The organism is Cupriavidus sp. HMR-1, assembly GCF_000319775.1.
Taxonomy (GTDB): domain Bacteria; phylum Pseudomonadota; class Gammaproteobacteria; order Burkholderiales; family Burkholderiaceae; genus Cupriavidus; species Cupriavidus metallidurans.
In genome coordinates this window covers 1-57,225 of record NZ_ANKP01000049.1, presented here as the reverse complement: position 1 = coordinate 57,225, position 57,225 = coordinate 1, and the positions used below count along the sequence as shown (strand labels likewise).

Sequence of the window (57,225 nt, the reverse complement as noted above, 5' to 3'; positions counted from 1 at the left end):
GGTTGATCCGAAGTCGTGCAAGGGCAACCGCACTGCTCAGATCGCCTGCCAGCAGCCGAACCGTCGCGTGGAAGTCGAAGTGGTCGGCACCCGCAGCGCACGTTAATCGGATCCTCTCCGATGAAGAAAAGCCCAGCGCAAGCTGGGCTTTTTTTTTGGTAAAGTTGCCGCAGACTTCTCACCTGATTTGCCGCTCGCCGGCACCCATGATGTCGCAATCGACCACCCTGCACTCCACTCCCGATACGCCAAGCAGCCGCAACGCCGATCCGAAGGAGATCGACAAGTTCAGCGAGCTGGCCCACCGCTGGTGGGACCCCAACAGCGAGTTCAAGCCGCTGCATGACCTCAACCCGCTGCGCCTGGGCTGGATCGACGACATTGCCCACCTGTCGGGCAAGCAGGTCATCGACGTCGGCTGCGGAGGCGGCATCCTTTCCGAAAGCATGGCCCGCGCGGGCGCTACCGTGCGTGGCATCGACCTGTCTACGAAGGCGCTCAAGGTCGCCGACCTGCACAGCCTGGAATCGGGCGTGGCGGTGACCTACGAGGAGATCGCCGTCGAGGACCTGGCGGCCCGCGCGCCGGCCAGCGTCGACGTGGTGACGTGCATGGAAATGCTGGAGCATGTGCCCGACCCCCAGTCGATCGTGCGCGCATGCATGACGCTCGCAAAGCCGGGCGGCTACGTCTTCTTCTCGACCATCAACCGCAACCTCAAGGCGTACCTGCTTGCCGTCGTCGGCGCCGAGTACGTATTGAACATGCTGCCGCGCGGCACGCACGACTACAAGAAATTCATCACGCCATCCGAACTCGCCCGCTTCGCGCGAAATGTCGGACTGGATATGATCGAGATGCGCGGCATGACCTATAACCCGTTGACGCAGATCTACTCGCTTGGCCGCGACACCGACGTCAATTACATGATGGCTTTCCGCAAGCCTTGAACCATGATGACGTTCGACGCAGTTTTCTTCGATCTTGACGGCACTCTTGCCGATACCGCCCCTGACCTCGCCGCTGCCGCGAACCGGCTGGTCATCGAACATGGCATGTTGCCGGTCGCGTACGAACGGCTCCGTCCGGTAGCTTCGCACGGCGCGCGCGGCCTGCTCGGCGTGGCGTTCGGCAAGCGCCCGGAGGATCCCGAGTTCCCGGCCTTGCGCGACGCGTTCCTCGACTACTACGAGGCCGATATCGCCGTCCATACGCGCCTGTTCGAGGGGATGGACCAGGTGCTGGCGCAACTGGAGTCCTCGGGAATTCGCTGGGGCATTGTGACCAACAAGATTGCCCGCTTTACCGTGCCGCTGGTCAATGCGATCGGCCTGACGCCACGCGCCTCGGCCGTGGTCAGCGGTGACACCACCCCTTACGCCAAGCCCCACCCCGCACCGCTGCTACGAGCTGCGGAATTGAGCGGCGTGGCGCCCGGCCGGTGCATATACGTCGGCGACGACCTGCGCGACATTCAGGCTGGCCAGGCCGCCGGCATGACCACGGTCGCAGCGGCATACGGCTACTGCGGCGAAGCTGAACCTCCGGAAACCTGGGGCGCCGACTACCTGATCCGCCATCCGGCGGAACTGCTACCGCTATTCTCCTGACCAAGGAACAGAACCACGCGGAGTGCGTCGAAAGCAGGTACAATCGACATTCTTTCGCGTTTTGACGCACATAGGGGCCGACCTGGTTTCGACGTGGGTTACAAAGCAGTGGAGGGCATACCGAGGACCCGTCACCTCGTTAATCAATGGGAATGCAATAACTGCTAACGACGAACGTTACGCACTGGCAGCCTAAGGGCCGCCGTCCTCGCACTGGCTCGCTGACGGGCTAGGGTTCGCAAGAACCAGCGAGGTCATTTACGTCAGATAAGCTTCGGGAGTGTCACGGGCCCGAGGACGAAAACCTAGTGACTCGCCGTCGTAGAGCGTGTTCGTCCGCGATGCGCCGGTTAAATCAAATGACAGAACTAAGTATGTAGAACTCTCTGTGGAGGGCTTGCGGACGCGGGTTCGATTCCCGCCGGCTCCACCAAACATGAAACCCAACCGTCACCGGTTGGGTTTTTTTATGCCTGCACGATTCATCGCGCGCCGATGTGGCGCGCCCGTCGTCAGTGCATCGACGCGCCATCCAGAGGCATGCCAGCCAGCCGCGCCGCATGAAACGGTTCGATGCCGACCGTCACGCCGAGGTGCGTATACAGCCGCTCCGCCTGATCAGGCGAGGTGAGCACACCAGGCATCCATAGCCGCTGCAGCCGCGCCAGGGGTTCGCCCGAGTGCGCGGCAAACGCCTCGGGGCCGAACTCCTGGATGGCTTTGAACAGCACGAGACCGACCAGGTACATGTCGCCAGTGTTCAGCGCGATCTCTGCCTGGGCAGTCCAACGCGCTGTGCGATCTTCAATTTTTTCCGCTTCGGCGAAACGCTCTGTCATGGTCGGCATGAAGGCGTCACCCGGCGGGAGAAAAGTAAAACTCATCAAACGACTCCAGTCCCCGTATCTGAACGATGACGGCATTCTTCGCAGAAAACTTAAAAAATCGGAACCGATTCACGCAAGATCCAGCGAAAAAACAACACTTAGCGAACCACACGCCACAAGGCCGGCGCTACCGCTGGGACCCATCCAGCACTGCACCACGTCGTAAGGCTTTGGAGGCAGACGCAGCGCGTGCCCTGATAGGTGACAGTCTGACCAATTTCATACGTGGTTCATACGTGGGGCCCTCGCGCCAGGTGTCATGGCTGCCGCGATCGGGCTGCCCTGTCGATCCACCATTGGAACTGTCATTGCCACCAGAAGGGCCGCTTGCGCTGGGTGCGTCCTTGTCGACTCCAAAGCGATAGCCAGGATACGTCTGGCTTTGATCTGTCCGCCAACACCAAGGAAATCGTAATTTCCATAAATCATCGGGCACCCTGCCTGCCGTCAGGACAGGGGACGCTACAATAGTCCATCGCAGTCTTCCCTTCCCCGCATCGCCTCCATGTCCGACCACCCCCGCTTCACCGTCAACCGCTCCGTCTGCCTGCTTGTGCCGGAGCAGCCCTTCCTTGACTGGGTCAAGGCGGTGGATCCCGAACCTGTGCCCACGCTGACGCTCGAGGCCATCCGCGACGACGCCAGCGTGTTCCTGTTGCCCGAGGTGGCAGATACACCTGAGAACGCGCTGCGCTGGGTGGAGAAGCGCTGGCGTACGTTCTTCGAATTCATGCTCGGGGAATGGTTTGACGACTCGCTATGGCCCCAGCAGATCTCGCTGGAGATGTTCCGCCAGTGGTTCACCCCTCGTTTTCACTCGATGGTGTGGGACATGGCGCCGGACTCGCCGATCGAACTCGAAGACTGGGATGACGAGGACGACCAGGTATCGACGTTGCTGCACTGAGTCGCTTCGCGACTGCGCGACGGTCAGATGAGGAAACGAAAACGGCACGCCATTGCGTGCCGTTTTTCACGCTGCGCCGGGCGATGGCCTCGGCAGCGTCAGAGGAACCGATCCAGGATCTTGCGGCTGGGCTTGTCGAGCGCCATCAGGTCTCGAATCAGATAGTGGATGCCGTGGCTGTCCGAGATCAGCAGCGTATTGCCAACGAGCCGACGGATATCCTCCTCGCCACGCAGCACCAGATCAGTCTGACCACGATCGGTCTGCACGGTCCACACGCTCGGCGTGGCATACGTCGAGACGCCCACGATCTTCCGGATTTCTGGCATGAACTCGCGCCCGGCCAGTTCCGACTCGATCAGTTCGCGGGTCGGCGCCGGCAGGCCGTCGAGGCTCGGAATCCAGGCCAGTTCCCGGCCATCCGTGCTCATCATGCCCACGCCGCCGTCGGGCGCGGAGATCGGGAAGGCTCGCACCGGCACCACCCCTTCGTGCGACACGCCATCGGCCAGCGTCAGCACCAGCTTGCCGAAGCTGTTGCGGGTCAGATTGAAGTCAGGCGTCTGCATGGCCGCTTGTTCGTGAGTCTGTTCGGAAGTTTGATTACTGCGCACCGACGGCCTCCTTCGCTTCCGCGACTTCGCCGTCGCTGATCGCATCGGCGTCGGTATCCACGTTGCGCGCCTGTGCCTGGTACAGCTTGTAGTACGCGCCTTCACACGCCATCAGTTCGTCGTGATTCCCCACTTCGACGATCTGGCCACGATCCATCACCACCAGACGGTCGGCCTTGCGCAGCGTGGAGAGGCGGTGCGCGATGGCGATCGTGGTACGGCCCTGCACGAGATTGTCCAGCGCCTTCTGGATTTCCTTCTCCGTCGTGGTATCCACCGACGAGGTGGCTTCGTCCAGAATCAGGATGCGCGGATTGATCAGCAGCGCGCGGGCGATCGAGATGCGCTGGCGCTCGCCGCCGGACAACGCCTGACCACGTTCGCCCACGAGCGAATCGTAGCCGTGCGGCAGCCTCAGAATGAACTCGTGTGCGTGGGCGGCACGGGCGGCCGCGATGATTTCCTCTCGGGTCGCGTCGGGCTTGCCGTAGGCGATATTGTCGGCGATCGTGCCGAAGAACAGGAATGGCTCCTGCAAAACCAGGCCGATATGGCGGCGGAACTCCGAAACCGGCAACGAGCGGATATCGACACCGTCCACGCGAATCGCACCTTCGGACACGTCATAGAAACGGCAGATCAGGTTGACCAGCGTGCTCTTGCCCGAGCCGCTATGCCCCACCAGGCCGATCATCTCACCCGGCTGGATCGACAGGTTCAACCCGCGGATCACGGCGCGGTTCCCGTAGCGGAACCCGAGGTCGCGCAATTCGATGGCGCCCTGGACATTGTCGATGTGCACCGGCTTCTGCGGCTCCGGCACGCTCGACACGTGATCGAGAATATCGAAGATCCGCTTGGCGCCGGCGGCAGCCTTCTGCGTCACCGAGACGATGCGGCTCATCGAATCCAGGCGCGTGTAGAAGCGGCTGATATAGGTCAGGAACGCCACCAGCACACCCACGGTGATCGCATCGTGGCTGACCTGCCAGATGCCGAAAATCCAGACCACCAGCAGGCCCACCTCGGTCAGGAACGTGACCGTCGGCGTGAACAGCGACCACACCGCGTTGACCCGATCATTGATGGCCAGGTTGTGCTTGTTCGCCTCGCGAAAGCGCGTCACTTCGCGCTTTTCCTGCGCGAAGGCCTTCACTACCCGGATACCCGGGATCGTATCGGCCAGCACGTTGGTGATCTCCGACCAGATCCGGTCGATCTTCTCGAAGCCATGGCGCAGGCGGTCGCGCACCAGATGGATCATCCACGCGATGAACGGCAGCGGCACCAGCGTGACCAGCGCCAGCCACGGATTGATCGACACGAGGATGATCGACGTCATTGCGATCATCAGCACGTCGGTGGCGAAGTCCAACAGGTGCAAGGACAGGAACACGCTGATGCGGTCGCTCTCCGAGCCGATGCGCGCCATCAGGTCGCCGGTGCGCTTGCCGCCGAAATACTCGAGCGACAGCTTGAGCAGATGCTCGTAGGTGGTGGTGCGCAGGTCGGCGCTGATCCGCTCCGACACCCTGGCCAGCAGGTAGGTACGTGCCCAGCCCAGCACCCAGGCAACCAGGGCGGCGCCCAGCAGGCCGGCCAGGTAGAGTTTGACAAGGCCGATATCGATTGGCACACCGTTCTGGTAGGGAATCAGCACCTTGTCCATCAGCGGCATGGTCAGGTACGGCGGTACGAGCGTGGCGGCGGTACCCAGCAGTAGCAGGACGAAGCCGCCCAGGAGTTCCCAGCGGTAGGGCCGCGCGAAGCGCCACAGGCGCAGGAGCGCCCATGTCGACGGAGGCGTCTCCAGTTCCCGGCTGCATTGCGGGCACTGTTCCTCGCCCGGTGGCAACGGCGCCTTGCAGGTGGCACAGATCTCGGTATCGGCCGGCTCCGGGGCGCGGCCTGTTGCCAGGGCGTCGCGGCGCGTATCGAACTGGTCGGCCAGTCTCAATGCGTCGGGATTGTAACCAAGCGTATAGCGCCAGCTTGCCAGACGGCGCTGGCCATCCGACAGTTCCAGCGTGCCCACCCCGGCGTGGTCCCCATGGGCCAGCGTCTGGCCGGCCGTGATTTCCCAGTCCTGGAGGGTTTTTTCACCGGGCGCGCGCGCAATCAGGCGACGGTCCGTCACAACCAGCCACCCTTGGGTAAAATGCAACCTTGCGTCCAGGTCCAGCGTCAGTCCGGCCAGGACGTTTTCCCCAGGCTGCAGGGCGGCGCCGATTTCGGCGCCCCAGGGTCCTTGCAAACCGGGGCTGGGAGGGACGGACGGGGAAGACTGGGTCATTGTTGGCGCGTCAGACAAGAAGCGAAAAGCGAATGAAAAGCGCGTCCGCAATGGGTCCCGAAGGGATCAGCGACGGACATAACTTGAAACAATTTAAGCGGAGCGCCATATGGCGGCCCGCAATTTTGCCCGCAAGTATACATAACGCAAACAAGCGGAGGAGCCTGGTGCACTGCACAACACGTTCCGGCCAGATCGGGGCAGCCAAGGGTCAACCCTGAAGGCGCCGTAACGTTAACGAAAGGTTAGGCTTCCATTTCTCGGGCATTCAGCCCACTGCCTCAAGCTAAGTCAATGAAAAAGAAGGACATTGAGATTTTCGATGTCATGTCGCTGCGCGGCCCGAATATGTGGACATATCGGCCGGTGCTGGAGGCATGGGTCGACATCGGCGAACTGGAGGATTTCCCCTCCAACACGATTCCGGGCTTCTATGAGCGCCTGTCGGCCTGGCTGCCGACGCTGATCGAACACCGCTGCAGCCCGGGGGTGCGTGGCGGATTCCTGATGCGCCTGAAGGAAGGTACCTGGCCGGGCCACATCCTGGAACACGTCACGCTTGAGCTGCAGAACCTGGCCGGGATGCCGGGCGGCTTCGGCAAGGCCCGCGAGACCCCGATCCGCGGCGTGTACAAGGTCATCGTCCGCGCCTGGCACGAGGAAGTGACGCGCGCAGCCCTGTTCACGGCCCGCGACCTGGTCATGGCTGCCATCGAGGACCGTCCTTTCGACGTGCCCGCCGCGGTGGACAACCTGCGCCGCCTGGTCGACGAACACTGCCTGGGCCCGAGCACGGCCTGCATCGTCGATGCCGCGGATGACCGCGACATTCCGTCGGTCCGCCTGTCGGACGGCAACCTCGTCCAGCTAGGCTATGGCGCCCGCCAGCGTCGCATCTGGACGGCCGAGACCGACCGGACCAGCGCCATCGGCGAGTCGATCTCGCGCGACAAGGACCTGACCAAGAGCCTGCTGGAATCCTGCGGTGTGCCGGTGCCGGAAGGCCGCATGGTCGAAAGTGCCGAAGACGCCTGGGATGCCGCCGAGGACATCGGCGTACCCGTGGTGGTCAAGCCGTACGACGGCAACCACGGCCGTGGCGTGTTCACGAACCTGATGACCCGCGAGGAAGTGGAAACGGCCTATGCCGTGGCCATCGAGGAAGGCAGTGGCGTGATCGTCGAGCGTTTCGTGCCCGGCAACGAGCACCGCCTGCTGGTGGTGGGCGGCCGCGTGGTCGCCGTCGCGATGGGCGAAACCGCCTCGGTGGTCGGCGACGGCAAGTCGACGATCGACGAGCTGATCGAATTGCAGATCAACTCCGACCCACGTCGGGGCAGCACCGAAGACCATCCGCTGAACCGCGTGCGTCTGGATTCGGCCGCACGCCTGGAACTGAAGCGCCAGGGCTATGCCGACGGCAGCGCCGTGCCGCCGGAAGGCCGCACCGTGCTGATCCAGCGCAACGGCAATGTCGCGTTCGACGTGACCGACCGCGTGCATCCGAGCGTGGCCGCCCATGCCTCGCTGGCCGCTCGCGTGGTGGGTCTCGACATCGCCGGCGTGGACCTCGTCGCGCAGGACATCTCGCGCCCGCTGGCCGAACAACGTGGCGCCATCGTCGAAGTCAACGCCGGCCCGGGCCTGCTGATGCATATCAAGCCCGCTGAAGGCGAGCCGCGCCCGGTGGGCCGCGCCATCGTTGATCACCTGTTCCCGAGCCGGAACGGCGTGGAAGACGATGGCCGCATCCCCGTGGTGGGCATTACGGGCACCAACGGCAAGACTGTGGTGGCCAAGCTCGTGGCACGACTGCTGCAACTGTCGGGCAAGCACACGGGCCTGGCCTGCAGCGACGGCCTGTTCCTGGACCGCCGCCAGGTGGAGAAAGGCGGCCGGGGCGACCGCGCGAGCTGGGATGCCGGTCATCGCATCCTGATGAACCGCGCGGTGGAAGCCGCCGTATTCGAGAACGACAGCGGCATGATCCTGTCGCAGGGCCTGCCCTATGACCGCTGCCAGGTGGGCGTGGTCACGAACTTCGGCAAGCCCGACCACATCGGCGACTTCTACGTCGAAGATGAAGACCGCATGTACAACGTGCTGCGCACGCAGGTGGATGTGGTGCTCAAGACCGGCGTGGCCGTGCTCAACGCCGCTGACGCGCGTCTGGTCGAAATGGCCGAGCTGTGCGATGGCGACGTCATCTTCTTCGGCCTGTCCGCCGACCTGCCGGCCATCGCCATGCATCGCGCGGCAGGCAAGCGCGCGGTGTTCGTGCGCGACGGCAAGGTGGTGCTGGCCACCGGCAACAGCGAGACCGCGCTGACCGATGTGTCGGCGATTCCACTGACCTACGCCGGACGCGTGGCATTCCAGATCGAGAACGTGCTGGCCGCCGTGGCCACGGGTTGGGCGCTCGGCATTTCGAACGACCTGATCCGTGCCGGCATCGTCACGTTCGACGTCGGCCAGGTGGATGTTCCGGGCCGCTTCACGCTGTTCGAGCACCATGGCGCCACCGTGGTGGTGGACGACGCGCACAACGCTCCGGCGCTCGAGGCGCTGGCGGCCGCGCTCGACCGCTTCCCGTCCGAGCGCCGGATGCTCGTGTTCGGCGCGGGCGTGCAGCGTCGTGACGAGGACCTGATCGAACAGGGCAAGGTGATTGGCGCCACGTTCGACCGCGTGTTCCTGTGCGAGGACCAGAGCGTCAAGCGCGAACTCCCCGAGACCGAGGCGCGCGCGCTGCTCAAGAAGGGCCTGTACGAAGGCCGCCGCGTGACCAAGATCATCGACGAAGGCGCGCGCCGCGCGGCGGTGGAAGCCGCGCTGGCCCAACTCGTGGCGGGTGATCTGCTGGTACTGCAGTGCGACGAGGGCTCGACGGACAGCACGGTGGAACAGGTACACCAGTGGATGGGCCGCGCCGGACGCCGCGCGTGATGCGCGAGCCGGAAAGAAAAACGGAAAACTGATTCTATGGAAGTTTCTCGCATCCGGGCCCTGCGTGGCCCGAACCTCTGGTGTCGTCACACAGCCATCGAAGCGATCGTGGCGTGCTCGGACAAGTCCCTTCGGCTGGCCGAGCTGCCCGGTTTCGAAGACCGCCTGCGCGGGCGCTTTCCGGGCATCGGCCCGCTGCGCCCGGACGATGAGGCCGGATCGCCCTCGATGGCCCATGTGCTCGAAGTGGCAGCCCTTGGCCTGCAAGCCGCGGCCGGCTGCCCGGTGACGTTCAGCAACACCGCACCGACGCTGGAACCCGGCACCTATCAGGTGGTGGTCCAGTACAGCGAAGAGGAAGTGGGCCGACTGGCATTCAATCTGGCCGAGCAGCTTTGCATCGCCGCGCGCGACGACCTGCCCTTCGACCTGGACGATGCCCTGCATCGCCTGCGTGAACTCGACGAGGATGTGCGCCTGGGTCCGAGCACCGGCTCGATCGTCTACGCCGCCGTGGCGCGTGGCATTCCGTATCGCCGCCTGACGCAGGGCTCGATGGTCCAGTTTGGCTGGGGCAGCAAGCAGCGCCGCATCCAGGCCGCCGAGACCGATATGACCAGCGCGGTGTCCGAATCCATCGCGCAGGACAAGGAACTCACCAAGAGCCTGCTGCACGCGGCAGGTGTGCCGGTGCCGATGGGCCGCTCGGTCTCCAGCGCCGAAGAGGCATGGGCCGCCGCGCAGGAAATCAACGGTCCGGTGGTGGTCAAGCCGCGCGACGGCAACCAGGGCAAGGGCGTGGCCGTGCGCATCCGCACGCGCGAGGAAGTGATGACGGCTTATGAAGTGGCCGCCGATATTTCCTCGGACGTGCTCGTCGAGCGCTACATCCCCGGCCATGACTTCCGCCTGCTCGTGGTAGGCAAGCACCTGGTGGCCGCCGCCCGCCGCGATCCGCCGCAGGTGATTGGCGACGGCGCGCACACCGTGCGCCAGCTTGTGGAAGAAGTGAACCGCGACCCGCGCCGTGGCGAGGGTCATGCCACGTCGCTGACGAAGATCCGCTTCGACGATATCGCGCTGGCCACGCTGGCCAAGCAGGGCCTGAGCGCCGACGCCGTGCCGGCCAAGGGCACCCGCGTGGTCCTGCGCAACAACGCGAACCTGTCGACCGGCGGCAGCGCCACCGACGTCACCGACGACGTGCATCCGGACATCGCCGCGCGTGCCGTGGCGGCCGCGCAAATGGTCGGTCTGGACATCTGCGGCGTCGACGCAGTCTGTGAAACGATGCTCAAGCCGTTCGAAGAGCAGGCCGGCGGCATCGTCGAAGTCAATGCCGCGCCGGGCCTGCGCATGCACCTGCAGCCGTCGTACGGCAAAGGTCGCGCGGTCGGCGAAGCCATCATCTCGACCATGTTCGCCGATGGCGACGATGGCCGCATCCCGGTGGTTGCGGTCTCGGGCACCAACGGCAAGACCACCACGGTGCGCCTGATCACCCATATCATGGCCTCCAACGGCCTGCGCATGGGCATGACAGGTACCGACGGCGTGTACATCCAGGGCGAGCGCATCGATACCGGTGACTGCAGCGGCCCGCGCAGCGCGCGCAACGTGCTGTTGCACCCGGACGTGGACGCCGCCGTGTTCGAAACCGCGCGCGGTGGCCTGCTGCGCGAAGGCCTGGCATTCGACCGCTGCGACGTGGCCGTGGTGACCAACGTTGGCGAAGGCGATCACCTGGGCCTGTCGTACATCAGCACCGTCGAGGACCTGGCCGTGCTGAAGAGCGTGATCGTGCAGAACGTGGCACCGCACGGGATGGCCGTGCTCAACGCCGCGGACGAGATGGTGGCGCGCATGGCCGATGCCTGCCCGGGCACCGTGACGTTCTTCGCGCAGGATGCCGGTCTGCCGACGATGGCGCTGCATCGCGCGCAAGGCAGGCGCGTGGTGTTCGTCGAGGGCGGCCAGATCGTGGCAACCGAAGGCGACACCGAAGTGCGCATCCCGTTGGCGGACATCCCGCTCACGCGCAACGGCTCGATCGGCTTCCAGGTGGAAAATGCGATGTCGTCGATCGCCGCCGCCTGGGCGCTTGGCATCGACTGGGCGGTAATCCGCCGCGCGCTGGCCACCTTTGTCAACGACGCCGCGACGGCCCCGGGCCGCTTCAACGTGTTCGACTACAAGGGCGCCACGCTGATCGCCGACTACGGCCACAACCCCGACGCCATCCAGGCGCTGTGCAATGCCGTAGCGACAATGCCGTCGAAGCGACGCGTGGTGGTGATCAGCGGCGCGGGCGACCGACGCGACGAGGACATCCGCAAGCAGACGCAGATCCTCGGTGGCGTGTTCGACGAGGTGGTGCTGTATCAGGACCAGTGCCAGCGCGGCCGCGAGGATGGCGAGGTACTGGCGCTGCTGCGCGAGGGCCTGCAAGGCGCCCAGCGCACGAGCCATGTCGAGGAGATCCGCGGCGAGTTCGTCGCCATCGACACGGCACTGAGCCATCTGCAGCCCGGCGATCTGTGCCTGATCCTGATCGACCAGGTGGAAGAAGCGCTCGACCACATCGCGAAGCGCGTCGCGGGCAACTGATTCGGCCGATTCGGCCAAATCAGCCGCTACGTGGCTTGCCCCCTCTTCCGCCACGCGGGAGAGGGGCCGGGGAAGCGGGCTTTCCGGCTCAACATCGACGTAACGTTGCCGGAACCACAAGCCCTCCCCCGACTCTCACCTGCTTGCCGTCCACCATCATTCGGTGCGACAGTATCCCTTCTCCCCATCGTTACCCTGACGGCCCCTGCTCCGCCCGTCATCGAGGAGATTCCACATGGCTATCCCGCAGACCATCGTCGTCACCTACATCGCCGCCACGCCGGAGCAAGTCTGGGGTGCGCTGACCGACCCCGCGCAAAGCACGCAGTACTTCTTCGGCCGCCGCGTCGAATCCGACTGGAAGGTCGACAGCCCGTTCGTGCTACGCATGGAAGATGGTCAGGTCGATTCGCAGGGCGTGGTGCTGACCGCCGACGCGCCTTACCGGTTGTCCGTCACATGGCGCGTGGAATGGCTCGAGGCATTTCGGCAACTACCGGAGGTGATCGTCACCTGGCAAATCGACGCGCTCGGTGACGAGGCCGTACGCCTGACCGTCAGCGAGACCCATCGGGAGCCGGTTGACGAACAGATCCTGCAGGGCGGCCGCAACGGCTGGCCGATGATCGTGGCGGGCCTGAAGACATGGCTTGAAACGGGACGCCGGCTCAAGCTCGAGACGCCTCGGCCGCCGCCCGCGCCGGATCAGTGATGTGTCATCGGCGTGCGGGAAAAAAATGAGAAGAGGACGCGATGCTGATGTGCCGGTGTACGGCACGCTGTTGTTCTGGATGCATCGCCCTCTCCTCCCCTTCCACGTCAACATGTCAACATTGACCAGACGGAAGGAACACCCCGCGCAAATCGCGATACAAGCTGCTGATCGGTCTTACTGGAATGCCTTGTCGTTCGGCTCGGCAAACAGTTGCTTCATGTCCGGCGACAGCGGGTAATTCATATTGATGTTGCGCGGCGGGATCGGCGACTGGAACCACTTCGCGTAGAGCTTCTCGCCGCGGCCGCTGGTCATGATGTCCGCCACCACGCCATCCACCAGTTTCTTGAACGACGGATCGTCCTTGCGGAACATGCAGGCGTAGTTCTCGGTCTGCAGCGGCTTGCCAGCGACCACCCACTCAGCGGCATTCTTGGCCTTGGTGCGCTCGCCGTACAGCAGCGGCTCGTCCATCACGAACGCAGCAGCGCGGCCGGACTCGAGGATCAGGAACGCCTGGCCGTGATCCTTGGCGCTGGTCAGGTTCATGTTCATGCCATCGCCGTTCATCTTGACCAGCAGACGCTCGCCGGTGGTGCCAGCCGTGGTCACCACGTTCTTGTCCTTGAGCTGCGGGAAGTCCGTGACGCCCGAATCCTTCTTCGTCAGCATCCGGATGCCGTAGATAAACAGGCTGTTCGAAAACGCCACCTGCTTCTGGCGCTCGAGGTTATTCGTGGTGCTGCCGCACTCGATGTCGATGGTGCCGTTCTGCATCAGCGGGATGCGGTTCTGCGACGTGATCGGCGTCAGCTTGACCTGCAGGTTCGGCATGTTCAGTGTCGACTTCACCTTGTCGACGATCGCCAGCAGGTAGTCATGGGAGTAACCCATCACCTCCTTGCCGTCCGAGTACGAGAACGGAATCGACGACTCGCGGTAACCGAGCGAGATCACACCGCTGTCCTTGATCTTCTTGAGCGTATCGCCATCGGCGGCATGTGCGCCGGCAGCGGCGCAGAGCAGCGCAGCGGCGGCCAGCAGGCGGGTGACGGGGGTCGGACGGACGGACAGTGACTTCATGGTGCGGCTCCTTGGTTGGGGCTTGATTTAATGGCACGACTCTCAAACTGCGACTTCCAGCACAACCCGTGTGCGCCCGCGCGAATGACTATGCGAGCGCTGCACTGAAATCTTCGGCATCCACCACCGGCTTGCGGCCAGCCATCCGATCGGCCAGCACACCCGCGCTGCCCATGGCCAGCGTGAAACCCAGCGCGCCGTGGCCAAGGTTCAGCCACAGACCGCGAATGCGTGATTCGCCGATCATCGGCAAACCCGTGGGCGTGGCCGGGCGCAGGCCGGCCCACGGCTGCAATGCATCAAGGTCCGCGCCATGGCTCACGTCGCCAAACACCGCACGCGTCTGCGTGACCAGCGTCTGCGCGCGCTCGCGGTCGATCACCGCGCCGCCGCGCACGATATCCGCCATCCCCGCTACACGCAGCGTATCGCCGATGCGCGCATAGACGATCTTGTTGGCGAAGTCCGTCACGCTGATACGCGGCGCCAGCACGCCCTGCCTGATCGGCACCGTGATGCTGTACCCCTTCAGCGGCCACAGCATCGGCCGCACACCGAGCGGCTTGAGCAACGGCACGCTGCCGATGCCGCCCGACACAATCACCGCATCGGCGCGGATATCACCCGCATCGGTGCGCAGGCCCGTCACGCGATCCCCCGCGCGCACCAGTCCGGTCACACGCGTGCCGAAGCGCAGCGTGACACCCGGCCTGCCTTGCAACAGATGGGCCAGCGACACGCAGAAGCGATGGCAATCGCCCACTTCCTCGCTCGGCGTGTGGATCGCACCGACGATGCCCTGCCGAATGCCGGCCAACGCCGGCTCCAGCGCAACCGTGGCATCGCGATCCAATGCCTGCTGTTCGCAACCAAGGCTGGCCTGGTAGTCGAGCAGGCGACAGGCCGATTCGTAGGCCGCCGCATCACGGTGCACAATCAGCTTGCCACTACGCGCGAAATCGAAACCACCGCCCTCCTGCCGCGCGTCCGGACGATCGACGAAAGCCTGCATCAGATCGCGCGAGTAGAACGACAGGCGCAGTAGCTTGCGCGTGGCGGCCTCGCTAGCCGATGCATTGCACGCGCGGGCGAATTCCAGCAGCCAGCGCCATTGCGACGGGTCCATGGATGGCCGGAAGCGCATCGGTGAATCGCGATCCAGCAGCCAGCCCGGCACCTTCGACAACACGCCTGGTCCGGCCAGCGGCGCCACATAGCTGTAGCTGAGCTGGCCACCATTGGCGAAGCTGGTCTCCTCGCCCGGACCATCATGGCGCTCGACCACGGTGACTTCGTGACCATCGTTGGCCAACCGCCACGCGGAGGTCATGCCGACCACACCGGCACCCACGATCGCTATGCGCATCCGCTTGCCTTGCGTCCTGTTCAAACGATGGGCCAGAGCGTAGAGCACCCGGCGCGGCTTGCCCAATGCCAATACGTGCCAGAATATGTCCTCAAGCTATAGGGGCCCGCCACCCGGGTCTACCCGTAGTGCGGAGCACCATTTCCCGCACCAACACGAACACCAGCGCAAACACCAGCGCGACCATTCCCCCGCACCAGAACCATGCGCCTGCGCCAGATTGAAGTGTTCCGCGCCGTGATGCTGACCGGTACCGTCAGCGAGGCAGCGCGCCTGCTCCATGTGTCTCAGCCCGTGGTCAGCCGGGTACTGCAGCATGCGGAATCGTCGCTGGGCTTCCGCCTGTTCGATCGCCAGCGCGGCAGGCTGCAGCCGACGCCGGAAGCGCTTGCGCTCTATGGCGATGTCGAAAGGCTATATGGTGAGATCGAGCGTGTGCGGCGCGTATCGGAAAGCCTGCGCCACAAGGGCACGGGGCGCCTGCGCGTGGCCGCCACGCCGAGCCTGGCCAACCCGCTGCTGGTGCCGGCGGTGCGCCGCTTCTGCGCGCGGCATCCGGAAACGCAGGTTCAGGTGCTGACGCACCATACGAGCGAGATCGTCGAGGCGCTGCTGGCCAACCAGATCGACGTGGGCTTTGCCTTTTCGCCGCCCCGGCATGAAGCGATCACCAGCGAGCCCGTGGCCGCCGGCCGAATGCTGCTGGCCGTGCCGCGTCCGCAGGCACTGCCCTCGGGCGGCCGGCGCGGCATCGTGTCGATCCGCAAGCTGATGGAGCGGCCGTTCATCGGCTATGACGACGACAGCTCGCTGGGGCTGCTGGTCCGGCAAACGCTGGCCCGTCACGCGCTGGAACCACATTCGACGCTCGAGGTCCAAACCTATTCCCTCGCGCTGGCCCTGGTGGATGCGGGCCTGGGCGTCACGCTGCTCGACCAGTACACCGCGTTGAGCGCCAATCCGGCCAATGTCGCGCTGCACGACGTGCAACCCGAATTGCCGTTCGAAATCCAGATGCTGCGCGCCACCCATCGTGGCAAATCGAGCCTGGTCGATGATATGCGGACACAGTTCGCAGCCGCCGCCTCGGCGCTGGCCGCCACGCTCGACGATCGCCTGGATTCGCCCGTCGTCCAGTTTGATCCTGCCCCGCGCTGACTGGCAGACATTTACCAGACAATTGACAGGCCCCCGCCTGTGCACCAATATCAACACGCCCAGATCGGCGCGTGAATAACTTATGTTCGTACTGATCCTGACCCTTCTCGTGGTGGTAAGCGCGTTCTTTTCGATCTCCGAGATCGCCTTGACCGCCGCCCGCCGCACCAAGCTCCAAGTCCTGTCTGAACGCGGCGACCACCGCGCGACCAAGGTATTGCTGCTCAAAGAGGAGCCCGGCAACTTCTTCACCGTGGTACAGATCGGCGTCAACAGCGTGGCGATCCTGGCCGGTATCCTCGGTGAGAAGCATGTCTCGGATCTCGTCTACGGATTCCTGAGTGCGTACCTCGATGCCGGCATGGCACAGCGCATCGCCAACATCAGTTCGTTCCTGATCGTCACGCTGCTGTTTATTCAGTTCGCGGACCTGATCCCCAAACGCATCGCCATGACCTTCCCCGAGGCTTGCGCGGTGCAGGTGATCGGCCCGATGCTGACACTGCTCAAGCTGTTCAAGCCCGTGGTCTGGGTGTTCAATGCAGCGGCCGATGCCACGCTCAAGCTGTTCGGCATTCCCACCAAGCCGGTCGATCAGATCACCACCGAGGATATCGCCGCCATGGTCGATGCCGGTGCCGAGGCCGGCGTTCTGCACAAGCACGAACTGCATCTGATCGAAAACGTGTTCGAACTCGATTCGAAGCCGATCACGGCCATCATGACCCAGCGCGACGACGTGGTCTTCCTGACCCTCGACGACACCGCCGACGGCCTGCGCCGCAAGCTGGTCAAGCAACCGCACGCACAATACCCGGTGTGCGGCAAGAATATCGACGACGTGCTGGGCTATATGGAGTCGAAGGTCATCCTGCAACTACTACTGGCCGATGAAAGCGGCGCAGCATTGGACAGCATCGGCAAACACTACGACAAGAACGTGCTGGTGATCCCCGACACGTTGACACTCTCGGAGTCACTGACCCGCTTCCGCGAGATGCATGAGAATTTTGCGGTGGTGATGAACGAGTACGGGCTGGTGGTGGGCATCGTCACGCTGGACGACATCGTCGGCGCGCTGATGGGCGACATCCTCTATTCGAACGAAGACGAACAGATCGTGCGCCGCGATGAATCCTCGTGGCTGGTCGACGGCCTGACGCCGCTGGTCGACCTGAAGAAGGCACTGGATATCGACGTGCTGCCTGGCGAAGACTATGTAGATACAGCAGCCGGCCTGGTGATCTACTCGCTGAAGCGAATCCCGAAGAAGTCGGAAGCGATCACCGTGGCGGGCTTCCGATTCGAGGTGGTCGACATCGACCATCACAAGATCGACCAGTTGCTGGTTTCAAGGCTGCCGGAGAGCGCTTCGCAGACTGTGGCATCTGGTGAGTGAGGCGGCCTGCAGCGGACAGGGCCTGTCACAAATTGTGACAAATTTTGTCACTCCAGGGAGGTTACCTGGACAAATTACGGCACCTGACGCTGACAAATTCTGTCACCAGTACCTCAAATTGATTACCTTTGACTGACAAAATTTGTCAATTTCCGGGCTGCGAGGCTGTTTTTGACCCTGGCACGCGAGTTGCTTTTTGTTGACCCAGCAGCACTCTGGCTGCCTAACAATTCATACTGGGGTCACTCATGAAAAAAGCACGGATGGGAATCCGACGGGTACAGAAGGGCTTTACGCTGATCGAACTGATGATCGTGGTCGCGATCATCGGTATCTTGGCTGCTATCGCAATTCCGCAGTACAGCGATTACACGTCGCGTACGAAGGCGGCCGGCGCAGTGGCAGAATTGGCCTCTGTCAAGACCGGCATCGCTATGTGCGTTCAGGAGACGGGTACGCTCAAAGGCTGCGACGCTGGCGCGACAAATGGCTATGTTCCGACGCCGGTTGCCACGAAGAACATCACGGCAATAACTTCCATTACCGATGGCGTTATTACGGTGACGACTGGCGCCACCGACGCCAGCGGTACTAACTTGCTGCTTGTTGATACCCCGACTCCACCGGCAGCAGGTGCGGCGAACATGACGTGGACAACCACCGGAACGATCTGCGATGTCAATCGTGGTCTGAAGCCGGGTCAAGGCGATTGCCCCTGATTACGTCAGAAGCATTCAGGCATCGTTTAATGTAAAAAAGCGCCTTCGGGCGCTTTTTTATTTGAATCTATATTTCATTCAGACTCAACCGACATGCAAGGTGTGATCGTGGATGCCATGCGTGAGGCGATGGAATTTCCCTACGGGGCAAATCCAGCGCTTCTATCCGGTGGCAGGCAATACTTCTTTTCTGGAACATCGCCATCCGTCGCTTAGGGGCTCGGTATGCTGCAAGATGACAGATTTCGTCATTATCAATCTCGATGGTGGCACTTTTCGTCATTTCTGATAGGCGCGCTGACCAATTTCATCATGAAGAAAATCTATAGATCACGCATATCCTGGCGCGTTGTTTGCTACCAGATCGTCTGCGGCATTTACGCCGTCATTAAAATCTATTCGAAGGGGCGATTTATGCAACGGGCACAAAACTTGGGTCGTAATGCTCAAGAGGGTTTCACGCTGATCGAACTGATGATCGTGGTCGCAATCATCGGTATCCTGGCCGCCATCGCGATTCCACAATACAGCAACTACACATCCCGCGCCAGGGCCGCAGGCGCAGTGGCGGAGCTGGCCTCCGTCAAGACCGGCATCGCTATTTGTGTTCAAGAGACGGGCACACTCACCGGCTGCGACGCTGGCGCGGCCAACGGCTACGTTCCGACACCGCCTGTTACGAAGAACATTACGGCGGTAACTTCCATCATCAATGGCATTATTACGGTGACCACCGGCGCTACCGACGACAGTGGTAACAATCTGCTGCTTGTTGATACTCCGGCTGCAGCGGTGACTGGCGCGGCAAACATGAGGTGGACAACGTCAGGCACAATTTGCGACATCAATCGCGGCTTGAAGTCCAATCAAAGCGGATGCCCCTGATGGCTTAATACAGTACGCGTTGATGTGGCGCGCCTACGAGCGCCCTCGCCATTTAGGGGTAAATGTGCCGCAGCTAAAGATCCGGAACTTGCCGACTCGCTCGATGATGAGCTAATGGATTTATTGAGCGGAAGGTTAAATCCAGGACGGGACACTTGTTCATGCTGCCACCGGAACGAATTGAACCGATGCCTGCCGCTTGCCGTGCCGCGGATTGGGCACGCATCCTGTTCCTGCGCGCTGCCCTGTCGAGCACTGGTGATAAGTTCGCGCACCCCACTGAGAATAGCCGCGCCGAAAAAACAAAACCGACGCTGCTTTCGCAAACGTCGGTTCTTAGTTTTACTACGCTGTTTTTGTCTGCTGGTGGTCGAATCCGTCAGCAGCTTTTTGTTTGGCGGAGAGGGTCCATTTCGATCCCCTTACGCTTCGCCTCTTCCTCTGCCAGAACTCTGAACGCCTCTCCGAGTTCAATCCCTGCCTCGTTGGCCAGCAAAAACGCTGTCTGATAGTCCGGCAGACGTTCTCCCCTTGCATACCTGCCTAGCGTCATCTGATTGACGCCTAGCTCCTTTGAGCGTTGGTAGACGCTTTTGCCCTTCATGGCTAAAGCAATCAATTCTTTGTAGCTCATAGATAACTCCAATTAGCACTAACCGAACGGTTAGCACTATGATCCACATCACCGTTCGGTTAGTAGTAACCATTCGGTGCAACGGTGGAAGTGTAGGCGGTAAACAACGCCGGGTAAACCGGCCCTTTCGTAACGAAAAATCTCGCGCCAACAGCGCATGAGGACACCAAATGCCAAAGCAGCAAACGCTCCAGATCATCGCGATCATTCCTTTCCGTGGAACTAGCCGGAAGACCGGCAACGCTTTCGAGATGTTCCAGGCGCAGTGCATCGTCCAAACGCACGGTGTCGATCAGGAAACCGGCGAGGCCATCCCGCCGTTCGTTGGCGTAATGACGCTGGCGAAGCATCTCAAAGACACGGCTCCGGGCATGTATGAAGCCGATTTCGATCTGATCCAAGGTCGTGATAACAGCGTTGCTGCCAGTATTTGCTCCCTGCGCAGCGTTGCGCCTCGGGCCAACCCGAAGCCGGGTGCTGGTCCCGGTGCTGAGGCCAAGGCTGCGTAAGTCTCTGCTGTGTACCGTTTTGCTCTCAACTTCTGCGCCCTGCTGGTCGGCCTCACGGTCGGCGGCGGGGCGGTTTTTTTGTGGGACGCATATGCAAGTCCTCCTGTTGCTGCTGGCACTACTCGGGTTGATTTGCCTATTTGTCTCAACACAGCGGAGCGAGGGTACGTCTCCGGGACCGGTTGTTTCCGGAGCGTTGATCGTCGCGGCCACGTTCGTAATGTGTGTGTTGCTTGCCTTGGGTACGGGTCATGAAGAGGACGTCTATCAGCCTTTTGCTCCTGTTGTCGTCTGCAACGGCGTTGGCTGCTACTGACCCTACCCTGCAGGCACTCATTGATCTACGCAACGTGGTGTTTTACGGCTTCTGCGGGCTCGGATTTGGTGTCGGGTTGGTAGCGGGGATTCTGCGATGACGATAGCTGGCACGGTGCTTCTCTGGATTCTTATCGGCTTCGGCGTCGGCTCTGCCATTCGGAATCTTCGGCGCTTTGAGGACGTGTCCTAACGCGCGCGCTTCTGCTCCAAGGTGCGAGCGTTGATTTGTGAGGCTGACGCAATGACTGAGGGAGCGGAGAGACAGAGCGAGCGGAGGACTGTAGGGGGAGGCTCACTTTCGGCGCTGAACGGGAGTACCGGAGCGGAATGGAGGCGCGGGCGCGGCGCGGAAAAGTCGCACTTTTTCCGAAGGAAAAATGTCCTTCGCTTGTCGAGCGTAGCTGGAAATGTGGGCAAGTCTGCGGGGGTACGGAACGGGTGGGCAAGTTGTTGGCAGGTGTGGGCAACAGCCGCACCGTTGTCCATGCCTGTCAATGGCTTGTCCATGCGTGGAGTGCAGAGCTTGTCCACATTGGAAGCGAAGCCCCGTTTCGTAGAAACGGGAGGTTTTCCCGGTTTTTCCTCGACTTTTCCGCGCCGCGCCCGCGCTGGAATGGAGTGTAGGGGAGGCTCACTTTCAGCGCAGAACGGGAGTACCCGGAGGGCTGTAGCGAGTGGCGGATCGTAGTGAGCGAAGGAATGGAGTCGGGGGAGTAAAAGGTCTCGACCTCTGCGCAGACAACGCGCGCGGGTCAACGTTGCAGGTGTGCCGTCCATCTGCAGCGCATTCAAGTGGCGGCGATCTCAAGGAGAAATCATGAAGGCACGTCTCGTGCGGTTTGTTCCGAAGCTGAAGAAATCGGCTGCTGCTGCCGGTGTGGGCGCTGTGCTCGCGCTGTCCGCTGCTCCCGCTGCTTTCGCACAGGAAAGCACTGATGGTCTGGATGCCGCAATCACCCAGGCGCAGAGCGAAGCGAAGTCCACGATCATCAAGTTCGGTGCGCCGCTGTTCCTGACTGCTGCTGCTGGCGTCGGTATCGGCATCGGCGTGAAGTACATCAAGAAGTTCCGTGGCGCTGCTTAAGCGTCTGCTGCTCTTGTGTGCCGTGGGGTCATGCCTCACGGCATGCATTAACCCAAAATGGGACCCACAGTATGACCGTCTCAAATGCCAAGATTCGGCCTTCTGCGTCGATTCCTCCTATCGGCCGACATCAAGTCGCCGCTGATTTGTTCCTAGGGCCAGTCGTCATTGCGCTGGTCCTTTTTCTTTCCCTCCTTATTCCGATTCGTGACGCGAAAGCGCAGACATTGAGTGCCGATGGTCTGTCGTGGGGCGTAACGAAATCGGGGCCGGATACCGCGTCCGTGAACAACGGTGCACTGGCTATCGCCACCACGTTTGCGGTCGCTGCAACGTGGTACGGCGTGAAGAACATCACTCCGGTTGGTCGCGTCGTGACTGTTGGGGCGTCGGTCGCGGGGCCGATCATTGCCAACATGCTGCGCACGGCGCAGACGGCAGGAAAGATTGCCGGTTCACCTGCAATGCTGGCGCTCGCGTTAGCGCTGGGCGGTGCCAATCTTGCGTATGACGCGAGCTCAAACACTTTCACGTCTCCGGGACAGTACGGGCCGCTGACGTGGTTCCGGCCGAATCACGATAAGACGGGTCCGTTTTGGGATAACCCCATGACGGCCTGTCAGGCGTTGGGTGGCAACCATATCGAATCGAGCGGCGGCATGTCGAATGGCTACTACCTTCAGTACAACTGCTATTCGGGCGGACCGGGGAATTGGGTTTCCTTGGGGGGTATCTATTCAAAGCCAGGCGGTGGTCAAACGCAGGCTTCCACAGATGCACAGTTGGCGGCGGCAGCTTCTACACCGGCTGCGCTGGCGAAGGCATGGGATGCGGCCAGCGACAGCGACAAGGAGCAATTGATTGGCGGCGGTGTACCGGGTACGCCCACGTTTCCGAACGGCGATACGATGCAGTTTCCCCCGCGTACTGCCACGGGTGCGGGTACGGATGGTCAGGGCCGTCCGATGAATGGCACGTTCACGATGTTGCCAAGTGTCAAGGTGGTGCCGAACACCGGCGCGGATGCGATCAAGAATCCTGTTGCGGTCCAACCATCGCAGGTAAATACGTGGAGCGGCACGGATGCCGTAGGCAACCCCGTTAGTGGTACCAACACGACTACGTACCCTACGCAAACGGCTCCTCCTGCTTCTCAGGCAGGCTCCGGCGGCACCACGGTGAACGTGGAAACCTGCGGCCTTCCGGGTAAGCCTCCGTGCAAGATTGATGAGGGTGGTACGCCAACGGAGCAGAGCGCGGAGATTGTGGCGACAACTCGACAAGCTATAGATGATGCGATGCGTCAGCAAACAGATGCATTGAAAGACGTGCTCAAAGGCGAGAAACCGGAAACAGATTGGTTTAGCTGGCTCCCGGTGATTCCGCGTTCGGAATGCAAGCCAATGACGATTGATTTGCCGCTCGGGGAAACCGCTACGGTGGACTGGTGCCCGGCTGTCGAGTTCATGAAGGTTCTGTCTACGGTGGCGTGGACGTTCACGATCATGGGCGGCTGCATCGCTGAAGTGAAAGACGCTTTGAACGGAGCTTGATATGCCATTACTCGGTGGGTTGCTCGCGTCGCTGTTTGGCTGGCTCGCGAAAACGATGGTCGAATGGTTTGGCAAGCGCGTTGCCAATCAGGTCGTGATTCTCGGCACGTTCGGTGCGGTCTTCAGTGCGGTCATGCTGGCGCTGAAAACTGCGCTGCAGGCATTGGCTGCTTTTTTGCCGGGGTCCGACTGGCTGCTGATGGCGCTGTCCGTTGGGATGCCTCCTGCTGCCCCGTCGATGCTCTCGATCTATTCCGGCGTCTGGGCTGCGTGTCGCCTGTATCGGTGGCAGGTCAAAGCGATTGAATACGTTGCGAGGGTCTGACTATGGAACTGCTGCTTGTTTTTTGCGGGGTTGCTATCGTGGCGTGCGGCATCGGGGTTCTGGTCTCTGTGGGTCGGACGGTGTGGGACTTCTGTCATCCCAAGCCAATGCGGGTACGACGTCGGCTGTCGCCGATTCTCGGTCCGGATGGCAAGCCATTGATCGTGCGCGAGTAGATGAGATGGCCATATACCTGATAGAGGGCAAGCTCGGCGCCGGTAAAACTCTCTGCGCGGTCGGTCGGATTCGTGATGCGCTGGTTGCAGGCAAGCGTGTTGCGACGAACCTAGATCTCCGCATGGAGCATCTAGTCAACGTCGATGCAAAGAAGTGCCGCGTCATTCGTCTCCCGGACAAACCGACAGTGGGTCATTTGGAAATGATCGGGATCGGCAACACTGAAATGGATGAGTCGAAAAACGGTCTCATCGTGTTGGACGAAATGGCGGCCTACATGAATGCGCGGAGCTATGGTGATAAGGAACGACAGCCTGTGATTGATTGGCTCATTCACTCGCGCAAAAAGGGTTGGGACGTGTATTTCATCTGCCAGAACATCGCGCAGATTGACAAGCAGGTACGCGAAGCACTGGTCGAGTATCGGGTCACGTGCAAACGGTTGGATCGTATGACGATCCCTTTCCTGCGGCCCATTTTTAGCGTGCTAACGGGTGGTACGTGGGTGCCGCGTTTCCCTCGCGTGCATCAGGCGATGGTCCGCTATGGAGTCGATGCCAGTGCGCCTCTTGCGGATAAGTGGACGTATCTCGGGAACGATCTGTTTCCTGCCTACGATACCCGCCAGGTCTTCCGGTTGGACCCGTGGCAAGCGCCATTTTCCTATCTGCCTCCGTACTACACACACGGTTGGAAAAGCGTGAAGCGGTACCGCAATATCGCCCGCAAGCTGGCGGAGCGTCGTCGGCTCACCGGCCTCTACCGCGCGGGGTTGGTCTCGTTCGATGAGTGGCGTGTTCTCTTCGGGAAAACGTAGGCCGGCAGCGTCGGTCTGTGCGCAGCGCGGGCCGGCGCAGCCGGCCTAAACTTGTAATGTGGACACTTAACGAAAAGGGAGCGAACGCGAATGGCAGAGATCGTTGAACTGGCGTCGGTTCGTCACCTTCCGGACGATGCTGCGGTAGTGCCGAACGCTTTCACAGTCGTGGTTCGGAGGGATGGTGAAGGGTATGGGCTGCTGCAGGACGTAGCGGCCGCGTGGATGAGTGAGAGGGGTGTGGATACGGTACAGCTCTCCGTGAGCCTGCAGCGCGTTCCAGAGGTCTTGCCGGGCCTTCCGATCAAGTAACGGGCAAAAGAAAAGCCCCGCGAGTGTTACCAGCACTCCGGGGCTATACATAGCGAGCATTCAAGGGCAATCGCCATGCGTGAAAACACTATAGCAAAAACCGATGACGTCTCCAAGGCAATTGACGCAGAGCATCGCGAGCCGGGGAGCTACTTCAACGCCTTCGCGGAAGAGTGGGAAATCCGCAAGCGGGTCTTTGAAGACGGTCAAATGGAGATCGTTGCAAAGAAGTACGACCGCTATGTCGGGGTGCTGCAATTCAACGGCACGCCCAAGGCAAAGCGCGGCGAGTCAGAGAATCGCGAACAGAACATCAAAGATGCTGCCAACCGGGCAAAACAGCGTGTGCGCCTTCTGTGCAAGGCCAGTGGTGCGGATCGCATGCTGACGCTCACCTATCGTGAGAACATGACAGATCGGGAGCGCGCAAAGAAGGACTTCGATCGCTTTCGTCGTGCCATGTCGAAGCACCGCAATTTCAAGTACATCTGCACGATGGAACCTCAGGAGCGCGGTGCGTGGCACTTCCATATCGCTGTCAAGGGGCGGCTTGTCTACCAGTTGGTTCGTTCGATCTGGCGCAAGATCGTAGGCCAGGACAACGGCACGATCCACGTTAGCAATCCGTACGGTCGACGTGGTGGCCAGCACAAGCTGGCGGCCTATCTGTCGAAGTACATCACGAAGAATGCGGAGCTTTTCGAACTCAACGAAAAGCGGTACTGGTGCTCTAGGGGTATCGATGTGCCGGAGCCGGAGCGCGTTGCGTATTACGCTCACGCTCGGGATGTGGCGGAGATCATGGCGGAGTGTCTGACGCTCGCAAACCGTGAGGGCAACCCTCTCGATCTGCAGGCGTATTACGACAAACACTCTACGTTCTGGATGGCAACGGGGCCGTTATGCCGCGTCGAGTAGGCTAGGCTGTGCGCGCTCGTGGTGGCGCTTGATGGCACGCTTGATGCTGGATATGTGCGTGCCGTATTGACGCGCTAGGGCTGACTTTGTGTGCTTGCCTGTGAACCAAAGGCGCAATGCTTCTGCCTCGTCGTCTTCACTCATTGCCGTGGGTCGGCCCATCTTCACGCCGCGGCGAGCAGCTGCTGCCATTCCCACTTTTGTGCGCTCTCGTATCAGCTCGCGCTCAAACTCTGCGAAAGCTCCCACGATCTGAAAGATCATGCGCCCCGCAGGTGATCTGGTGTCGATGTGCTCTGTGAGACTTCGGAACTGTGCGCCTGCTGCCTCGATGCGCTCGATGATGATGAGCAGGTCTTTGAGCGATCGTGCAATGCGGTCGAGCTTGTAGACCACAACGGTGTCGCCTGGACGAACCGTTGCGAGCATTTCCTCGAGGACCGGCCTTTTCGATGCACTGCCTCCCGATCGCTTCTCGGAAAAAATAAAACCGACGCCTGCTTCTCGCAGTGCGTCGGTCTGTGCGTGTGTTTCTTGTTCTTGCGTACTAACTCGTGCGTATCCGACTAACATGCTGCTTCATATGTAGTTGTATGAAACAATCTTTGTCGGGCGTTGGTGAGTAGTTCGCGTACCCCGCTGAGGGTGGGGGTGGCAGAAAAACAAAACCGACGTGTGCTTTCGCAGACGTCGGCTTGAGCTTTACTACGCTGTTTTTGTCTGCTGGTGGTCGAATCCGTCAGCAGGTTTTTGTTATGGCGGAGAGGGTGGGATTCGAACCCACGGTACCGTCGCCGGTACGCCTGATTTCGAGTCAGGTACATTCGACCACTCTGCCACCTCTCCGGTAACTCTTGCTTGCGGCCACATCAAGTCGCTGCGTTAGCGGCGAAACCAAGATTATAGGGATATCCATATCCGGAGCGCAAGCCCCTTCTGTAACTATTTTTACGCTTCCGGTTCCAGGCGCGTGATGCCGCCCATGTACGGTTGCAGCGCCTTCGGCACCGTCACCGAACCGTCTGCGTTCTGGTAGTTCTCCAGGATCGCCACCAGCGTGCGGCCCACGGCCAGGCCGGAGCCGTTCAGCGTGTGCACCAGTTCCGGCTTGCCCTGTCCGGCGCGCATACGTGCCTGCATGCGGCGCGCCTGGAAGTCGCCCATGCTCGAGCACGAGCTGATTTCGCGGTACGTGTTCTGCGCCGGAATCCACACTTCGATGTCGTAGGTCTTGGTGCTGCCGAAGCCCATGTCGCCCGTGCACAGCACGACGGTGCGGAACGGCAACTCGAGCTTCTTCAGGATCGTCTCGGCGTGGCCAGTCATCTGCTCGAGCGCGTCCATCGACTGCTCGGACGGCACCACCTGCACCATCTCGACCTTGTCGAACTGATGCTGGCGGATCATGCCGCGCGTGTCCTTGCCGTACGAGCCCGCTTCCGAACGGAAGCATGGCGTGTGGGCCACGAAGCGCAGCGGCAGTTTTTCCGCGGAAACGATCGCGTCGCGGACCATGTTGGTCAGCGGCACTTCGGCGGTCGGGATCAGGTAGAAGTTCTCGATAGCGTCCTGGCCATCCTCACCGCCGACCTTGCGCGGCACCTTGAACAGGTCATCCTCGAACTTCGGCAGCTGGCCGGTACCGCGCATCGACGCGGCATTGACGATGTACGGCACGTACATCTCGGTGTAGCCATGTTCAAGCGTGTGCGTGTCCACCATGAGCTGGACCAGCGCGCGATGCATGCGTGCCACGCCACCCCGCAGGAAGGCGAAGCGCGAGCCAGTGACCTTCGTGGCCGTCTCGAAATCCAGGCCGAGACGGGCGCCGACATCCACGTGATCCTTGATCTCGAAATCGAACGTGCGCGGCGTGCCCACGCGGCGGACTTCGACGTTCTCGGTTTCGTCCTTGCCCGTCGGCACGCTTTCGTGCGGCAGGTTCGGGATCGAGAGCATCGCGTCGCTGATCTGGTCCTGGATCTCGGCCAGGCGCTGGGCGGATGCCTTCAGCGTGTCGCCGATACCGGCCACTTCGGCCATCGGGCCCGAGGCGTCTTCGCCCTTGCCCTTGAGCATCCCGATCTGCTTGGAGAGACTGTTGCGGCGCGCCTGCAGATCCTCGGTCTGGGTCTGCAGTTGCTTGCGTTCGGCCTCAAGGGCCTGGAACAGGGCCACATCGAGTTGAAAACCGCGCGTGGCGAGGCGCTGGGCCACGGCGTCGATGTCTTTGCGGAGCAGCTGGATGTCGAGCATGTTGCTTGGTCGTGTGCAGTGCCGGCAACATGCCGGCGAACGGAACATTTTACTGCACTGGCACGACCCGCCGGGAGCAAATCCGGCTGGATTTTGCCTTCTGCTCCACACTTTGGGGGTTATCCGGGTCCCTGCTCGCCGCCCCGCTCTCCCCTCGCCCCCTGCTCAGTCCTTGCCGGACTTGCCGCGCTGCTCGCGCTGCCAGGCGTCGTCCAGATCGCGCAGATGCCGCAGCTTGTCGCCGATCTTGCCTTCCAGCCCGCGCGGCGTGGGCTGGTACCAATCCTGGCTGCGCAGATCGTCGGGCAGGTAGTGCTCGCCCGCCGCGTAGGCTTCCGGCTCGTCATGCGCATAGCGATACGCATGGCCGTAGCCAAGCTCCTTCATCAATTTTGTCGGCGCGTTGCGCAGATGCACGGGCACGGGCCGCGACTTGTCCTTGGCGACAAAGGCACGCGCCGCGTTGTACGCGTTGTAGCCCGCGTTCGACTTTGGCGCCACGGCCAGGTACAGCAGCGCCTGGGCCAATGCAAGCTCGCCTTCCGGCGATCCCAGCCGCTCGTAGGTCTCCGCGGCATCGAGCGTGATCCGTGCCGCGCGCGGATCGGCCAGGCCGATGTCCTCCCACGCCATCCGCACGATCCGGCGCGCCAGGTAACGCGGGTCGGCGCCACCATCGAGCATCCGGCAGAACCAGTACAGCGCGCCATCCGGGTCGGAACCACGCACGGACTTGTGCAAGGCGCTGATCTGGTCGTAGAACGCGTCGCCACCCTTGTCGAAACGACGCAGGTTTTCCGATAGCGCGCTGCCCAACAGCGCCGTATCCACCGCATCCACACCGGCATTGCGAGCCGCACGCGCCACGATCTCGATATTGTTGAGCAGCTTGCGGCCATCGCCGTCGGCCGAGGCGACGATCAGGCCCATTGCCTCGTCGTCCCAGCGAATGCCACCGAGTTCCTCGCTGGCACGCAGCACGAGCTGCTTGAGTTCGTCTTCGTTCAGGCTCTTGAGCACGTAGACGGCCGCCCGAGACAGCAACGCGCCATTGACCTCGAACGACGGATTCTCAGTGGTGGCGCCGATAAACGTGAACAGCCCGCTTTCCACGTGCGGCAGGAACGCGTCCTGCTGGCTCTTGTTGAAGCGATGCACCTCGTCGACGAACACCAGGGTGCGCCGTCCATGCGCACGGAACTGCTCGGCCCGTTCCACCGCCTCGCGAATATCCTTGACTCCCGACAGCACGGCCGACAGGGCAATGAACTCGGCATCGAACGCATTGGCCATCAGCCGGGCCAGCGTGGTCTTGCCCACGCCGGGCGGGCCCCAGAGGATCATCGAATGCGGCTCGCCCGACTCGAACGCCACGCGCAGCGGCTTGCCCGGGCCGAGCAGGTGCTGCTGGCCGATGACTTCGTCGATATTGCGCGGGCGCAGGCGCTCGGCCAGCGGCATTCGGGAACGGTCGGGGGGGTCGGAGAACAGCGAATCCGCCACGGTACTAGGGCCTCTCAATCTGGTGCGGCCGCCGGAAGCGGCTTGCGAACGCCACAGTGTAGACCATCGGCGCCGCCTGCCGCGGCCCGCCCCACGCCATCCGGCCTGCCGGTATCAGGGTGCGATAACCGACTCCCAAGGCGATCGGATATCGGCCAGGAAGCGTTGCGCGCGTGGATGCTCGGGCTTCTGGAAGAAGCGCTCCGGCGTGGCGCGCTCGAGCACCTCGCCCTGATCCATGAAGATCACGCGGTCCGCCACCTCGCGCGCGAAGCCCATTTCGTGGGTGACGCAGACCATCGTCATGCCGTCGCGCGCGAGCCCCTTCATCACCTGGAGCACCTCGTTGACCATTTCGGGGTCAAGCGCCGACGTCGGTTCGTCGAACAGCATGACCGGTGGCTTCATTGCCAGCGCGCGGGCAATCGCCACGCGCTGTTGCTGGCCGCCAGACAACTGCCCCGGATAGGCCGACGCCTTGTGCGGCAGCCCCACCCGCTCCAGCAGGCTCATCGCGAAATCTTTCGCTTCCTGCCTCGACATCCGCTTGAGCCGCACTGGCGCCAGCGTGCAGTTCTCCAGCACCGTCAGGTGTGGAAACAGGTTGAACTGCTGGAAGACGAAGCCGATGCCGCTACGCAGTGCATTGACGTCCACGTTGCGCGCGTGCACGTCCTGCCCGTTCACGACGATACGCCCCTTCTGGATGGCCTCGAGCCGGTTCAGCGTGCGGATCAGCGTCGACTTGCCCGAGCCCGACGGCCCGCACACGACAACCACCTCCGCCTTCGCCACCGATTCGTTGATATCGACCAGCGCCTGATAATCGCCGTACCACTTGCTGACATGTTCGATGCTGATCATGGTTACACCTTCACAGCGTTGCGTGCCGCGAGCCGGCGCTCGAGCAGATAGGCGCAACGGGTCAATCCGAAGCACATGACAAAATAGCTCAATGCCAGCAGCAGGTAGACCTGCGCGGCCTGGGTCAGCATCTGCGTGCTGATCTGCCCGGCGATGAACGAGACCTCCGGCAAGCTGATGATGTAGCCGAGCGACGTCTCCTTGATCGTCGACACAAGCTGGTTCACGAGCGACGGCAGCATGTTGCGCAGCGCCTGCGGCAGGATGACCAGCGCCATCGCCTGCGCATACGACAAGCCGAGCGACCGCGCGCTTTCCATCTGCCCGCGCGGCAGCCCCTGGATGCCGGCGCGCACAATCTCCGCCAGATAGGCCCCGTCGAAAACCACCAGCGCCACCAGCATCGTCGCGAACTGCGGCGTGCGATGCCCGGTCACCGAAGGCAGCAGGAAGTACGCCCAGAACACCACCATCAGCAGCGGCGTGCCGCGCACGACGTAGATCAGGACGGTGGCGGGCCAGCGCAGCGTGCGGAACGGGCTCACGCGGCACAGCCCCAGCACGATGCCGACCGGCAACGCCAGCACCAGCCCGGACGCCGCCAGCAGCACGGTCAACGCCAGCCCGCCCAGCGGGCCATTCGGATACTGGCCGATCAGGAAGTAGAGTCCGTAGTTCTGCAGAACGTCGAGCATGGCTACATGCTCCGTACCGGAAACCGGTGCTGATACCAGAGCGAGAACAGCGTGATCGTCATCGATATGGTCAGGTACGCCAGCGTGGCGAACGCAAAGGACTCGAAGCCCCGGAAGGTGGCGCTCTCCACCTGCTGCGCCTGGTACATCAGCTCGGCCACGCCGATCACCATCGCGATGCTCGAGTTCTTCCAGAGATTCAGGATCTGGTTCACCAGCGGCGGCACCGTGATGCGCAGCGATTGCGGCAACACCACCAGCCGCATCGACGCCAGAAAGCTGAAACCAAGCGCGCGGCTGGCTTCCAGTTGTTCCTTCGGGATGGAGCGAATGCCGCTGCGGATGTCCTCCGCCATATAGGCCGTGGTGTACAGGACCAGCGCGATCAGCGCGCTGACGGCCTCGTAGTTGTGCTCGTACAGCCAGCTCTTGATCGCGAACGGCAGCAGCTGCGGCGCGCCGAAATACCAGAACAGCATATGGGCCAGCAGCGGAACGTTGCGAATCGCCTCGACATAGGTCTGGCCCAATCCCCGCAGGGGCGCCAGCGGCGCAAGCCGCAGCAGAGCGATCACGATCGCCAGCGGCAACGATATGGCAAACGCGATGACCGACAGCTTGAGGGACATCACGAACCCGCTGACCAGCCATTCGTGATACTGCCCCGACAGCAACATCGACAGGTTGAAGGTGGGCATGGAATGTGGCTGTCCGGCGCGATGCCGGACAGCCGGGGGAGGTTTATCGGACCGGGTTGATCAAGCCGGACTCATCCGGCCTGGCCCGGGCCTGGGGTTGGCGCCTCAGTCGATCTTGTCGGTCGAGATCTTGAACGCGCGCGGCGGGAACTTCATCTTGGTGTTGGGCCCGAACCACTTGTCGTAGAGCTTTTGCGCGTCGCCATCGGTTTCCATCTTGCTCAGCACCTGGTTGACCTGGTTGCGGAACCCGGTCTCGCCCTTCCTGATGCCCAGCGCGAGGTGCTCGCTCGACAGGTACTGCGGCACCAGCGTGTAGTCCTTGGCCGCGGGGCCGAGCTTCACGAGGTTGCTCACCAGCGACGTCTCGTCATTCACGTACGCCACACCCTTGCCCTGCTCCAGCGCCAGCAGCGCCTGCGGGCTGTTGTCGAACGACACCACGGTGGCATTCTTGATCTTGGCGGCGATGTTGGATTCCATGGTGGAACCCTTGACGGTCAGGATCTTCTTGCCGTCGAGCTGGCCCAGCGTCGTGATGCCGCTCTCCTTGCGCACCATCGCCTTCTGTCCGGTGATGAAGGTCGACAGCGAGAAATCGATCTGCGACTCGCGCTCCTTGTTATGCGTCAGCGACGCCGCCAGCAGATCCACGTGACCCTGCTGAAGCTCCGGCAGACGGGCCGCCACGGAGATCTGCTTGAGCACCGGCTTCACGCCAAGGCTCTTGGCCACCGCATTGCACATGTCAACGTCGTATCCCACGATCTCGCGGGTGGCCGGATCGACGAAGCTGAACGGCTCGTCCGTGCCAAGTACCCCGCACACCAGTTGGCCCTTGGCCTTGATATCCGCGATTTGGTCGGCACTGGCCGGTGCTGCGCTCAGTGCAAGCGCGGACAGCGTTGCCACGCCGGCGATCTGGCGGAGTTTCCGCCTGAAGTCTGCTTGCATATTCTCTCCTCGGTTGAAGAAGGTCTTGTGGGGTGCAGCAGAAACATAGTCTATTTGTGACGCTTCCGATTCGATGTCGGGGCGAACCCTATCTTCGCCGCGCAGCAGCGGACACTGCGCCGCTTCCCTACAGTTCGCGCCGAATCTGCCGATATTTCCTAATGGCCTGCGTTTCGACGGATGCGGCCCGCATCGCGCCGATGCGGCCGCCGGCCAGGCGGATATCGGCCGACCCTTGGTCGGCCTAGCGAAAATCGGGGATTTGTATGTTGCGTTACCGAATGCTGATGTTCAAGTTGAATCGGCTGGTGGGCAAGAACAGGCTCACCGGCGCGGAAGAGATCTCACTGGCGGGCCAGTTCGCCGAGATGATCACGTCACAGGAGGAGGTGGACCGCATCATCGCGGATCTGGTCGATCACGAGAATCCGCAGGTACGTCGTATTGGCCTGGCCGCGATCCGTCGTTCGCACCGCTTTGGTGGCCAGACGCTGATGCAGGCACTCTTGCGCCGGCTGGCCGACGTGGAAGGCTGGCTGCGCCACGATGCGGTCTGGATCGCGCAGGAAGGCCAGCTCGATAGCGCCGAACTGCGGGCCGCGCTGCGGCGGGTGGCTGGCAATGTCCGGCTGCCGCAGGATGCGGTGCGGGCGCGCGACAATCCTGCCGACGGCTTGCTCCATGCTGCCGTCCGTGCGCGGCATGTGCTTGACGCACTGATCAAGAAGTCGGCTGCGGCGCACAATGCCGCGCTGGCGGCGGGTGGCGCGCTGGCAGGCGCCAACGATGGCAAGCCCTACGCGCAAGGCTCGATTGGCCAGATCCACTCCGCCCATCGGCAATTGCAGCGCAAGATGGCGGCGCGCAAGCTGCGCAGCAGCACGAAGCTGAAATTCCGCAAGGTAGAGCCGCGATACGCGGAAAACGACAACCGGCGCTTTCTGCTCTGAACTTCGCCTGGCTCGCGGCGGCGCGGCCGATGCTGCGTCGCCGCATTATGTGCGATGGCAATCTGATCTGAATTCTTTCGATAGACGGGATCGGGACGGCCAGTGCGGCCTACCATGACGGACACCCGGCGCTGGTGCCGGCCTCAGGAGGAAACCGTAGCCATGGCCATCACGACCCGCATCCGCAAGAAAAAGCAGTACCGCAAAGCCGTGTTGAAGTTGCGCGCGGCGATCAAGCGCGGCGACGCGGAGGCGATCCGCATCCGCCGCGAACAACTGCAGGCCATGCCCAAGCCACGTCTGCGCTACGCGCGTGAGGCACAGGCCTAGCGTCAAAGGCTGGCGGGGCGTCGCCGGGTCAGCCCTTGGCGCGCTCGGTCAGCTTTTTCATGGCATCGGCAGGCAGCGGACCGTGGCAGCTACGCTCGCCGCCGGCCTCTCCCACCACGAGCCAGACCTTGTCCGGCGTGTCGGCGGGATGCAGCAGCCATGCTGGCCCCCGCGCCGTATTGCTGGCCGGCAGGTCTTCCAGGGTGCCGTTGTGAGGCGATTGCAGCATCGTCGCGCAATCGGTCTGCGGAATACGCGTGGCCTTGAGGAAGTCCGGATTACCGAGCACTTCGGGCAGCGCCGTATCGGAGCCGCGCAGGAACGCATCGACGTCGAAACGGCTTGCCTGCGAGCTTGCGCAGGCGGACAGCACCAGCGCCGCGGCCAGCGTGGCGCCCGGCACGACCAGGCGACGCAACGAAAGGAATGCTTGGGCGTGTGTCATGGCGCTCCTCACTGCTTCATCACATCGGCGCCCTTGGGCACCGTGAAGCGGAATGCATCGGCGGGCAGCGACGGATTCTTCTGGATCGCCGAGAAGGTCAGGATGGTCGTGTTGCCGAAGGCGTCACGCAACTCCATCGCTTCGAGGTTGCCGCCCTTGAAGCCGATGCCGATCCGCTCGAACTGCGTGTCTTTTTCCTTCGGCGTCAGTTCCAGCCATTCCACGCCATCGCGCGTGGCCCCGTTCTTCACGTCGAAATTCTTCGACAGGTCATTGCTGCCGAACAGGATGGCCGCCGGGCTCGACCCAAGCGCGCCATCGAGCTTACGCTCGGTCACCTGGTTCAGGTCCTTGTCGTAGATGTAGAGGATCTGGCCGTCGGCCTGCAGCAGTTGCTCGTATGGCTTGGTATAGCGCCACGCGAACTTGCCGGGGCGCGAGAACGCGAATGTCCCGCTCGACGTGCTGGCTACCTTGAGATCGGCGCCCTTCCCCTTCATCTGCTGCTGCGTGAATTCGCCGCGAGCCGTCTTCACGCTGGTCACGAAGGTCTGCAACTGGTCGGTTGCCGCCGCCTGCGCGACAGGCGCGGCCGCCAGCAGTGCCAGTGCGGCGCCCAGGGAAACCAGGGGAGCAAGAATGCGATATCGCATGTATCCGATTCCTTTCTTGAGTGGCTGATGCCCGGCGCTGGCCGGGATGTCGGGTTAGAGCCGGAGTCGGCGCCCTGAATTCCGCAGCGGCTTGTGAGCGGCGTAACGGTATATTAACCGTCACTTGCGAGGGGCCCGAAGCCGTGTGAAACGCGCTATGGCGCGTTTCATCCTCCTCACGCCTTAGAAGCGCTGTCAAAATGATTCTGGCGTCGTTGCGCGGCCTTGGCCGATCCACTTGTACTGTCTGCGGCCGCGCGTCTAGCCAGAACCGCTTCGCTTCATCTTGATAGCGCCTCTTACTCGTCGTGCGCGCCCGCGCCGGCCGGCACGAGGATGTCGCGGTTGCCGTTGCCCGACATGGCCGAGACCAGTCCGGCCTTTTCCATGTCCTCGAGCAAGCGCGCCGCGCGGTTGTAGCCGATGCGCAGATGGCGCTGCACCAGCGAGATCGATGCGCGGCGATTCTTGATCACCACCTCCACGGCCTGATCGTAGAGCGGATCGGCCTCGCCGCCGCCACCGCCAATCCCGGCGCCGCCGCCCAGGCTATCGCCCGCGCCATCGCCGTCGACCAGACCGCCTTCGAGAATGCCCTCGATGTAGTTGGCTTCGCCGCTTTCCTTGAGCTTTTCGACCACGCGATGCACTTCCTCATCGGATACGAACGCCCCGTGGACACGCACCGGCAAGCCTGTGCCCGGCGCGAGGTAAAGCATGTCGCCCATGCCGAGCAGTGCTTCGGCGCCCTGCTGATCCAGAATCGTGCGCGAGTCGATCTTGCTGCTCACCTGGAATGCGATGCGCGTCGGCACGTTGGCCTTGATCAGGCCGGTAATCACGTCCACTGACGGCCGCTGCGTGGCCAGCACCAGGTGCAGGCCAGCCGCGCGCGCCTTCTGGGCGATCCGGGCGATCAGTTCCTCGACCTTCTTGCCGACCACCATCATCAGGTCGGCCAGTTCGTCGATCACGATCACGATCGTCGGCAGCCTGTCGAGCGGTTCCGGCGCGTCCGGCGTCAGGCTGAACGGGTTCGGAATCTTCTCTTCCCTTGCGGCGGCTTCGTCGATCTTCTTGTTGTAGCCGGCCAGATTGCGCACGCCGAGCTTGCTCATGAGCTTGTAGCGGCGCTCCATCTCGCCGACCGCCCAGTTCAGCGCGTTGCCGGCCTGGCGCATATCGGTGACCACCGGGCAAAGCAGATGCGGAATGCCTTCGTAGACACTCATTTCGAGCATCTTCGGGTCGATCAGGATCAGGCGGACCTGATCCGCCTTGGCCTTGTAGAGCAGCGACAGGATCATTGCGTTGATACCCACCGACTTGCCCGAGCCTGTGGTACCCGCCACCATGCAGTGCGGCATCCTGGCCAGATCGGCCACCATCGGCTTGCCGGCGATGTCCTTGCCGAGCGCCATGGTCAGGTGCGACACGCTCTCGTTGTAGACCTGTGAGCCCAGGATCTCCGACAAGCGCACGGTCTGGCGCTTCGGGTTCGGAAGCTCCAGACCCATGTAGTTCTTGCCCGGAATCGTCTCGACCACCCGGATCGACACCAGCGACAGGCTACGCGCCAGATCGCGGGCCAGATTGACCACCTGGCTGCCCTTGACGCCGGTGGCCGGCTCGATTTCGTAGCGCGTGATGACGGGGCCCGGATAGGCGGCCACGACCTTGACCTCCACGCCGAAGTCCTTGAGCTTCTTTTCGATCAGGCGCGAGGTGTATTCGAGCGTTTCGGCGCTGACCGTTTCCTGATGCACAGGGATCGGGTCGAGCAGCGACAGCGGCGGCAGGTCCGAATCCTGGATATCGGCGAACAGCGGCTGCTGCTTCTCGCGCTCGACGCGCTCGTGCTTAGGCACCGCCTGCGGGCGCACGATCTGGATCGGCGGCGCCTCTTCCTGCCGGACGCGCTGCACTTCCACGGTCTCGGTGCGCTCCACCTTGGCAGCGGCGCCGATGATGCGGTCCTGCTTGTTCTCGCGGCGAGCCTTGATGCCCATGAACAGGGTTTCGACGAAGGCGCCGACGTGCTCGGCCACCGACAGCCACGAGAAATGGAAGAACAGGGACAGGCCGATCGCGAACAGCAGCAGCAACAGCAGCGTGGCGCCGGAGAAGCCGAGCGCAAGCTGCAGCCAGCCGCCCAGCAGGTCACCCAGCACGCCACCGGGCGCGCGCGGCAGGGCCGAGCGCAGCGGATACATGCGGATCGCCTCCAGGCCCATGCTGGACACCAGCGTCAGCCCGAAGCCAATCCAGCTGATGACCGTGCTGTGCTGCGGCTCCTGCACGCGCTCGGGCAGTTCGGCGGTCAGCTCGCGCCAGCCGCGCCAGCAGCGGCGGATCAGCAACACGCTCCACCAGTAGGCCGAGAATCCGAAGATGAAGAACAGGACGTCGGCCACCCAGGCGCCCACACGTCCGCCAAGGTTATGGATGTCGGCCACCTGGCTCGCATGAGACCAGCCGGGATCGGCCTTGCTGTAGCTGGCCAGCACGCAGAGAAAGCCGAGCGTGACGGCCAGCAGCAGGAACCAGCGCACCTCGCCCAGCAGCTTGCCGATACGCGATGGAAGTGCCGACGGGTCGGTCCGGGTAGTCGTGGTAGCGCGCGCCATGCGTCAGGGTCGGTTCGAGAGTACGAAGTGAACGATGGCGGCCATTTTAACCTTGGCCGGGCTATCGCCCTCATTGGAATTTGCAACAGTCGGCAAAACGCCATGCCACTTATAATGGCGGTTTCGAGTGACACCGGCGCAACCACCGTGCCGGTGCACGCGCTGCCTACAGGAACGCATCATGTCCGCAAAACACGCAAAAGTGCTGATTCTCGGGTCTGGTCCGGCCGGCTACACCGCCGCCGTCTACGCTGCCCGCGCCAACCTGAACCCGGTGCTGATCACCGGCCTGGCCCAGGGCGGCCAGCTCATGACCACGACCGACGTGGAAAACTGGCCCGCCGATCCTAACGGCGTGCAGGGCCCGGACTTGATGCAGCGCTTCCTGGCGCACGCCGAACGCTTCAACACGGAAATCATCTTCGATCACATCCATACGGCCAAGCTGACGGAAAAGCCGATCCGCCTGATCGGCGATTCGGGCGAGTACACCTGCGACGCCCTGATCATCGCCACCGGCGCGTCCGCCCAGTACCTGGGCCTGCCGTCGGAAGAAGCCTTCATGGGCCGCGGCGTCTCGGCCTGCGCCACCTGCGACGGTTTCTTTTACAAGAACCAGGAAGTGGCCGTGATCGGTGGCGGCAACACCGCCGTGGAAGAAGCGCTCTATCTGTCCCATATCGCCAGCAAGGTCACGCTGATCCACCGCCGCGACAAGTTCCGCGCCGAGCCGATCCTGGTGGACCGCCTGATGCAACGCGTGGAAGAAGGCCGGATCGCCCTGCGCTACGACAGCACGCTGGACGAAGTGCTGGGCGATGAGTCGGGCGTGACCGGCCTGCGCATCCGCGACACCAAGGACGCCGCCAAGACCGAGGATCTGAAGCTCGCCGGTGTGTTCGTGGCCATCGGCCACAAGCCGAACACCGACCTGTTCGAAGGCCAGCTCGAGATGAAGAACGGCTATATCGTGACCAAGAGCGGCCTGTCGGGCGACGCCACGGCCACCAACATCCCGGGCGTGTTCGCCGCCGGCGACGTGCAGGACCACGTCTACCGCCAGGCCATTACCAGCGCCGGCACGGGTTGCATGGCCGCGCTCGACGCGCAACGCTATGTGGAAGCGCTGAAGTAATCGCTCCCGGGTACCAGGTACTAGCGTCACCGAATCGGGCCGGTTTTTACCGGCCCGATTCCTTATTGGATTCCTTATAATCGACGCCGAGCCACCTGCCCCCTTAGAGAATCGCTCCATGTCGCACGGCGCCAAACCCACATCCAAGCCCCCCCAACGCATGGGCCTGCACGATCTGGCCACGGTGCGCGACGGCCTCAAGGCCGACGCCGAGCGCCGCGAAGCCGAGCGGCAAGCCGCCGAGGCCGCCGCCAGGCGCGCCGAGGAAGAAGCCAACGTGTTCCGCACCAGCGTCGGGCAGGTCAGCAACCTGCGCGACCGCAACCGCGTCGAGCATCCCGTGAAGAAGCCGACCCCGGAGCCGGTGCAAACCCGCCTCAACGACAAGGCCGTGCTCGAGGCATCGCTGTCCGATGAATTCGATGTCGAGAACCTGCTCGATATCGACGAGACGATGTCGTTCCGGCGCCCGGGCATCGGCGAGGACGTCATCAAGAAGCTGCGCCGCGGCGAATGGGTACCCCAGGACAAGGTCGACCTGCACGGCCTGCGCTCCGACGAGGCCCGCGAGGCGCTGGCCAACTTCCTGCGCCGATCGGTGCGCAACGGCGTGCGGTGCGTGCGCGTGATCCACGGCAAAGGCATCGGGTCGCCAGACAAGCTGCCGGTGCTCAAGGGCAAGGTACGTAGCTGGCTCGTCCAGAAGGAAGAAGTGATCGCCTTCGTCCAGGCACGCGAATCGCAGGGCGGCGCCGGCGCGCTGATGGTCCTGCTACGCCAGCCCAAGACCTGAGAACCGGATGCAATATCACCTGCCGTTCGATTTGCTGATGGGGCGACTGCCCCTGATCCTGCACGTGATGGAAGTGATCGGCGTGCTGGCGTTCGCCGTCTCCGGCGTGGTCGATGCCCGCAAGCAGCGGCTGGATGTGGTCGGCACCTTCGTCGTCGCATTCGCCACGGCATTTGGCGGCGGTACCTTGCGCGACGTGTTGCTCGACCGCCGGCCCTTCTACTGGGTGGACCACGAGTACTACGTCCTGCTGATCTTTGTGATGTCGTTGGGCGCGTCGTTCGTCCTGCGCGTGGCCAGCCGGGTGGCGTCGGACCGCACCATGCTGGTGGCCGATGCGATCGGGCTCGGATTGTTTTCGGTCACCGGCACCTCGCTGGCGCTGGTAGCGCAGATGACGCCGACCGTAGCGGTGATGATGGGCATCATTTCGGCGGTGTTCGGCGGCGTGGTGCGTGACGTGCTCTGCAACGAGGTGCCGATGATCCTGCGCGACCGCTCGCCGTATGCCACCTGTTCGTTCGTCGGCTGCTGGATCTACGTGGGGCTGACCTGGCTGCGTGCCGACCAGGAGGTGGCGCTGCTGGCCGGCGCGCTGGTCACGATGGGAATGCGGCTGGTGTCAGTGCAGTTTGGCTGGAAGCTGCCGAGCTAGCGCAAGCTCGTGGCGCGCCCCAAAACAAAAGGCCGGCATCTGCCGGCCTTTTTGCCATCTCAGTCTCGATCAGACTGCGGCTTCGTCCTGCTCGCCGGTACGAATGCGGATCACACGTTCGATCTCGGTCACGAAGATCTTGCCGTCACCGATCTTGCCGGTGTGGGCGGCCTTGACGATGGCGTCGAGCACCGTGTCGAGCTGGTTCTCGGCCACGACCACTTCGATCTTGATCTTCGGAAGGAAGTCGACCACGTACTCGGCTCCGCGATAGAGCTCGGTGTGGCCCTTCTGACGGCCAAAACCCTTGACTTCGGTCACCGTCAACCCCGTCACGCCGACGTCGGCCATTGCCTCACGCACTTCGTCGAGCTTGAACGGTTTGATGATGGCGGTAATCTGCTTCATGGCTGGCCTCTGTCTCTAAATATGTCGGAAGATGAAGGATTCTAGCCCGAAACACCACATGACGATTGCGGGCAGACCCACATTGCCCGCAATCGCACCCGATTTCTGCCGGTTCAATCCGGGATCCGCGCGAGATCCCGCATCCACACGACCGACTCGCCATCGCTCGGCGCGCGCCAGTCGCCGCGCGGGGAGAGCGAGCCGCCCGAGCCGACCTTGGGCGCGTTCGGAATACAGGAGCGCTTGAACTGGCTGGTGCGGAAGAAGCGGTCGACAAAGATACCGAGGACGCGCTTGATTTCGGGCAGTTGATAGACGTTGCGGGCCACATGAGGTCCGTTCGGCCACGTTCCACGCGCCGCGTCACCCCAGGCATGGAGCGCCAGGAATGCGACCTTCGACGGCGTGAACCCGAAGCGCAGCGTGTAGTACAGGTTGAAATCCTGCAACTCGTACGGCCCGATAATCTGTTCGGTCTTCTGCTCGGGTGCCTTGTCCTGCCCGGCCGCGGTTGCCCCGCTGGGCACCAGTTCCGGGCTGATGTCGGTGGCCAGCACCGCCAGCAGCACATCCTGGCCTCCCTCGGCCACCTGCCCGGTCTCGGCCACCCAGCGCACCAGGTGGCTGATAAGCGTCTTGGGCACGCTGGCGTTGACGTTGTAGTGCGACATGTGGTCACCCACGCCGTAGGTACACCAGCCCAGCGCCAGTTCGCTGAGATCGCCGGTGCCGATCACGATCGCATGGTTGTGATTCGCCAGCCGGAACAGATGGTTGGTGCGTTCACCGGCCTGCACGTTCTCGAACGTGACGTCGTAGACGGGCTCGCCGCGCGAATACGGATGATCCAGATCCGCGAGCATTGCCAGGCAACTCGGCCGGATATCGATCTCGCGCGCGGTGCAGCCCACCAGTTTCATCAGTTCGCGCGCCTGCTGCAGCGTGCGGTCGCTCGTGGCAAAGCCCGGCATCGTATAGGCCAGGATGTTCGAGCGGGGCAGGCCGAGCCGGTCCATCGCCTTGGCGCATACCAGCAGGGCATGCGTGGAATCGAGCCCGCCCGAGACGCCGATCACCACCTTCGAGATCTTGCTCGACGACAGCCGCTGCACCAGCGCCTGCACCTGGATGTTGTAGACCTCCATGCAGCGCTCGTCGCGCTGGCGCGGGTCCGACGGCACATACGGGAAACGCGCCACCTTGCGTTGGAGCGGCATGGCCTGCGTGGACGGCACGTCGATGTGGAACGACACGGTGTCAAAGCGTTCCACTTCCTCGCGGTGGCGACGCACCGACTGGCCAAACGACGTCTGGTGCATCCGCTCGCGCGACAGCCGCTCGAGGTCGACATCGGCGAACAGCAGGTGAGAGCTGTCGGCAAACCGCTCCGATTCGCCCAGCAGTTCACCGTTTTCATAGATCAGCGCCTGGCCATCCCAGGCCAGATCGGTCGTCGATTCGCCCTTTCCGGCGGACGTGTACAGGTACGCGGCCAGGCAGCGTGCCGACTGTTGCGACACGAGCTGATGGCGATACCCCGACTTGCCAATCACGATATTCGATGCCGACAGGTTCACGAGTACGGTGGCACCGGCCAGCGCGGCAAACGACGACGGGGGAATCGGCACCCAGACGTCCTCGCAGATCTCCGCATGGAAGCGGAAGAAAGGAATGCTCTCGATCTCGAACAGCAGATCGGCGCCGAACGGCACCTCCGTGCCAAGCAGCGAGACCAGCGGCGTGGCCGCGCAGTCAGCGGAGCTGAACTGGCGTGCCTCATAGAATTCCCAGTAGTTGGGCAGATAGGTCTTGGGCACCACGCCCTGAATCTTGCCGCCCGCCACAACCACCGCGCAGTTGAACAGCTGGTGCTCCACCAGTACCGGCAGGCCGACGATCAGCGCCGCGTTGATCCCGGCCGACGCCTCCACGATCCGTTGCAGCGCCAGTTCGCATTCGCGCAGCAGCGCCCGCTGGTGAAACAGGTCATCGCACGTGTAAGCCGACAGGCCCAGTTCCGGAAACGCCACCAGCACGGCGCCGCCGTCGGCCGCCTGGCGCGCCAGCAGGATCGTCTGCTCGGCATTGAAGGCCGGATCGGCCACGCGGCACTCGGGCACGCCCACGGCCACGCGCGCGAAGCCGTGGGAATAGAGGTTGAAGAACGGGTGAGTCATGGATGGCCCAGGATTGGGGGGCTGAGGATGCCTGCATTCTACGACGCACACGCGGCGCGCGCTGCCCCGCATCCTGCGCCGCAGCATCGTTTCCGGTAGACTCGACCAGCACCTGGCCGTGGACAACCTGCCCTCCTCCGCCCTCCCCCCGCCCTCCCCAGTATTCATGAGCGAATCGCGCCTCAGCCCCAACTACCGCACGGAGATCGTGCAGGACCTTGCCGACATCGACGCCAACGACTGGGATGCGCTGCTCGCCGCGCAGGCCGAGCCCACGCCATTCCTGCGCCACGCGTTCCTGCAGGCGCTGCACGCCAGCGGCAGCGCTACGGACGACACCGGGTGGTCGCCGCGCTTCCTGGCGCTGTGGGTGCCCGACGGCAAGGAGCCGGGCCGGGACCGGCTGGCCGCGGCAATGCCGCTCTACGCCAAATCCCATTCCTACGGCGAGTACGTATTCGACTGGGCCTGGGCCGATGCCTACCGCCAGCACGGCATCCCCTACTACCCGAAATGGCTGGCCGCGATTCCGTTCACACCGGTGCGTGGCGCGCGGCTGCTGGCCGAGGATGAACTGTCACGCCGGGTGCTGCTGCGCTTCGCGCTGGCGCTGGCCCAGGAGAGCGAGCTCTCGTCGCTCCACGTGCTGTTTCCGTCGGACCATGAAGCCGACCTGATGGACGAGGCCGGGATGATGATGCGCCACGGCGTGCAGTTCCACTGGTCCAATCCGGGCTACGAGAACTTTGACGCGTTCCTGGCCACGCTATCGCAGAAGAAGCGCAAGAACATCCGCGCCGAGCGCCGTCGCGTGACGGAGGCCGGCATCACGTTCCGCCATCTGCGCGGGGCCGACATCGACGACGATGCGTGGAAGCTGTTCAACCGCTGCTATCGCCAGACCTACCGCGATCACCACTCCACGCCCTACCTGAACCTCGATTTCTTCCGCCGCATCGGCGCGGCGATGCCCGAGCACCTGCTGCTGGTGATCGCCGAGCGCGAAGGCCGCGACATCGCCAGTTCACTGCTGGTCTACGATGCCGATCCGGCGGTCAGCACGCTGTACGGCCGCTACTGGGGCGCGCTGGAACACCATCCCTGCCTGCATTTCGAGACTGCCTACTACCAGCCACTGGAGTTCTGCATCCGCGAAGGCATCGGCACGTTCGAAGGCGGCGCGCAGGGGGAACACAAGATGGCGCGCGGCTTCCTGCCCGTGGCCACGCGCTCCGCGCACTGGCTGGCGCACCCGTCGTTCGCCGACGCGGTCGAGCGCTTCCTGGAGCGGGAGCGTCAGGGGATCGATGCGTATATGGATGAGTTGAACGAGCGGAATCCGTTCGCGGGCGCGCGCGAGTAGCGAGTCGTCCCCCGGCAACAAAAAAACCCGCCAGATGGCGGGTTTCTTCGATAACGCGGCAGGCAGCGAATTACTTCGTGAAGTTCGCCACGCCGTCGCTGATTTCCTTGTGGGCTTCTTCGATGCCAGCCCAGCCTTCCACCTTGACCCACTTGCCGGCTTCGAGTGCCTTGTAGTTCTCGAAGAAGTGCTTGATCTGGTCAAGCGTATTTTGCGGCACATCCGACAGGCCCTTCATGTGGGCGGTAGCCGGGCACAGCTTGTCCATGGGGATGGCCACGAGTTTGGCGTCCACGCCCGACTCGTCGGTCATCTTCAGCATGCCCAGTGCACGGCAGCGCACAACGGCGCCGGCCAGGATCGGGAACGGGGTGATGACCAGCACATCCACCGGGTCGCCGTCGCCCGACAGCGTTTGCGGGATGAAGCCGTAGTTGGCCGGGTAGCGCATGCCGGTGCCGATGAAGCGGTCCACGAACAGCAGGCCGGTCTCCTTGTCGGCCTCGTACTTCACGGGATCGCTCTGGGCCGAGATCTCGATGATGACGTTGAAATCGTTGGGAAGGTCCTTGCCCGGGGAGACGAGGTTGAAGCTCATGAGAGTTCTCCGAATGCCTGTGTGTTGGGATGGCCGGCATTATAGCGGTTTGCTTCTTACCTCTGGCTGACATCCGGGTGCCTTGCACGCCCCGCGCGGTGCGCGATAATGCGGCATTCCCGAATTCAGCAATGGCTCCATAACGGAGCCCGTGGAGACCCCGCATGCACGCCCAGCATTTTGTCGCCAACCGCCTGATCGCCCCGGACTCCGGCCTGCGCATCAAGGTGTTCGACCCGTCCAGCGGCCAACCCTTCGCCGAGATCGCCCGCGGCAACGCCACGGACGTCAACGTGGCCGTCCACGCGGCCCGCCGGGCGTTCGACGGCGCCTGGGGCGCGATGTCCCCTGCCGACCGCGTGCGTCTGCTGAACCGCGTGGCGCTCACCTTGATAGCGCATGAGGACGAACTGGCCGCGCTGGAAGCACGCGACACCGGCAAGCCGCTGCGCCAGGCCCGTGCCGACGCACGGGCGGTGGCACGCTACTTCGAGTTCTACGCGGGCGCGGCAGACAAGCTGCATGGTCAGACGATCCCCTATCAGGCCGGCTATACCGTCCTGACCGTGCGCGAACCGCATGGCGTAACCGGCCACATCATCCCGTGGAACTACCCGCTGCAGATCTTCGGCCGCAGCGTGGGCGCGGCGCTGGCCGCCGGCAACGCGTGCGTGATCAAGCCGGCCGAGGATGCCTGCCTGTCGCTGCTGCGCGTGGCCGAACTGGCCGCCGAGGCCGGCCTGCCCGAAGGCGCCCTGAACATCGTCACCGGTTACGGCCACGAGGCGGGCGCGGCACTGGCCCGGCACCCCGGCATCAACCATATTTCGTTCACAGGATCGCCCGAAACCGGCAAGCTCGTATCCCAGCTCGCGGCCGAAAACCATGTGCCGGTGACGCTGGAACTCGGCGGCAAGTCGCCGCAAATCGTCTTTGCCGATGCCGACCTCGACGCGCTGCTGCCCGTGGTGGTCAACGGCATCGTGCAGAATGCGGGCCAGACCTGCTCGGCGGGCAGCCGCCTGCTGGTGGAACGGCCTGTCTACGAGGAGTTGCTCGACCGCGTCGCCAGCGTCTTCGAATCGCTGCGCGTGGGCCCATCGGAACTCGATCTCGAATGCGGCCCGCTGATCAGCCGCAAGCAGCAGCAGCGTGTCTGGGACTTCGTCTCCGATGCGCAGCACGCCGGCATCTCCGTGATGGCGCAGGGCCAGATCGTGGCGGAAGCGCCTGAGTCCGGCTACTACCAGGTGCCGATGCTGTTCCGCGACGTGCCGGCCACGCACCGGCTGGCGCAGGAGGAAGTCTTCGGCCCGCTGCTGGCGGCCATGCCGTTCGATACCGAGGACGAAGCCCTGCAACTGGCCAACGGCACCGCGTACGGCCTCGTGGCCGGGGTCTGGACGCGCGACGGCGGGCGGCAGTTGCGCCTGGCGCGCAAGCTGCGGGCGGGCCAGGTCTTCATCAACAACTATGGCGCCGGCGGCGGCGTCGAGCTGCCGTTCGGCGGCACCGGCCAGTCAGGCTACGGCCGCGAGAAGGGCTTCGAGGCCCTGTACGGATTCACCACTCTGAAAACCATTGCCATTCAACATGGGTAACATCAATTTCCTGTCGGTCGCGTTCGCCATCTTCTTTTTCTGGATGGCCTGGCACGTGAGAAACAAGCGCGCCACGAACCCGTCCGGCATGCCGCGCCTGCAAGTCTTCAAACGCAAATGGGGCGAGTCGCTGGGGGATCGCATCCACTGGTGCCTTTATGTCGCCCTGCCCTTCCTGCTGGCCATCATGATGGTCGGCAATGCATTGCGGGGCAAAGGCCCCTTCCACTGAGCATCCGTAGCTGGACGGTTACCAGGCGCGGCATGCACCGCGTCCGGACCACAATCACAGGAGACAAACGATGGCCAGACTGTCTGGAAAGGTAGCGGTAGTCACAGGTGGGGGTTCGGGCTTTGGCGAGGGCATCGCGCACACGTTCGCGCGCGAAGGCGCCAGCGTGATGGTGGCCGACCTGAACCTGGAAGCCGCCGAGCGTGTGGCGGCGGCCATCCGCGAGGCAGGAGGCCAGGCGCGCGCGATGCGTGCCGACGTGTCGCAGGGCGATGACGTGGCCGCGATGCGCGATGCGACGCTGGCCGCGTTCGGCGACGTCCACTGCGTGGTCAACAACGCCGGCACGACCCATCGCAACAAGCCGATCCTGGAAGTCACCGAAGCCGAGTTCGATCGCGTCTACGCGGTCAACGTCAAGAGCATCTACTGGTCCGCGCATCACTTCATCCCACATTTCCGCAAGCGCGGCGGCGGCAATTTCGTCAACGTGGCCTCCACCGCCGGCATTCGCCCCCGCCCCGGGCTGGTCTGGTACAACGGCAGCAAGGGCGCGGTCATCGTCGCCAGCAAGGCCATGGCCGCCGAGCTTGGCCCCGACAATATCCGCGTCAACTGCGTCAACCCCGTCATCGGCGCCACCGGCCTGCTCGAACAGTTCATGGGCCTGCCTGACACCCCGGAGAACCGCGCGAAGTTCCTGGCCACAATCCCGATGGGTCGCATGTCGACACCGCAGGACGTGGCCAACGCCTGCCTGTACCTGGCATCAGACGAAGCCGCGTTCATCACCGGCACCTGCATCGAAGTCGATGGAGGACGCTGCGTCTGATCCACACCCCGGATTCACATCCGATGTGAATCCGAGTCGCCCCCGATTCGTTTTTCCAACCCAGCGGTAACGTCGTATCCCAAAGCAAAACCCGAAAGAGGAGACAGCAATGACAACGACCGCAGTCAGTTCCGGCGCGCAAGACGCCGGCTTCGAGGACGCCACCTACCGCAAGGTGAGCTGGCGCCTGGTGCCCTTCCTGTTGCTCTGTTACGTGGTGGCCTATCTGGACCGCGTCAACGTGGGCTTCGCGAAGCTGCAGATGCTCAACGACCTCAAGTTCAGCGAGACGATCTACGGCCTCGGCGCGGGCATCTTCTTTATCGGCTACTTCATCTTCGAAGTGCCGAGCAACGTGATCCTGCACAAGGTGGGGGCGCGCATCTGGATCGCGCGGATCATGATCACCTGGGGCCTGATCTCGGCGGCGATGATGTTCGTCACCACGCCGATGATGTTCTACGTGCTGCGCTTTCTGCTGGGCGTGGCGGAAGCGGGTTTCTTCCCCGGCATCATCCTGTACCTGACCTACTGGTACCCGGCCAGCCGGCGCGGACGCACGACCACGTACTTCATGACGGCCATCGCGCTGTCCGGCGTGATCGGTGGCCCGCTGTCCGGGTGGCTGATGCAATCGTTCGACGGCCACAACGGCTGGTCGGGATGGCAATGGATGTTCCTGGTCGAAGGCATCCCGTCGATCCTGGTGGGCCTGTGGGTGCTGGCGTATCTCGACGACCGCATCACCCACGCCAAGTGGCTGACCGATGACGAGAAGGCGCTGCTCCAGCGGAATATCGCCAGCGAGGACCAGCACAAGGAAGACCCGCCCGTGGCCCAGGTGCTGTCGAGCCCGCGCGTGTGGCTGATGAGCGCGATCTACTTCAGCTTCGTGATGGGCCTGTATGGCGTGAGCTTCTGGCTGCCGACGATCATCAAGCAGACCGGCGTGAAGGGGGCGCTCGACGTGGGCCTGCTGACCGCGATCCCCTACGGGTGCGCGGTGATCGGGATGATCCTGTTCGCGCGCAGCGCCGACCGTCGCGGCGAGCGGCGCTGGCATATCGCGATTCCGGCGCTGGCCGGCGCGGTGGGTCTGGTGCTGTCGGTGCAATGGCACAGCGACACGACCATGGCGATGGTGGCCCTGACGATCGCCACGATTGGCATCCTGACCACGCTGCCGCTGTTCTGGAGCCTGCCGACGTCCTTCCTGGCCGGAACCGGCGCCGCCGCGGGCATCGCGCTGATCAATTCCCTCGGAAATCTGGCTGGCTTCCTGAGCCCCTACGCGGTGGGCTGGCTCAAGGACATGACGCAAAGTACCGACTCAGGCATGTACCTGCTGGCGGTCTGCATGGTGGTGGGCGCTGCGCTGACGCTGTCGGTGCCGGCGCGGATGGTGAATCAGAAGAAGGATTGAGGGATAGAAGGTTTGGGTTGAAGCGCCGCTCTCCCGTAGGACGGGAGAGCGGCGCCGGCCGAAGCGAACGGCTTACGACTCGCCCAACATCTGCGCCACCGACCCGGCCGCTGCAGCGGCCTTCTCGCCGATCAGCTGCTGCAGCGTGCGCAGCAATTCATCCTCGTTGAACGGCTTGCCCAGGTACACGTTCACGCCAATCTCCGCGGCATAGCGACGGTGCTTCTCCGCAGTGCGCGAGGTGATCATCACCAGCGGCATCTGGCTCGTGCGGCTGTCGGCGCGAACATTGCGCGTCAGGTCGAAACCGTCCATGTTCGGCATCTCGATGTCGACAAGCATCGCATCGGGCATCACCTCCTGTAGCTGACGCAGTGCGTCGACGCCGTCGCGGGCCAGCACTACCTGGTAGCCGGCGCGCGTCAGCAGCCGCTGGCTGGCCTTGCGCACGGTCAGCGAGTCGTCCACCACCATGACGGTCGGCTGTGTGATCAGACCCGCCACGGGCACCGCTTCGCCATTGCCCGCAAACTCGGCCACGGCGCCCATCGTCTCCGGCGCCCGCAGGTGTACCGGCGCGGACGGTGCCACGCTGCCGCGCTCGCGCATCCACCGCTGCGCCAGCACCACGGGGTTGTAGATCAGCACGATCTCGCCATCGCCCAGCGTGGTTGCTCCTGCAATGCCTTCCAGACGAGCCAGATGCGGGCCGATGTGCTTCACCACCACTTCGCGGTTACCGATCACTTCGTCCACGTGCACGGCCACGCGCTCGGCGCCCGAACGCACCACCACCACCGGCGAGTACTTGCGGCCCGACGCCATCGGCGCGGTTTCCTCCAGCAGCGCGCCGAAGTAGTAGAACGGCGCATCCGCGCCCGCAGGACCAAAGCGGCGGGCATTGTAGGCATCGAGCAGCGGCTTTTCGCGCAGCTGGTGCACCTGGTCGATCATGCCGCTCGGGATGGCATACAGGCGTCCGCCCAGCGAGACCAGCAGCACCTGCGTGATAGCCGTGGTCAGCGGCAGATGCACCGTGAAACTGGTGCCCCGTCCAACTTCCGTCGAGAGCGTGATACGGCCACCCAGCGCCACCGTCTCCGATCGCACCACGTCCATGCCAACGCCCCGGCCCGCGAGTTCGGACACCGCATCGGCCGTCGTAAAGCCCGGCGCGAAGATCATCTCGGTCAGGCGTGCGTCGCTGGCATCCTCGTCATGCGCCAGCAGGTGCCGCGCCACCGCCCGTTGACGAATGCGAGCAAGGTCAAGGCCGCCACCGTCGTCGAAGAACGTCAGCACGACCTCGTTGCCTTCCTGCTGCACTTCCAGCGTCAGCGCGCCCGTGGCCGACTTGCCGGCGGCACGACGCGCGTCGGCCGGCTCGATGCCATGCACCACGGCATTGCGGATCAGGTGTTCGATCGGGCCGGCCATGCGGTCCAGCACCGAGCGGTCGATTTCCACCGTGCCGCCCTTGATCAGCAGGCGCACTTCCTTGCCAGTCTCGGTCGCGGATTGCCGCGCCACGCGGTAGAGACGCTCGGCCAGCGCATCGAACTGCACCATGCGAGCCTGCATCAGCCCGCGCTGCAAGCCACGCGTGAGTCGCGCCTGCGCTGCCAGGTCGCCCGACGCGCGGTCAAAGCCGCGCTGCAGGTTCTGCTCCACGGTCGCCACGTCGTTCACCGACTCGGCCATCATCCGCGTCAGTTCCTGGAAGCGCGTGAAGCGGTCGAACTCGAGCGGGTCGAATTCCTGGTTTTGCTGCGCGTCGGCGATGCGCGATGCCATCTGCGTCTCGGCCTGGATTTCGATCTCGCGAAGCTGCATCCGCAGACGCGCGACGTTATCGTTCAGTTCACCGAGGTAGCTGCGCAGCGCCAGCAGTTCGCTATCCAGACGCGCTCGCGTCGCGCCCACTTCACCAGCATCGTTGATCAGCGTATCGAGCGCGCGGGCCTGCACCCGCACCAGCGCGCGCTGGCGATCGGCATCGGTCGGCAGGTTCGCCGGCACCGGCATCGCCTGCGGCGCGGCCGGTAGCAGATCCTGCGTAGGCTGCTGCGTCACGTCCACCGACACCACCGATGTAACCGGCACAGCCGGCACGGCGGATTCGGGCTCGGCCGCGATCAGCCCGTTGACCACATCGGCATCGTCCACCGGCAGCAGCCGGCCGCTCTGCAACGCATCAACGTGCGCGAGGATGCGGTCGTACCAGGCATAGAGGCGGCCGAATAACTCCGGCGCCATGCGCTGGCCACGCACGCTCGCTTCGAGCAGCGTTTCCATTTCGTGCGCGGCCTGACCCAGGGCCATCGCGCCAGCCATGCGCGCGCTGCCCTTCAGCGTGTGCAGCCCGCGCAGGATCAGCCCGCCGTGCTGGGTATCGGCAGGTGCGGATTCCCAGGTGCGCAACATCTTGCCGAGGTCGGGCAGACTGCCTTGTGCTTCCTCGAGGAAGATCTCCACCAGTGCCGGATCGAGTGACGAGGCGTCGGTCGACAAGTCGACCTGCGGTGCGTCAAGTACGTCAGGAGCGCCCGGCGATACGTGCGCGACGGCTGCCGACTCATGGCGCGGCGTCGGCAACGAAATCACCACCGCATCATGCACCGGCGTCTCGGCGTCGGCCGGACCGACTGTCGTCAGCGTTGGCGCCGAGACCGGCGGGAGCGATGTGATCGGCGTCAGCTTGACCGGCGGAAGGTTCGTCACCGCGTGCGGCTCGGGCAATTCCCGCAGATCGGCATCATCGGTATCTTCAGCAGGCTGCGACTGACCGAACAATCGGGCGACCGAGCCCACCTGTCCCGACACATCGGTCTCCGGCACCGCTGCGCGCGGGCGCAGCAGCGCTCGCTCGCCAAAGTCGTTCAGGTCGCGGACGACTGCGGCATCGGCATCAGGCCAGATGCCCGCGGCGAACTGGTGCAGCATGCCACGCAGCCGTTCGACGGCCTGCTCCAGCAAGCGGAAATCGCCCGGATGCATCGCGACCGGGTGCCGGCCCAGCAGCAGCAGAAGCTGCTCCAGCGCCTCGGCGATCTCGCGCACCGGCTCCAGGCCCACCGTCGACGCGCTGCCCTGCAGCGTGTGAGCCACGCGCAGCGCAAGCTCGCTCGGACAAGGATGTTCCTCGTGCTTCCACTCGGACAGATCGGTCGCGAACTGCCGCAGCAGATCGTCGGCTTCCTGCAGGTAGACGTTGTAGAGCGGCAGTCCGATCCGGACCGGGCCAATCACCTTGTAGTTGTCGTCGTCGCTGGCGAGTCCGCCGGACAGGCGGAACGGCAGCACGTTGTCCTCGGCCGGAACCTCCTCCGCAGCCGCATCTGGCTGCGCGGCCGGCAGCGTCAGCAGCGCATCGAGCGGGTCCAGCGGCGCAGTTGCCTCAACGGCAGCGTCGACGACCGCGTGGGCCGGCGCCGAGTCTGGATCGCGCACACGCTGCGCGGCGGCAACGAGTCCGGCGATATCACGTGCCGTCGACGGGTCCTGCTGCAACACCTGCGCCCATTCGCGCAGCAGATCGTGCGCCTGGTGCAGCAGCACGAGCAGTTCGGGCTGCGGCTCGCGTGCTTCGGCAATCCACAGATTCATGACCTGTTCGACGGCCCACGCGGCTTCGCCGTAGCGGCTCAGGCCAACCATGCGGCTGGAGCCCTTGAGCGTATGGAAGCCGCGACGCACGCGGCTCAGCACATCGGTATCGCGCAGTGCCTCGAGCCCGCCCTGCACGTCGGCGGCGATACTCCCGAGCACCTCTTCGGCCTCGGAGAGGAAAATCTCAAGCAGCTCGGCGTCGATCGCTTCGGCATCCACCGGCATCGGCGCGGCGGCCGGCGCCACGGTGGCTGCCGGTGCTGCAGCCGTCGCCGGCAGTGGATCGGCCAGTGCCACGATCATACGTTCGGCCGCCGAATCGCTGCCGGCTAGCCATGCATGGAGTTGCGTGGTGGCTTCGCTGGCCTGACGCCGCAGCGCCGCATCGTCGTCGATGGCGGCCTGATCGGAGACCGCCTGCAACGCACCACGCAGGCGCTGGATCTCTGGCGAGTCGGCGCCTGCCGCCACGCGGATCGCATCCATGGCCGCGCCACGCGCCACCGCCAGCACGCCCTGCGGCGCCGGATCGCGATGCTGCAAGTCCGCGTAGATGTCGTCTTCCGTGACATCGGCCTTGGCCCGTCCAAACTCCAGCAGATCGGCAAAGGCATGTACCGCGCCAAGCTCGGCGGCGATATCGGACAGCATCGCGATGCGCGACGCTTCCTCGACAGTTCCGGGCAGGACTTCCAGCCACCGCAGCACGGTCCGCACCGCTTCCAGCGCCGCCTCCGCCGCTTCGTCGATGCCATCCCGCATCGCCGCGCTGACGTACACGCGCTCGAGCGTGGCAAGCAGGGATTCGAATGCCTGTCTGGCATCGGCCAATGCTTCGCTGGCGTCAGGACGCGCCGCGTTGCGATCATACGTATCGAGCCATGATTCGCCGCTGTCGAGTTGCGCGCGCAACTGAGCGACCGCTTCCGCACGCATTGCCTGGGCACTGGCGGCCTCGACCATCCCGGCGAGCCAGGCGGGGGCCTGGGCATCGGGATCGGCCAGGCAGGCAGCCAGCGCGTCGCAGCGCTGCGCGAATTCCTGTGCCGATGCGTGACCTGACTTGCCATGCACACGCCACGGCATCGCCAGCGCCTGCGACAGGAACAGCGCCACGCCAGCACGGCCCAGCGCGTCGTTCGACGGACGGCGGCCCGCATGAGCAGCCACCGCTGTCAGGCATTGCTCCAGAGCCGGTTGAGCAAGCGGCAGCGCCGCTTCGGCGAGCGAGGCCACCGCCAGCTCCCAGCCGGCCTGATCCTCGCCTGCCGCACGCTCGATCGACCGCGCGGCCTGCTGCAGATTGCGGGTGTCGATGGCATCGAGCCAGCCGTAGTAGCGCTGGCGGAAGTCGGCACGCGCCACCACATGCGCCGGGTCGACACGATATGCCTGCAGGCTGCGAGCGATATCGGCGCGCAGCACCTGCACGGCAACTTGCACGGCGGGCGTCGCGATGTCGTCGGATTCATCGGCGGCCAGCCCGGTGCTGACCAGGAAGAAAATCGCATCGTTCAACAGCGCCTGCGGCACGCGCACCTGGCCTTGCAGGTACTGGCGCACCAGCAGGTGCGTGCGCGCGGCGAAACGCTTGGCCAGCAGATCGGACGGCAGCAGGCCATGAGCGAGGCCACGGAACACCATGGCCAGCGTATGCCAGATACCGCGATCAGGCGTGTCTGTGGCGCGGCGCGCCTCCTGCTCCTGGTTGCGCACGTCGTCGAGCGCCAGTTGCAGCGGCAGCCAGGCCTCGCGCAGCATGGACGTGTCCGGGCACGGCGCGGGCAAGCGCAGCGCGCGCAGCAAGGCAGCCTCGAAGCGCTGGCGCGCCCGGGTGACGGCCGATGCCGAAAGCGTAGGCAGCACGATACCCGGCAGCATCTGCAGCTCATCGAGCCACAGGTCCGCCGGATGCACGCGCTCTTCCTTCATCAGGTTCAACGCGGTGGCATAGGGCTGGTACAGGCGCAGCGGGTCTTCGGCATCGCCCGCCATCAGGTCGTCGACGTACTCGGCCAGCGCCTGCGCGCCGGTGCGGAACACCACGAGCGTTTCCTGGCTGGCGGGCACCGTGCCGGCGTCGATGGCCTCGAGCAGGCGGCGCAATGCCTGGCAATAGGCATCCACGCCGCGCAGCCCGACGATATGCACCGCGCCTGCGGCCTGATGCAGTTGCTGGCCGGCCAGCCGCAGCGAAGTGGTATCGCGCGCGCCCAGCGCCTCCGGCGTCTGCTGGATCTCGTCCACGTAGTGGCCGAGTTCGATGGCGGCATCGTCGAGCGCGGTACGCAGGCTTGGCGCGAGCCAGGCCAGCACCGACAGGTCGCGCTGCGGCGCGGCGGGTGCCTCCGCCGCCGGAACGGGAGCAGGCTCCGGCGTGGATGACAGTTGCGCCGCGGCCGCCTCGGCCACTTCGCTCGACAGGATGGTATTGAAAGACATGACCAGTTCCGTTGCGCCCTTGCGGGCGGCCGTCAGGCGATCTTGAACCGCGATACCGAGTTACGCAGCTCTTCGGTCAGTGCGGTCAGCTGGCGCACCGACGCGGCGGTCTGGCGCGTGCCGGCGGTGGTCTGCGCGGTCACTTGCAGGATGCCGTCGATGTGGCGGGCCACGTTGGTGGCCAGGCCCGCTTCGTGCGATGTGGTCTGCGAGATCTGTTCGATCAGCTCGGCGAGCTGGCGCGACACGCGACCGATCTCGACCAGTGCGGCACCCGCGTTATCGGACAGGCGCGCGCCCTCGACCACGCCTTGCGTGCTCTGCTCCATGGCGTGCACGGCGTCCTGGGTGTCGGTCTGAATCGTGCGGATCAGCGCGCCGATCTGCTTGGTTGCCTCGCCCGAACGCTCGGCCAGACGCTGCACCTCTTCCGCCACCACCGAGAAGCCGCGGCCGGCTTCGCCTGCGGAAGCCGCCTGGATGGCGGCGTTCAGTGCCAGCACGTTGGTCTGTTCGGTAATGTCCGAGATCAGCTCGACGATTTCACCGATCTCCTGCGACGATTCGCCCAGACGCTTGATCCGCTTGGACGTTTCCTGGATCTGCTCGCGAATGCCGTTCATGCCCGCGATCGCGTTCTGCACGGCGTGCTGGCCCTGCTCCGCCGCGGCCAGCGATGCGCGTGCCACGTTGGCCGATTCGGCCGCACCGCGTGAAACCTGCGTGATGCGGTCCGCCATCTCCACCACGGATTCGCCGGTCTGACGAATCTGGCGCGACTGCTGCTCGGTCGTGGTGGCCAGTTGCACCGAGGTTTCCTGCACCTGCGTCGAGGCGTGCTGCACGTCTCCAGCGGTCTGCTGCACGCGGCCCACCAGTTCCTTCAGTTCTTCCACCGTGTAGTTCACCGAGTCGGCGATGGCGCCAGTGATGTCCTCGGTCACGGTGGCCTGACGCGTCAAGTCACCGTCAGCAATGTCCTGCAGCTCATTCATCAGCTGCAGAATGGCCTTCTGGGTGGCGTCGTTGTTGCGCTTTTCATCGAGTCGGCGCGCTTCGGCTTCGTGCTCGCGCGCCTCGGCTTCGAGCGCCCGGACGCGCGAGTCGCGCAGGTAGAGGGCCGCGAGACCGGCCAGGCACAGCAGCGTGGCCAGCGCGGAGATAACCATCGCGCCCAGTGTCCAGGGGCGGAAGCGCACATCCTGCGCATAGGCCGACTGCAACGCCGACAACTCGCCGCGCAGGGCTTCGTTGTCGTTGAAGATCTGCTGCTGGGCGCGCTTGGCGGCGATCAGGCCAGGCAGGTTCTGCAGAATCGTCTGCGTGGTCTTCTGCACGGCGTCGAAGCGCTGCGAAAGCTGCTGCAGGTAGCTGCGCGTCTCGGCATCGTGCGCGGCGGTCAGACGCAGCGCTTCGGAGCCGTTGATCAGGCCGTCGAGTGTTTCGCGGAACGTGTTGGTGTCCTTGCCAAGCAGGAACGCGGTTTCAGGGTTGACGCCTTCGCCCGAGAGGAACTCGTTGAGGTTCTTGCCCAGACGCTGCGTCAGCATCACCAGCTGAGCGGAAGCCGCCACCTCACGTGTATTGGCACCCGACTGCAGCTTGATGGCCGCCACCTGTTCGGCGGCTTCGAGCAGTTCGGGGTTGGACGCGTTGAAGATCTGCAGCGTCTGGCCGATCGTCGTCAGAATGGCCTGCTGGGCGAGCACGTCGGCGGCGCTCTTCTCGGAACGCTTCCACGAGCCCATCGCCTTTTCCAGCAGCGGCTCGCCCGGCCCGCTCGTGGCCCGCACATGCTTCTCGTCGCTGCCGTTCTGCAGCGCCAGCATGTCGGTGGTCAACTGCTCTTTCGACTCTCGCAGCTGCTTGAACGCCTGGGCGTTACCGAGCAGCGCCACAGGCACCGCCTTACCGAGACGCTGCGAGTGCATCAGCATGTCGCCGGTCACCTCGATCTGCGCCGCGCCGTTGCTGGCCTGCCGGTTATCAAGGTACACGGAGGCGAGCAGCGCCGACAGCGACACCACCACGCCCACGGTCAGCGCGCGCTGCTGCGCCGAGAACGGCATCCGCGTCAGCCAGCCCGACATCATCTCGACAGGGGTCTGGCCAAGGCCGCCCTGCTGTCTGGCCGCGCCGGCCGCCG

At 63.8% G+C, this 57,225-nt stretch carries 48 protein-coding genes, 1 tRNA gene and 1 other RNA gene (1 of these 50 only partly in view); 28 read left to right on the top strand and 22 right to left on the bottom strand.

Features of this window, described 5'->3' with window-relative positions:
- From ompA to ssrA, 4 genes are all read left to right on the top strand, one after another.
- A protein-coding gene (ompA, locus tag D769_RS07420; protein ID WP_008643648.1) for an outer membrane protein OmpA crosses the window boundary here: on the top strand, positions 1–106 show its 3' end. The gene continues 548 nt to the left of window position 1, outside the view; the window shows 106 of its 654 coding nt (coding positions 549–654); its start codon lies off the left edge, out of view; it ends in the stop codon at positions 104–106.
- A 100-nt stretch (positions 107–206) separates the two neighbouring features.
- A complete protein-coding gene (gene ubiG, locus D769_RS07415) occupies positions 207–950 on the top strand; it encodes a bifunctional 2-polyprenyl-6-hydroxyphenol methylase/3-demethylubiquinol 3-O-methyltransferase UbiG (RefSeq protein WP_008643647.1) in 744 nt (247 codons plus the stop codon).
- A 3-nt stretch (positions 951–953) separates the two neighbouring features.
- Complete coding sequence (gene gph / locus D769_RS07410; protein WP_008643646.1) at positions 954–1,610, top strand: phosphoglycolate phosphatase; 657 nt, start codon at positions 954–956, stop codon at positions 1,608–1,610.
- A gap of 73 nt (positions 1,611–1,683) precedes the next feature.
- Positions 1,684–2,043, top strand: a transfer-messenger RNA (tmRNA) gene (ssrA, locus tag D769_RS30910).
- Between the two features lie 79 nt (positions 2,044–2,122).
- Here the strand turns inward: ssrA and D769_RS07405 are convergent.
- Positions 2,123–2,494 carry a hypothetical protein gene (locus D769_RS07405; protein ID WP_008643645.1) on the bottom strand — a complete coding sequence of 124 codons (372 nt, stop codon included), beginning with the start codon at positions 2,492–2,494 and terminating at the stop codon, positions 2,123–2,125.
- 508 nt (positions 2,495–3,002) lie between these two features.
- Between D769_RS07405 and D769_RS07400 the strand changes: the two genes are divergently transcribed.
- A complete protein-coding gene (locus D769_RS07400) occupies positions 3,003–3,404 on the top strand; it encodes a hypothetical protein (protein ID WP_008643644.1) in 402 nt (133 codons plus the stop codon).
- Between the two features lie 98 nt (positions 3,405–3,502).
- On the opposite strand, the gene D769_RS07395 is transcribed toward D769_RS07400, so the two are convergent.
- A complete protein-coding gene (locus tag D769_RS07395; RefSeq protein WP_008643642.1) occupies positions 3,503–3,973 on the bottom strand; it encodes a DUF1854 domain-containing protein in 471 nt (156 codons plus the stop codon).
- 34 nt (positions 3,974–4,007) lie between these two features.
- Positions 4,008–6,311, bottom strand: coding sequence for an ABC transporter ATP-binding protein (locus D769_RS07390; protein ID WP_040010927.1), 2,304 nt, complete (start codon positions 6,309–6,311; stop codon positions 4,008–4,010).
- A 294-nt stretch (positions 6,312–6,605) separates the two neighbouring features.
- On the opposite strand from D769_RS07390, the gene cphA (D769_RS07385) reads away from it, so the two are divergent.
- The 3 genes from cphA (D769_RS07385) to D769_RS07375 all read left to right on the top strand — a co-directional run bounded on the left by cphA (D769_RS07385) (position 6,606) and on the right by D769_RS07375 (position 12,576).
- Positions 6,606–9,257, top strand: coding sequence for a cyanophycin synthetase (gene cphA, locus D769_RS07385; RefSeq protein WP_008643637.1), 2,652 nt, complete (start codon positions 6,606–6,608; stop codon positions 9,255–9,257).
- Between the two features lie 36 nt (positions 9,258–9,293).
- Positions 9,294–11,864 (top strand): cyanophycin synthetase, encoded by a 2,571-nt coding sequence (gene cphA, locus D769_RS07380; RefSeq protein WP_008643635.1) that lies wholly within the window; start codon positions 9,294–9,296, stop codon positions 11,862–11,864.
- Positions 11,865–12,099: 235 nt separating this feature from the next.
- Positions 12,100–12,576, top strand: a complete 477-nt coding sequence (locus D769_RS07375) for an SRPBCC family protein (protein WP_008643634.1) — start codon at positions 12,100–12,102, stop codon at positions 12,574–12,576.
- Between the two features lie 177 nt (positions 12,577–12,753).
- Here the strand turns inward: D769_RS07375 and D769_RS07370 are convergent, their stop codons facing one another.
- Positions 12,754–13,662, bottom strand: coding sequence for a glutamate/aspartate ABC transporter substrate-binding protein (locus D769_RS07370; RefSeq protein ID WP_008643633.1), 909 nt, complete (start codon positions 13,660–13,662; stop codon positions 12,754–12,756).
- 88 nt (positions 13,663–13,750) lie between these two features.
- Positions 13,751–15,028 carry a D-amino acid dehydrogenase gene (locus tag D769_RS07365; protein WP_040010926.1) on the bottom strand — a complete coding sequence of 426 codons (1,278 nt, stop codon included), beginning with the start codon at positions 15,026–15,028 and terminating at the stop codon, positions 13,751–13,753.
- Positions 15,029–15,232: 204 nt separating this feature from the next.
- Here D769_RS07365 and D769_RS07360 point away from each other — a divergent pair, with 204 nt between their 5' ends.
- The 4 genes from D769_RS07360 to D769_RS32910 all read left to right on the top strand — a co-directional run bounded on the left by D769_RS07360 (position 15,233) and on the right by D769_RS32910 (position 19,189).
- Positions 15,233–16,186, top strand: coding sequence for a LysR substrate-binding domain-containing protein (locus tag D769_RS07360; RefSeq protein WP_008643631.1), 954 nt, complete (start codon positions 15,233–15,235; stop codon positions 16,184–16,186).
- Positions 16,187–16,268: 82 nt separating this feature from the next.
- Positions 16,269–17,585: a hemolysin family protein gene (locus D769_RS07355; RefSeq protein ID WP_008643630.1), complete on the top strand. Its 1,317-nt coding sequence runs from the start codon at positions 16,269–16,271 to the stop codon at positions 17,583–17,585.
- A gap of 248 nt (positions 17,586–17,833) precedes the next feature.
- The gene (locus tag D769_RS32915) at positions 17,834–18,304 is read left to right on the top strand and encodes a prepilin-type N-terminal cleavage/methylation domain-containing protein (RefSeq protein WP_193750031.1); all 471 of its coding nucleotides are present in this window, start codon (positions 17,834–17,836) and stop codon (positions 18,302–18,304) included.
- A 225-nt stretch (positions 18,305–18,529) separates the two neighbouring features.
- On the top strand, positions 18,530–19,189 hold the full coding sequence (locus D769_RS32910; RefSeq protein ID WP_277423001.1) for a prepilin-type N-terminal cleavage/methylation domain-containing protein: 660 nt from the start codon (positions 18,530–18,532) through the stop codon (positions 19,187–19,189).
- Between the two features lie 379 nt (positions 19,190–19,568).
- On the opposite strand, the gene D769_RS07340 is transcribed toward D769_RS32910, so the two are convergent.
- Positions 19,569–19,823 carry a helix-turn-helix transcriptional regulator gene (locus D769_RS07340; protein ID WP_008643624.1) on the bottom strand — a complete coding sequence of 85 codons (255 nt, stop codon included), beginning with the start codon at positions 19,821–19,823 and terminating at the stop codon, positions 19,569–19,571.
- A 170-nt stretch (positions 19,824–19,993) separates the two neighbouring features.
- On the opposite strand from D769_RS07340, the gene D769_RS07335 reads away from it, so the two are divergent.
- The 6 genes from D769_RS07335 to D769_RS07305 all read left to right on the top strand — a co-directional run bounded on the left by D769_RS07335 (position 19,994) and on the right by D769_RS07305 (position 25,836).
- Positions 19,994–20,332 carry a hypothetical protein gene (locus tag D769_RS07335; protein ID WP_008643622.1) on the top strand — a complete coding sequence of 113 codons (339 nt, stop codon included), beginning with the start codon at positions 19,994–19,996 and terminating at the stop codon, positions 20,330–20,332.
- 1,135 nt (positions 20,333–21,467) lie between these two features.
- Positions 21,468–21,734 (top strand): hypothetical protein, encoded by a 267-nt coding sequence (locus tag D769_RS07330; protein WP_008643620.1) that lies wholly within the window; start codon positions 21,468–21,470, stop codon positions 21,732–21,734.
- A gap of 71 nt (positions 21,735–21,805) precedes the next feature.
- Complete coding sequence (locus D769_RS07325) at positions 21,806–23,287, top strand: hypothetical protein (RefSeq protein WP_152414941.1); 1,482 nt, start codon at positions 21,806–21,808, stop codon at positions 23,285–23,287.
- 1 nt (position 23,288) lies between these two features.
- Entirely contained in the window at positions 23,289–23,612 is a 324-nt protein-coding gene (locus tag D769_RS07320) for a DUF5455 family protein (RefSeq protein ID WP_008643618.1), read from the top strand.
- Positions 23,613–23,793: 181 nt separating this feature from the next.
- Complete coding sequence (locus D769_RS07315; RefSeq protein WP_008643615.1) at positions 23,794–24,606, top strand: zonular occludens toxin domain-containing protein; 813 nt, start codon at positions 23,794–23,796, stop codon at positions 24,604–24,606.
- A 387-nt stretch (positions 24,607–24,993) separates the two neighbouring features.
- Positions 24,994–25,836 (top strand): hypothetical protein, encoded by an 843-nt coding sequence (locus tag D769_RS07305; RefSeq protein WP_008643613.1) that lies wholly within the window; start codon positions 24,994–24,996, stop codon positions 25,834–25,836.
- Here D769_RS07305 and D769_RS07300 read toward each other — a convergent pair.
- The 8 genes from D769_RS07300 to D769_RS07265 form a co-directional block, all read right to left on the bottom strand.
- Positions 25,819–26,409 (bottom strand): recombinase family protein, encoded by a 591-nt coding sequence (locus tag D769_RS07300; RefSeq protein ID WP_040010925.1) that lies wholly within the window; start codon positions 26,407–26,409, stop codon positions 25,819–25,821. The genes D769_RS07305 and D769_RS07300 overlap by 18 nt on opposite strands.
- Before the next feature lie 183 nt (positions 26,410–26,592).
- A tRNA-Ser gene (locus tag D769_RS07295) sits at positions 26,593–26,682 on the bottom strand.
- A 102-nt stretch (positions 26,683–26,784) separates the two neighbouring features.
- Positions 26,785–28,092 (bottom strand): serine--tRNA ligase, encoded by a 1,308-nt coding sequence (serS, locus tag D769_RS07290; RefSeq protein WP_008643611.1) that lies wholly within the window; start codon positions 28,090–28,092, stop codon positions 26,785–26,787.
- A gap of 165 nt (positions 28,093–28,257) precedes the next feature.
- Complete coding sequence (locus tag D769_RS07285) at positions 28,258–29,595, bottom strand: replication-associated recombination protein A (protein ID WP_277423000.1); 1,338 nt, start codon at positions 29,593–29,595, stop codon at positions 28,258–28,260.
- A gap of 114 nt (positions 29,596–29,709) precedes the next feature.
- Positions 29,710–30,459 carry an amino acid ABC transporter ATP-binding protein gene (locus D769_RS07280; RefSeq protein WP_008643609.1) on the bottom strand — a complete coding sequence of 250 codons (750 nt, stop codon included), beginning with the start codon at positions 30,457–30,459 and terminating at the stop codon, positions 29,710–29,712.
- 2 nt (positions 30,460–30,461) lie between these two features.
- Positions 30,462–31,154, bottom strand: coding sequence for an amino acid ABC transporter permease (locus D769_RS07275; protein WP_008643607.1), 693 nt, complete (start codon positions 31,152–31,154; stop codon positions 30,462–30,464).
- 2 nt (positions 31,155–31,156) lie between these two features.
- A complete protein-coding gene (locus D769_RS07270) occupies positions 31,157–31,852 on the bottom strand; it encodes an amino acid ABC transporter permease (RefSeq protein WP_008643604.1) in 696 nt (231 codons plus the stop codon).
- Between the two features lie 105 nt (positions 31,853–31,957).
- Positions 31,958–32,806, bottom strand: coding sequence for an ABC transporter substrate-binding protein (locus tag D769_RS07265; RefSeq protein ID WP_008643603.1), 849 nt, complete (start codon positions 32,804–32,806; stop codon positions 31,958–31,960).
- A 287-nt stretch (positions 32,807–33,093) separates the two neighbouring features.
- On the opposite strand from D769_RS07265, the gene D769_RS07260 reads away from it, so the two are divergent.
- Positions 33,094–33,756, top strand: coding sequence for a hypothetical protein (locus D769_RS07260; protein WP_227874064.1), 663 nt, complete (start codon positions 33,094–33,096; stop codon positions 33,754–33,756).
- Positions 33,757–33,918: 162 nt separating this feature from the next.
- Entirely contained in the window at positions 33,919–34,086 is a 168-nt protein-coding gene (locus tag D769_RS32255) for a hypothetical protein (protein WP_008643601.1), read from the top strand.
- Between the two features lie 28 nt (positions 34,087–34,114).
- Here the strand turns inward: D769_RS32255 and D769_RS07255 are convergent, their stop codons facing one another.
- From D769_RS07255 to D769_RS07245, 3 genes are all read right to left on the bottom strand, one after another.
- Positions 34,115–34,531, bottom strand: coding sequence for a hypothetical protein (locus D769_RS07255; RefSeq protein ID WP_008643600.1), 417 nt, complete (start codon positions 34,529–34,531; stop codon positions 34,115–34,117).
- A gap of 8 nt (positions 34,532–34,539) precedes the next feature.
- Positions 34,540–35,184, bottom strand: coding sequence for an outer membrane lipoprotein chaperone LolA (gene lolA, locus D769_RS07250; RefSeq protein WP_008643599.1), 645 nt, complete (start codon positions 35,182–35,184; stop codon positions 34,540–34,542).
- Positions 35,185–35,483: 299 nt separating this feature from the next.
- Positions 35,484–37,811: a DNA translocase FtsK gene (locus D769_RS07245; protein ID WP_008643598.1), complete on the bottom strand. Its 2,328-nt coding sequence runs from the start codon at positions 37,809–37,811 to the stop codon at positions 35,484–35,486.
- A 181-nt stretch (positions 37,812–37,992) separates the two neighbouring features.
- Between D769_RS07245 and trxB the strand changes: the two genes are divergently transcribed.
- The 3 genes from trxB to D769_RS07230 all read left to right on the top strand — a co-directional run bounded on the left by trxB (position 37,993) and on the right by D769_RS07230 (position 40,394).
- Positions 37,993–38,946, top strand: a complete 954-nt coding sequence (gene trxB / locus D769_RS07240) for a thioredoxin-disulfide reductase (RefSeq protein ID WP_008643597.1) — start codon at positions 37,993–37,995, stop codon at positions 38,944–38,946.
- A gap of 118 nt (positions 38,947–39,064) precedes the next feature.
- Positions 39,065–39,739 carry a Smr/MutS family protein gene (locus D769_RS07235; RefSeq protein ID WP_008643596.1) on the top strand — a complete coding sequence of 225 codons (675 nt, stop codon included), beginning with the start codon at positions 39,065–39,067 and terminating at the stop codon, positions 39,737–39,739.
- 7 nt (positions 39,740–39,746) lie between these two features.
- On the top strand, positions 39,747–40,394 hold the full coding sequence (locus tag D769_RS07230; RefSeq protein ID WP_008643595.1) for a trimeric intracellular cation channel family protein: 648 nt from the start codon (positions 39,747–39,749) through the stop codon (positions 40,392–40,394).
- Between the two features lie 69 nt (positions 40,395–40,463).
- Here D769_RS07230 and glnK read toward each other — a convergent pair whose 3' ends face one another.
- Complete coding sequence (glnK, locus tag D769_RS07225; protein ID WP_008643594.1) at positions 40,464–40,802, bottom strand: P-II family nitrogen regulator; 339 nt, start codon at positions 40,800–40,802, stop codon at positions 40,464–40,466.
- A gap of 113 nt (positions 40,803–40,915) precedes the next feature.
- Positions 40,916–42,979 carry an NAD(+) synthase gene (locus D769_RS07220; protein WP_008643593.1) on the bottom strand — a complete coding sequence of 688 codons (2,064 nt, stop codon included), beginning with the start codon at positions 42,977–42,979 and terminating at the stop codon, positions 40,916–40,918.
- Positions 42,980–43,145: 166 nt separating this feature from the next.
- Between D769_RS07220 and D769_RS07215 the strand changes: the two genes are divergently transcribed.
- Positions 43,146–44,342, top strand: coding sequence for a GNAT family N-acetyltransferase (locus D769_RS07215; RefSeq protein ID WP_008643592.1), 1,197 nt, complete (start codon positions 43,146–43,148; stop codon positions 44,340–44,342).
- A 70-nt stretch (positions 44,343–44,412) separates the two neighbouring features.
- Here D769_RS07215 and ppa read toward each other — a convergent pair whose 3' ends face one another.
- The gene (gene ppa, locus D769_RS07210; protein WP_008643591.1) at positions 44,413–44,940 is read right to left on the bottom strand and encodes an inorganic diphosphatase; all 528 of its coding nucleotides are present in this window, start codon (positions 44,938–44,940) and stop codon (positions 44,413–44,415) included.
- Between the two features lie 164 nt (positions 44,941–45,104).
- On the opposite strand from ppa, the gene D769_RS07205 reads away from it, so the two are divergent.
- The 4 genes from D769_RS07205 (at position 45,105) to D769_RS07190 (ending at position 49,028) form a co-directional block, all read left to right on the top strand.
- On the top strand, positions 45,105–46,541 hold the full coding sequence (locus tag D769_RS07205) for an aldehyde dehydrogenase family protein (RefSeq protein ID WP_008643589.1): 1,437 nt from the start codon (positions 45,105–45,107) through the stop codon (positions 46,539–46,541).
- Positions 46,534–46,773, top strand: coding sequence for a hypothetical protein (locus tag D769_RS07200; RefSeq protein ID WP_008643588.1), 240 nt, complete (start codon positions 46,534–46,536; stop codon positions 46,771–46,773). The genes D769_RS07205 and D769_RS07200 overlap by 8 nt, the downstream gene beginning before the upstream one ends.
- Positions 46,774–46,843: 70 nt before the next feature.
- Positions 46,844–47,605 carry an SDR family oxidoreductase gene (locus tag D769_RS07195; RefSeq protein WP_008643586.1) on the top strand — a complete coding sequence of 254 codons (762 nt, stop codon included), beginning with the start codon at positions 46,844–46,846 and terminating at the stop codon, positions 47,603–47,605.
- A 109-nt stretch (positions 47,606–47,714) separates the two neighbouring features.
- The gene (locus tag D769_RS07190; RefSeq protein ID WP_008643585.1) at positions 47,715–49,028 is read left to right on the top strand and encodes an MFS transporter; all 1,314 of its coding nucleotides are present in this window, start codon (positions 47,715–47,717) and stop codon (positions 49,026–49,028) included.
- Between the two features lie 72 nt (positions 49,029–49,100).
- Here the strand turns inward: D769_RS07190 and D769_RS07185 are convergent, their stop codons facing one another.
- Together D769_RS07185 and D769_RS07180 are read right to left on the bottom strand one after the other, a co-directional pair.
- Positions 49,101–55,079, bottom strand: a complete 5,979-nt coding sequence (locus tag D769_RS07185; protein ID WP_008643584.1) for an Hpt domain-containing protein — start codon at positions 55,077–55,079, stop codon at positions 49,101–49,103.
- Between the two features lie 32 nt (positions 55,080–55,111).
- Positions 55,112–57,172, bottom strand: a complete 2,061-nt coding sequence (locus D769_RS07180; RefSeq protein WP_081596776.1) for a methyl-accepting chemotaxis protein — start codon at positions 57,170–57,172, stop codon at positions 55,112–55,114.
- Between the last annotated feature and the right edge of the window lie 53 nt (positions 57,173–57,225).

What these genes read in the sequence shown, in the direction of transcription:
- ubiG (WP_008643647.1), top strand. Translation starts at nt 207, where the DNA reads ATGATGTCGCAATCGACCACCCTGCACTCCACTCCCGATACGCCAAGC.
- gph (WP_008643646.1), top strand. Translation starts at nt 954, where the DNA reads ATGATGACGTTCGACGCAGTTTTCTTCGATCTTGACGGCACTCTTGCC.
- D769_RS07405 (WP_008643645.1), bottom strand. Translation starts at nt 2,494, where the DNA reads ATGAGTTTTACTTTTCTCCCGCCGGGTGACGCCTTCATGCCGACCATG.
- D769_RS07400 (WP_008643644.1), top strand. Translation starts at nt 3,003, where the DNA reads ATGTCCGACCACCCCCGCTTCACCGTCAACCGCTCCGTCTGCCTGCTT.
- D769_RS07395 (WP_008643642.1), bottom strand. Translation starts at nt 3,973, where the DNA reads ATGCAGACGCCTGACTTCAATCTGACCCGCAACAGCTTCGGCAAGCTG.
- D769_RS07390 (WP_040010927.1), bottom strand. Translation starts at nt 6,311, where the DNA reads ATGACCCAGTCTTCCCCGTCCGTCCCTCCCAGCCCCGGTTTGCAAGGA.
- cphA (WP_008643637.1), top strand. Translation starts at nt 6,606, where the DNA reads ATGAAAAAGAAGGACATTGAGATTTTCGATGTCATGTCGCTGCGCGGC.
- cphA (WP_008643635.1), top strand. Translation starts at nt 9,294, where the DNA reads ATGGAAGTTTCTCGCATCCGGGCCCTGCGTGGCCCGAACCTCTGGTGT.
- D769_RS07375 (WP_008643634.1), top strand. Translation starts at nt 12,100, where the DNA reads ATGGCTATCCCGCAGACCATCGTCGTCACCTACATCGCCGCCACGCCG.
- D769_RS07370 (WP_008643633.1), bottom strand. Translation starts at nt 13,662, where the DNA reads ATGAAGTCACTGTCCGTCCGTCCGACCCCCGTCACCCGCCTGCTGGCC.
- D769_RS07365 (WP_040010926.1), bottom strand. Translation starts at nt 15,028, where the DNA reads ATGCGCATAGCGATCGTGGGTGCCGGTGTGGTCGGCATGACCTCCGCG.
- D769_RS07360 (WP_008643631.1), top strand. Translation starts at nt 15,233, where the DNA reads ATGCGCCTGCGCCAGATTGAAGTGTTCCGCGCCGTGATGCTGACCGGT.
- D769_RS07355 (WP_008643630.1), top strand. Translation starts at nt 16,269, where the DNA reads ATGTTCGTACTGATCCTGACCCTTCTCGTGGTGGTAAGCGCGTTCTTT.
- D769_RS32915 (WP_193750031.1), top strand. Translation starts at nt 17,834, where the DNA reads ATGAAAAAAGCACGGATGGGAATCCGACGGGTACAGAAGGGCTTTACG.
- D769_RS32910 (WP_277423001.1), top strand. Translation starts at nt 18,530, where the DNA reads ATGCTGCAAGATGACAGATTTCGTCATTATCAATCTCGATGGTGGCAC.
- D769_RS07340 (WP_008643624.1), bottom strand. Translation starts at nt 19,823, where the DNA reads ATGAGCTACAAAGAATTGATTGCTTTAGCCATGAAGGGCAAAAGCGTC.
- D769_RS07335 (WP_008643622.1), top strand. Translation starts at nt 19,994, where the DNA reads ATGCCAAAGCAGCAAACGCTCCAGATCATCGCGATCATTCCTTTCCGT.
- D769_RS07330 (WP_008643620.1), top strand. Translation starts at nt 21,468, where the DNA reads ATGAAGGCACGTCTCGTGCGGTTTGTTCCGAAGCTGAAGAAATCGGCT.
- D769_RS07325 (WP_152414941.1), top strand. Translation starts at nt 21,806, where the DNA reads ATGACCGTCTCAAATGCCAAGATTCGGCCTTCTGCGTCGATTCCTCCT.
- D769_RS07320 (WP_008643618.1), top strand. Translation starts at nt 23,289, where the DNA reads ATGCCATTACTCGGTGGGTTGCTCGCGTCGCTGTTTGGCTGGCTCGCG.
- D769_RS07315 (WP_008643615.1), top strand. Translation starts at nt 23,794, where the DNA reads ATGGCCATATACCTGATAGAGGGCAAGCTCGGCGCCGGTAAAACTCTC.
- D769_RS07305 (WP_008643613.1), top strand. Translation starts at nt 24,994, where the DNA reads ATGCGTGAAAACACTATAGCAAAAACCGATGACGTCTCCAAGGCAATT.
- D769_RS07300 (WP_040010925.1), bottom strand. Translation starts at nt 26,409, where the DNA reads ATGTTAGTCGGATACGCACGAGTTAGTACGCAAGAACAAGAAACACAC.
- serS (WP_008643611.1), bottom strand. Translation starts at nt 28,092, where the DNA reads ATGCTCGACATCCAGCTGCTCCGCAAAGACATCGACGCCGTGGCCCAG.
- D769_RS07280 (WP_008643609.1), bottom strand. Translation starts at nt 30,459, where the DNA reads ATGATCAGCATCGAACATGTCAGCAAGTGGTACGGCGATTATCAGGCG.
- D769_RS07275 (WP_008643607.1), bottom strand. Translation starts at nt 31,154, where the DNA reads ATGCTCGACGTTCTGCAGAACTACGGACTCTACTTCCTGATCGGCCAG.
- D769_RS07270 (WP_008643604.1), bottom strand. Translation starts at nt 31,852, where the DNA reads ATGCCCACCTTCAACCTGTCGATGTTGCTGTCGGGGCAGTATCACGAA.
- D769_RS07265 (WP_008643603.1), bottom strand. Translation starts at nt 32,806, where the DNA reads ATGCAAGCAGACTTCAGGCGGAAACTCCGCCAGATCGCCGGCGTGGCA.
- D769_RS07260 (WP_227874064.1), top strand. Translation starts at nt 33,094, where the DNA reads ATGTTCAAGTTGAATCGGCTGGTGGGCAAGAACAGGCTCACCGGCGCG.
- D769_RS32255 (WP_008643601.1), top strand. Translation starts at nt 33,919, where the DNA reads ATGGCCATCACGACCCGCATCCGCAAGAAAAAGCAGTACCGCAAAGCC.
- D769_RS07255 (WP_008643600.1), bottom strand. Translation starts at nt 34,531, where the DNA reads ATGACACACGCCCAAGCATTCCTTTCGTTGCGTCGCCTGGTCGTGCCG.
- lolA (WP_008643599.1), bottom strand. Translation starts at nt 35,184, where the DNA reads ATGCGATATCGCATTCTTGCTCCCCTGGTTTCCCTGGGCGCCGCACTG.
- D769_RS07245 (WP_008643598.1), bottom strand. Translation starts at nt 37,811, where the DNA reads ATGGCGCGCGCTACCACGACTACCCGGACCGACCCGTCGGCACTTCCA.
- trxB (WP_008643597.1), top strand. Translation starts at nt 37,993, where the DNA reads ATGTCCGCAAAACACGCAAAAGTGCTGATTCTCGGGTCTGGTCCGGCC.
- D769_RS07235 (WP_008643596.1), top strand. Translation starts at nt 39,065, where the DNA reads ATGTCGCACGGCGCCAAACCCACATCCAAGCCCCCCCAACGCATGGGC.
- D769_RS07230 (WP_008643595.1), top strand. Translation starts at nt 39,747, where the DNA reads ATGCAATATCACCTGCCGTTCGATTTGCTGATGGGGCGACTGCCCCTG.
- glnK (WP_008643594.1), bottom strand. Translation starts at nt 40,802, where the DNA reads ATGAAGCAGATTACCGCCATCATCAAACCGTTCAAGCTCGACGAAGTG.
- D769_RS07220 (WP_008643593.1), bottom strand. Translation starts at nt 42,979, where the DNA reads ATGACTCACCCGTTCTTCAACCTCTATTCCCACGGCTTCGCGCGCGTG.
- D769_RS07215 (WP_008643592.1), top strand. Translation starts at nt 43,146, where the DNA reads ATGAGCGAATCGCGCCTCAGCCCCAACTACCGCACGGAGATCGTGCAG.
- ppa (WP_008643591.1), bottom strand. Translation starts at nt 44,940, where the DNA reads ATGAGCTTCAACCTCGTCTCCCCGGGCAAGGACCTTCCCAACGATTTC.
- D769_RS07205 (WP_008643589.1), top strand. Translation starts at nt 45,105, where the DNA reads ATGCACGCCCAGCATTTTGTCGCCAACCGCCTGATCGCCCCGGACTCC.
- D769_RS07200 (WP_008643588.1), top strand. Translation starts at nt 46,534, where the DNA reads ATGGGTAACATCAATTTCCTGTCGGTCGCGTTCGCCATCTTCTTTTTC.
- D769_RS07195 (WP_008643586.1), top strand. Translation starts at nt 46,844, where the DNA reads ATGGCCAGACTGTCTGGAAAGGTAGCGGTAGTCACAGGTGGGGGTTCG.
- D769_RS07190 (WP_008643585.1), top strand. Translation starts at nt 47,715, where the DNA reads ATGACAACGACCGCAGTCAGTTCCGGCGCGCAAGACGCCGGCTTCGAG.
- D769_RS07185 (WP_008643584.1), bottom strand. Translation starts at nt 55,079, where the DNA reads ATGTCTTTCAATACCATCCTGTCGAGCGAAGTGGCCGAGGCGGCCGCG.
- D769_RS07180 (WP_081596776.1), bottom strand. Translation starts at nt 57,172, where the DNA reads ATGATGTCGGGCTGGCTGACGCGGATGCCGTTCTCGGCGCAGCAGCGC.